Origin of the sequence: Amycolatopsis sp. NBC_00348 (genome assembly GCF_036114655.1) — a bacterium.
Taxonomy (GTDB): domain Bacteria; phylum Actinomycetota; class Actinomycetes; order Mycobacteriales; family Pseudonocardiaceae; genus Amycolatopsis.
This window is the reverse complement of record NZ_CP107994.1, coordinates 2,487,978-2,545,648: the sequence shown is the minus strand read 5'-3', so window position 1 is coordinate 2,545,648 and position 57,671 is coordinate 2,487,978. Positions and strand designations below refer to the sequence as shown.

Annotated in this window: 46 protein-coding genes (2 of these 46 cut by a window edge); 17 read left to right on the top strand and 29 right to left on the bottom strand. The window is 72.9% G+C overall.

Going from position 1 to position 57,671, the window contains the following annotated elements; translation table 11 throughout:
• The 3 genes from bla to OHS58_RS11430 all read left to right on the top strand — a co-directional run.
• Positions 1-309, top strand: the 3' end of a protein-coding gene (gene bla, locus OHS58_RS11440) for a class A beta-lactamase (RefSeq protein WP_442792334.1). Its footprint begins 561 nt before the window's first position; 309 of the gene's 870 nt are visible here — the last part of the coding sequence; its start codon lies beyond the left edge, outside the window; the stop codon is at positions 307-309.
• Positions 310-434: 125 nt separating this feature from the next.
• Positions 435-1,019: a sigma-70 family RNA polymerase sigma factor gene (locus OHS58_RS11435; RefSeq protein ID WP_326949866.1), complete on the top strand. Its 585-nt coding sequence runs from the start codon at positions 435-437 to the stop codon at positions 1,017-1,019.
• Between the two features lie 203 nt (positions 1,020-1,222).
• On the top strand, positions 1,223-1,981 hold the full coding sequence (locus tag OHS58_RS11430) for an ATP-binding protein (RefSeq protein ID WP_328648205.1): 759 nt from the start codon (positions 1,223-1,225) through the stop codon (positions 1,979-1,981).
• Positions 1,982-1,986: 5 nt separating this feature from the next.
• Here OHS58_RS11430 and OHS58_RS11425 read toward each other — a convergent pair whose 3' ends face one another.
• The 17 genes from OHS58_RS11425 to OHS58_RS11345 form a co-directional block, all read right to left on the bottom strand.
• Positions 1,987-3,333 carry a MiaB/RimO family radical SAM methylthiotransferase gene (locus tag OHS58_RS11425; protein WP_328649793.1) on the bottom strand — a complete coding sequence of 449 codons (1,347 nt, stop codon included), beginning with the start codon at positions 3,331-3,333 and terminating at the stop codon, positions 1,987-1,989.
• A gap of 26 nt (positions 3,334-3,359) precedes the next feature.
• On the bottom strand, positions 3,360-3,656 hold the full coding sequence (locus tag OHS58_RS11420; protein WP_328648204.1) for a hypothetical protein: 297 nt from the start codon (positions 3,654-3,656) through the stop codon (positions 3,360-3,362).
• Positions 3,657-3,769: 113 nt separating this feature from the next.
• A complete protein-coding gene (locus OHS58_RS11415) occupies positions 3,770-4,402 on the bottom strand; it encodes an NAD(P)H-dependent oxidoreductase (RefSeq protein ID WP_328648203.1) in 633 nt (210 codons plus the stop codon).
• Positions 4,399-5,337 carry a TauD/TfdA family dioxygenase gene (locus OHS58_RS11410; protein ID WP_328648202.1) on the bottom strand — a complete coding sequence of 313 codons (939 nt, stop codon included), beginning with the start codon at positions 5,335-5,337 and terminating at the stop codon, positions 4,399-4,401. Before OHS58_RS11410 ends, OHS58_RS11415 begins: the two co-directional genes overlap by 4 nt.
• Entirely contained in the window at positions 5,334-6,602 is a 1,269-nt protein-coding gene (locus OHS58_RS11405; protein ID WP_328648201.1) for an ATP-grasp domain-containing protein, read from the bottom strand. The genes OHS58_RS11410 and OHS58_RS11405 overlap by 4 nt, the downstream gene beginning before the upstream one ends.
• Complete coding sequence (locus OHS58_RS11400) at positions 6,599-7,861, bottom strand: ATP-grasp domain-containing protein (protein ID WP_328648200.1); 1,263 nt, start codon at positions 7,859-7,861, stop codon at positions 6,599-6,601. Before OHS58_RS11400 ends, OHS58_RS11405 begins: the two co-directional genes overlap by 4 nt.
• Positions 7,858-13,257, bottom strand: coding sequence for a non-ribosomal peptide synthetase/MFS transporter (locus OHS58_RS11395; RefSeq protein WP_328648199.1), 5,400 nt, complete (start codon positions 13,255-13,257; stop codon positions 7,858-7,860). Before OHS58_RS11395 ends, OHS58_RS11400 begins: the two co-directional genes overlap by 4 nt.
• The gene (locus tag OHS58_RS11390; RefSeq protein WP_328648198.1) at positions 13,254-16,232 is read right to left on the bottom strand and encodes a non-ribosomal peptide synthetase; all 2,979 of its coding nucleotides are present in this window, start codon (positions 16,230-16,232) and stop codon (positions 13,254-13,256) included. Before OHS58_RS11390 ends, OHS58_RS11395 begins: the two co-directional genes overlap by 4 nt.
• A 10-nt stretch (positions 16,233-16,242) precedes the next feature.
• A complete protein-coding gene (locus OHS58_RS11385; protein ID WP_328648197.1) occupies positions 16,243-21,543 on the bottom strand; it encodes a type I polyketide synthase in 5,301 nt (1,766 codons plus the stop codon).
• Positions 21,540-25,094, bottom strand: a complete 3,555-nt coding sequence (locus tag OHS58_RS11380) for an amino acid adenylation domain-containing protein (RefSeq protein WP_328648196.1) — start codon at positions 25,092-25,094, stop codon at positions 21,540-21,542. The genes OHS58_RS11385 and OHS58_RS11380 overlap by 4 nt, the downstream gene beginning before the upstream one ends.
• A 60-nt stretch (positions 25,095-25,154) precedes the next feature.
• Complete coding sequence (locus OHS58_RS11375) at positions 25,155-28,586, bottom strand: beta-ketoacyl synthase N-terminal-like domain-containing protein (RefSeq protein WP_328648195.1); 3,432 nt, start codon at positions 28,584-28,586, stop codon at positions 25,155-25,157.
• 394 nt (positions 28,587-28,980) lie between these two features.
• The gene (locus OHS58_RS11370) at positions 28,981-29,232 is read right to left on the bottom strand and encodes a hypothetical protein (RefSeq protein WP_326953086.1); all 252 of its coding nucleotides are present in this window, start codon (positions 29,230-29,232) and stop codon (positions 28,981-28,983) included.
• 86 nt (positions 29,233-29,318) lie between these two features.
• Entirely contained in the window at positions 29,319-30,584 is a 1,266-nt protein-coding gene (locus OHS58_RS11365; protein ID WP_328648194.1) for a PucR family transcriptional regulator, read from the bottom strand.
• 23 nt (positions 30,585-30,607) lie between these two features.
• The gene (locus OHS58_RS11360; RefSeq protein ID WP_328648193.1) at positions 30,608-31,327 is read right to left on the bottom strand and encodes an alpha/beta fold hydrolase; all 720 of its coding nucleotides are present in this window, start codon (positions 31,325-31,327) and stop codon (positions 30,608-30,610) included.
• 24 nt (positions 31,328-31,351) lie between these two features.
• Positions 31,352-32,467, bottom strand: a complete 1,116-nt coding sequence (locus tag OHS58_RS11355; protein WP_328648192.1) for an FAD-dependent oxidoreductase — start codon at positions 32,465-32,467, stop codon at positions 31,352-31,354.
• Entirely contained in the window at positions 32,464-33,159 is a 696-nt protein-coding gene (locus tag OHS58_RS11350) for a TetR/AcrR family transcriptional regulator (protein WP_328648191.1), read from the bottom strand. The genes OHS58_RS11355 and OHS58_RS11350 overlap by 4 nt, the downstream gene beginning before the upstream one ends.
• Positions 33,160-33,255: 96 nt before the next feature.
• Positions 33,256-34,020 (bottom strand): ATP-binding protein, encoded by a 765-nt coding sequence (locus OHS58_RS11345; protein WP_328648190.1) that lies wholly within the window; start codon positions 34,018-34,020, stop codon positions 33,256-33,258.
• Between the two features lie 142 nt (positions 34,021-34,162).
• Here OHS58_RS11345 and OHS58_RS11340 point away from each other — a divergent pair, with 142 nt between their 5' ends.
• On the top strand, positions 34,163-34,735 hold the full coding sequence (locus OHS58_RS11340) for a hypothetical protein (protein WP_328648189.1): 573 nt from the start codon (positions 34,163-34,165) through the stop codon (positions 34,733-34,735).
• Between the two features lie 249 nt (positions 34,736-34,984).
• Entirely contained in the window at positions 34,985-35,419 is a 435-nt protein-coding gene (locus OHS58_RS11335) for a DoxX family protein (protein WP_326949886.1), read from the top strand.
• On the opposite strand, the gene OHS58_RS11330 is transcribed toward OHS58_RS11335, so the two are convergent.
• Together OHS58_RS11330 and OHS58_RS11325 are read right to left on the bottom strand one after the other, a co-directional pair.
• Entirely contained in the window at positions 35,416-35,931 is a 516-nt protein-coding gene (locus OHS58_RS11330) for a VOC family protein (protein WP_247052102.1), read from the bottom strand. The two genes, OHS58_RS11335 and OHS58_RS11330, sit on opposite strands and share 4 nt — an antisense overlap.
• A gap of 323 nt (positions 35,932-36,254) precedes the next feature.
• On the bottom strand, positions 36,255-37,037 hold the full coding sequence (locus OHS58_RS11325) for a D-Ala-D-Ala carboxypeptidase family metallohydrolase (protein WP_328648188.1): 783 nt from the start codon (positions 37,035-37,037) through the stop codon (positions 36,255-36,257).
• Between the two features lie 208 nt (positions 37,038-37,245).
• Between OHS58_RS11325 and OHS58_RS11320 the strand changes: the two genes are divergently transcribed.
• Positions 37,246-38,112, top strand: a complete 867-nt coding sequence (locus OHS58_RS11320) for an alpha/beta fold hydrolase (RefSeq protein ID WP_328648187.1) — start codon at positions 37,246-37,248, stop codon at positions 38,110-38,112.
• 4 nt (positions 38,113-38,116) lie between these two features.
• Positions 38,117-38,707: a TetR/AcrR family transcriptional regulator gene (locus OHS58_RS11315; RefSeq protein WP_328648186.1), complete on the top strand. Its 591-nt coding sequence runs from the start codon at positions 38,117-38,119 to the stop codon at positions 38,705-38,707.
• On the opposite strand, the gene tsaA is transcribed toward OHS58_RS11315, so the two are convergent.
• A complete protein-coding gene (tsaA, locus tag OHS58_RS11310; RefSeq protein ID WP_328648185.1) occupies positions 38,704-39,207 on the bottom strand; it encodes a tRNA (N6-threonylcarbamoyladenosine(37)-N6)-methyltransferase TrmO in 504 nt (167 codons plus the stop codon). The two genes, OHS58_RS11315 and tsaA, sit on opposite strands and share 4 nt — an antisense overlap.
• Before the next feature lie 42 nt (positions 39,208-39,249).
• Complete coding sequence (locus OHS58_RS11305) at positions 39,250-40,377, bottom strand: S1 family peptidase (RefSeq protein ID WP_328648184.1); 1,128 nt, start codon at positions 40,375-40,377, stop codon at positions 39,250-39,252.
• Positions 40,378-40,827: 450 nt separating this feature from the next.
• Here OHS58_RS11305 and OHS58_RS11300 point away from each other — a divergent pair, with 450 nt between their 5' ends.
• Entirely contained in the window at positions 40,828-41,916 is a 1,089-nt protein-coding gene (locus OHS58_RS11300) for a mandelate racemase/muconate lactonizing enzyme family protein (RefSeq protein WP_328648183.1), read from the top strand.
• Between the two features lie 55 nt (positions 41,917-41,971).
• Here OHS58_RS11300 and OHS58_RS11295 read toward each other — a convergent pair whose 3' ends face one another.
• Both OHS58_RS11295 and OHS58_RS11290 read right to left on the bottom strand, forming a co-directional pair.
• Positions 41,972-42,301 carry a hypothetical protein gene (locus OHS58_RS11295; RefSeq protein ID WP_326949893.1) on the bottom strand — a complete coding sequence of 110 codons (330 nt, stop codon included), beginning with the start codon at positions 42,299-42,301 and terminating at the stop codon, positions 41,972-41,974.
• 352 nt (positions 42,302-42,653) lie between these two features.
• Positions 42,654-44,381 carry a sulfatase gene (locus tag OHS58_RS11290; protein ID WP_326949894.1) on the bottom strand — a complete coding sequence of 576 codons (1,728 nt, stop codon included), beginning with the start codon at positions 44,379-44,381 and terminating at the stop codon, positions 42,654-42,656.
• A gap of 438 nt (positions 44,382-44,819) precedes the next feature.
• Between OHS58_RS11290 and OHS58_RS11285 the strand changes: the two genes are divergently transcribed.
• The 7 genes from OHS58_RS11285 to OHS58_RS11255 all read left to right on the top strand — a co-directional run bounded on the left by OHS58_RS11285 (position 44,820) and on the right by OHS58_RS11255 (position 50,278).
• The gene (locus tag OHS58_RS11285; protein ID WP_326949895.1) at positions 44,820-45,014 is read left to right on the top strand and encodes an antitoxin; all 195 of its coding nucleotides are present in this window, start codon (positions 44,820-44,822) and stop codon (positions 45,012-45,014) included.
• A gap of 75 nt (positions 45,015-45,089) precedes the next feature.
• Positions 45,090-46,256, top strand: coding sequence for a VanZ family protein (locus tag OHS58_RS11280; RefSeq protein WP_328648182.1), 1,167 nt, complete (start codon positions 45,090-45,092; stop codon positions 46,254-46,256).
• Between the two features lie 115 nt (positions 46,257-46,371).
• Positions 46,372-46,758 carry an STAS domain-containing protein gene (locus OHS58_RS11275; protein WP_328648181.1) on the top strand — a complete coding sequence of 129 codons (387 nt, stop codon included), beginning with the start codon at positions 46,372-46,374 and terminating at the stop codon, positions 46,756-46,758.
• Positions 46,759-46,850: 92 nt separating this feature from the next.
• Positions 46,851-47,240 (top strand): ATP-binding protein, encoded by a 390-nt coding sequence (locus OHS58_RS11270; protein ID WP_247052114.1) that lies wholly within the window; start codon positions 46,851-46,853, stop codon positions 47,238-47,240.
• Positions 47,233-48,855: a PP2C family protein-serine/threonine phosphatase gene (locus OHS58_RS11265; protein WP_328648180.1), complete on the top strand. Its 1,623-nt coding sequence runs from the start codon at positions 47,233-47,235 to the stop codon at positions 48,853-48,855. The genes OHS58_RS11270 and OHS58_RS11265 overlap by 8 nt, the downstream gene beginning before the upstream one ends.
• Entirely contained in the window at positions 48,852-49,928 is a 1,077-nt protein-coding gene (locus tag OHS58_RS11260) for a cobalamin B12-binding domain-containing protein (protein ID WP_326953070.1), read from the top strand. Before OHS58_RS11265 ends, OHS58_RS11260 begins: the two co-directional genes overlap by 4 nt.
• A complete protein-coding gene (locus tag OHS58_RS11255) occupies positions 49,925-50,278 on the top strand; it encodes an STAS domain-containing protein (protein ID WP_328648179.1) in 354 nt (117 codons plus the stop codon). Before OHS58_RS11260 ends, OHS58_RS11255 begins: the two co-directional genes overlap by 4 nt.
• Positions 50,279-50,281: 3 nt before the next feature.
• Here OHS58_RS11255 and OHS58_RS11250 read toward each other — a convergent pair whose 3' ends face one another.
• A complete protein-coding gene (locus tag OHS58_RS11250) occupies positions 50,282-52,348 on the bottom strand; it encodes an MMPL family transporter (protein WP_328648178.1) in 2,067 nt (688 codons plus the stop codon).
• 74 nt (positions 52,349-52,422) lie between these two features.
• Between OHS58_RS11250 and OHS58_RS11245 the strand changes: the two genes are divergently transcribed.
• Together OHS58_RS11245 and OHS58_RS11240 are read left to right on the top strand one after the other, a co-directional pair.
• Entirely contained in the window at positions 52,423-52,866 is a 444-nt protein-coding gene (locus OHS58_RS11245) for a MarR family winged helix-turn-helix transcriptional regulator (RefSeq protein ID WP_328648177.1), read from the top strand.
• Positions 52,867-53,174: 308 nt separating this feature from the next.
• A complete protein-coding gene (locus OHS58_RS11240) occupies positions 53,175-53,612 on the top strand; it encodes a hypothetical protein (RefSeq protein ID WP_328648176.1) in 438 nt (145 codons plus the stop codon).
• Between the two features lie 51 nt (positions 53,613-53,663).
• Here OHS58_RS11240 and OHS58_RS11235 read toward each other — a convergent pair whose 3' ends face one another.
• The 5 genes from OHS58_RS11235 to OHS58_RS11215 all read right to left on the bottom strand — a co-directional run.
• Positions 53,664-53,816 carry a hypothetical protein gene (locus tag OHS58_RS11235; protein WP_328648175.1) on the bottom strand — a complete coding sequence of 51 codons (153 nt, stop codon included), beginning with the start codon at positions 53,814-53,816 and terminating at the stop codon, positions 53,664-53,666.
• A 128-nt stretch (positions 53,817-53,944) separates the two neighbouring features.
• Positions 53,945-54,814: a spermidine synthase gene (locus tag OHS58_RS11230; protein WP_328648174.1), complete on the bottom strand. Its 870-nt coding sequence runs from the start codon at positions 54,812-54,814 to the stop codon at positions 53,945-53,947.
• The gene (gene speD, locus OHS58_RS11225; RefSeq protein ID WP_328648173.1) at positions 54,814-55,173 is read right to left on the bottom strand and encodes an adenosylmethionine decarboxylase; all 360 of its coding nucleotides are present in this window, start codon (positions 55,171-55,173) and stop codon (positions 54,814-54,816) included. The genes OHS58_RS11230 and speD overlap by 1 nt, the downstream gene beginning before the upstream one ends.
• A complete protein-coding gene (locus tag OHS58_RS11220; protein ID WP_328648172.1) occupies positions 55,166-56,314 on the bottom strand; it encodes a type III PLP-dependent enzyme in 1,149 nt (382 codons plus the stop codon). The genes speD and OHS58_RS11220 overlap by 8 nt, the downstream gene beginning before the upstream one ends.
• Before the next feature lie 22 nt (positions 56,315-56,336).
• Positions 56,337-57,671 carry the 3' portion of a glutaminase domain-containing protein gene (locus tag OHS58_RS11215; protein ID WP_328648171.1) on the bottom strand. 1,215 nt of this gene lie beyond the right edge of the window, so the window shows 1,335 of its 2,550 coding nt (coding positions 1,216-2,550); its start codon lies beyond the right edge, outside the window — the gene reads right to left on this strand; its stop codon occupies positions 56,337-56,339.

Here is a 57,671-nt window from a genome sequence, read left to right as displayed (position 1 = left end):
GCGAGCCTGCGCGCGTTCACCCTCGGCTCGGCGCTGCCGCCGGAGAAGCGAACCGTGCTGACCGGCATGATGCGGGCCAACACCACCGGCGGGGCGCTGATCCGGGCGGGCGCGCCGGCGGGCTGGGCCGTCGCCGACAAGACCGGCACCGGCTCCTACGCCACGCGCAACGACATCGCCGTCGTCTGGCCGCCCGGGCGGGCGCCGATCGTGCTCGTGGTCCTGTCGGACCGGAAGACGCCGGACGCGAAGTCCGACGACCGGCTGATCGCGGCCGCCGCCAAGCTCGCGCTCGACAGCCTGCGCTGAACGGTCCACAAAGGACTCGAAGGTCGATCTTCCGTTACGCTGAACGGGACCACGCGAGCCGTCCCGGACCCCGATGGCCGAGCGCGCCGGGGTCTTCCGTCCCGGCGCCGACCCGGGAGACCACCGTGGGACCAGCTCCGCCGCCGGACATCGTGCTGGTCCGGGACGCGCTCGGCGGCGACCACGAGGCGGTGCAGCAGCTCTTCCGGCTGCTGCGGCCGATCGTGCTCGCCTACTGCCGCAAGCGGCTCGGCCGCGAGAACGCCACGACGACGGCCGAGGACTGCACCCAGGAAGTGCTGTTCGCCGTGCTCGTGGCTCTGCCGCGCTACCCCTACCGGTCCGACAAGTTCCTGTCGTGGGTGTTCGGCATCGCGGCGCACAAGACCGCCGACGTGCACCGCGACCGCAACCGCAGCCACGAACGCTTCACCCCGCTCCCCGACCCCGAAGCGGCGACCGACCCGGCCTGGCGCCTCCCGGCCGCGGCCGACGACTTCGCGGCGATCGAAGAGCACCTCCAGGTGCGGCGCGTACTGAACCGGCTGCCGCGGCACTACCGCCAAGTGGTGACGTTGCGGGTGCTGCTGGGCTATTCCGCCGGGGAAACGGCGGAGCTGCTCGGCATGCCGAGCCCCGAAGCGGTGCGGGTGACCCAGTTCCGCGCGATCCGCCGGCTGCGCCGGGTGATCCGGTACGCCGCGGTCTGACGAAATCCGCGGTGAGGACACCCAATCCGGCGGGGATAGTTCCCTTGTGCAGCAGCCGATCGCGGTGAGGGGCAACCCGAGTTCGTCGTTACGGAGTAAACCGGGCACCGCGATCACGACTAGCGTGGCTTCATGGAGTCATCCGTGAGGTCTTTCGGGGCGAGCGCAGTGCGACGACACGCCGGGCGGGCCTGACGGACTTCGTGCCCTCCGGACTGACGCTGCGCCTGACGTCGCGGCCCGGCAGTGCCCTGGTGACCGTAAGCGGGGAGCTGGACCTGCCCGGCTACGCGTCCCTGCGGGACGGCCTGCTCAAGGTCGCGGCCGACACGCCGCCGGGGATCGTCGCCGACGTCAGCGCGCTGACCATGGACGAGCTCGCGCCGGCCAGCGTCTTCCCGCTGGTCGCCCGGCGCATCGACGGCTGGCCGGGCATCCCGCTGTCCCTGGTCACGAACCGGCAAGCGCACGTGCGGCTGTTGCGCACTTCGGGAATCGACCGCTTCGTCGCGGTGCACCCGGACGTGGAGACCGCCGAGCACCACCAGAGCACGCCGATCCGGCACCGGGTGGCCCGGACCCTGCCCCGCTCGGCCGGCGCCGCCCCGCTCGCCCGCTCGTTCGTCCGCGAGCTGGCCGGGCGGTGGAACGTGCCCGAACTGGTCTACGACGGCACCCTGATCGCCGGCGAGCTGGCCGACAACGCCGTGCGGCACACGTCGTCGATCCCGGAGGTGCGGCTGGACCTGCGCCGGGGGCTGCTGACCGTGGCGGTCGCCGACGACGACCCGCGGCCCGCGGTGCTGCTGGAGCGGCCGGACGTGCGCAGCCCGGGTGTCGGCCTCGCCATCGTCGCGCACGCGGCGACGGTCTGGGGCAGCAGCCGCCGGTGGTCCGGCGGCAAGGTCGTCTGGGCGGTCCTGACCTCGGCCCGGCACCGCGAGCGCGGCGAGCCGGTCTGAGGCCCCTACGCCGACAGGAGCCGCGCTTCGAGGTCGGGGCCGTCGGCGCCGACGACCTCGGCCCGGACCAGCTCACCCGCCCCCGGTGCGGTGCCGGTGAACGTGACGGTCCCGTCGACTTCGGGTCCCTGGTGCGCGGCCCAGCCGTGCCCGGCGGGCCCGACCAGCACCTCGACGACCGAGCCGATCCGCTCTGCCGCGCGCCGGCTCCCGGTTTCCTCCGCCAGGAGCGACAGCTCCTCGACACGCGCCGCGAGCACGTCCGCGGGCACCTTGCCCGGCAGGTCGACGGCTTCGGTGCCGTCCTCGTCCGAGTAGCCGAACACGCCGGCGACGTCCAGCCTGGCCTCCTCGAGGAAACGCTTGGCCTCGGCGAACTCGGCGTCGGTCTCGCCGGGGAAGCCCGCGATGAAGTTGGACCGCACGCCCGCCTCCGGCGCCACCGCGCGGATCTTCTCCAGCAGCTGCAGAAACCGTTCCCGGTCACCGAAGCGGCGCATCCGGCGCAGCACCGACCCGCTGGCGTGCTGGAACGACAGGTCGAAGTACGGCGCGACGCCGGGCGTCCCGGCGATCGTTTCGAGCAGGCTCGGGCGCAGTTCGGCGGGCTGCAGGTAGTTCACCCGCACCCGGTCGACGACGGCGGTGAGCCGCGGCAGCAGTTTCTCCAGGGCCTGCAGGTCGCCGAGGTCCTTCCCGTACGACGTCGAGTTCTCGCTCACCAGCACCAGTTCGCGGACGCCGTGACCGGCCAGCCATTCGGCCTCGGCGAGGATCTCGGCCGGCGGCCGGGACACGAACGCGCCGCGGAAGCTCGGGATGGCGCAGAACGTGCAACGCCGGTCGCAGCCCGACGCCAGCTTGAGCGGGGCGACCGGGCCCCCGCCGAGCCGGTACCGCAACGGCCTCGGGCCGCTGGCCGGACCGTGGCCGGGAACCGCCGCGGTCACCGCGGCGGGCCGCTGCACCGGCGTGATCGGCAGCAGCAGCCGGCGGTCCTGCGGGGTGTGCGCGGGGTGCGCGCGCCCGTTCAAGGCGTCTTCGAGGCGGGCGCCGATCTCCGGGTAGTCGTCGAAGGAGAGCACGGCGTCGGCCTCGGGCAGCGCGTCGGCGAGTTCACGGCCGTAGCGCTCGGCCATGCAGCCGACGGCGACCACCTTCGCGCCCTTGCCGGAGGCGGCCAGGACCGTGTCGATGGACTCCTTCTTCGCGGCTTCGATGAAGCCGCAGGTGTTCACGACGACGACGTCGGCTTCGGCGCCCGGTTCGGCGAGGCGCCACCCCGACGCGTCCAGGCGCGCGGCCAGCTCGTCGGAGTCGACCTCGTTGCGCGCGCAGCCCAAGGTGACCATCGAAACGGTGCGCACGTCGGCCACCGTCAGGACACGACGATGGTGCCGTGGCCCGGCTGGTCGCCGCCGGCCGACACTACGACCGAGTCGCCCTTGGGCCCGTCACCGATCGCGTTGGTCTGGACCAGCACCGGTGCGTCGACCGCGGGCGTGACCACGCTCAGCGGCAGGTAGGCGGTGATCACCAGCCCGCTCGCCAGCAGCACGCGGGCGACCCGGCGGCGCCGGTCACCGGTTTCCCGGACGCTGACGCAGGTGCCCCACTGCCGGCCGGCCGGCGCTTCCGGCGTGCTCCCCTGACGACGACGACGTTCTTCGGCCATACGATCGAGTTTGCTCACGGTTCCCCCTCGGTGAATCCGGTTGCCGGACAGCCCGAGAGTCGCACGCCGCGCGAAAGCCGCTCAAGGTCTTCACCGGAATTGGCCGGAACCGGTCAGCGACCACCGAACAGCCGCGTGACCTCGCCTTCGACGTCGTCCAGCCACCGCGCGCGACGGTCCGCGCCGGCGTCCGCGACCACCCGCAGCACCAGCCGGGTGACCGCCGGCTCGCCGAGGTAGGGCGCGAGGCAGCGGCGCCAGATCGCGTCGAGCGGGTCGCCGAACAGGGTCCGCTCGCGGTCCTCGGGGGTGTCGGAGGTGTTGACGACGAACAGGTGCTCCAAGGCGAGCAACGACTCGGGGGCGCCGCCCGCGTCGTCGAGCCGGTAGGCCACGCCGGGGACCAGGATCCGGTCGAGCCAGCCGCTCAGGATCGCCGGCGGTTTGCCCCACCAGTTCGGGTGGATCGCGACGAGCCCGGCGGCGTCGCGCAGTTCCTCGCGGTGGCGGCGCACCAGCGGATCCGGTTCGGCGGCGAGGAAGTCTTCGGCGCGGGTCCCGCTGGTGTAGGCCTCTTCCGCGGTGAGCACGGGGTTGAAGCCCTCGGCGTACAGGTCGTGGAACCGCACCGGCCGCCCGGCCGCGGCCAGCGCGGCCCGCACCCGGTCGGCGAGCGCGTGGTTGAAGCTTCCCGGCCGGGGATGGGCCAGCAGGACCACCACCGGCCGGGCGGACGCCGCGGTCATCCGGTCATCGCGACGAGGATGCGGCGCTTGCCGGTGAACGGCTCGCGGCCGTGGGCCGCCAGCATGTTGTTGACCACCATCACGTCGCCGGCCTGCCACGGGAAGGCGTAACTCACCTCGTCGTAGACCTCACGGATCTTCTCCAGGTCCGTGACCGGGATCGGGCGGCCGTCGGCGAAGTAGGCGTTGCGCGGCAGGTCGGCCTCCGGGTACAGCTCCAGCAGCGCCTCGCTGACCTCGTCGCCGAGGCTGGAGACGTGGAAGAGATTGGCCTGGTTGAACCACACGGTCTCGCCCGTGTGCGGCTCGTCCACAAAGGACGGCCGGACGTGCCGGGTGCGCAGGCCTTCGTCGGTCCACTCCAGGGTCTGGCCGTTGCGGGCGCAGTACTCCTCGACGACCGCGCGGTCGTCGGTCTGGAACGCCTCCTGCCAGGTGAGCCCGAGGCCCTCGCGGAACGCCCGGGTGTAGGCGACGCCGCCGGAGAACCGGTCGCGAAGGTCCTGGGGCAGCAACCGGAACATCGCCCTGCTGTCCGCGATCGGGGTGGCCCCGCCGGTCGCGGCCGGAGTGTCGCACAGGAAGAACAGCCGCGCCGGCCAGTGCGCCGAGTAGGAGTTCTCGTTGTGCATCGGGATCGACTCGGCGGGCGGGTACTCCGTCGAGGTGTAGATGTTGCCGGCCACCGCCGAGCGCGGCGTCGAGCGCTCGGTGTAGGTGAGCAGCGCGCCGCCGATCGTCTCGGTGACCCGGTTTAACAGGTCGAGGTCGACGGGCAGGCCGCGCAGCAGGATCGCGCCGTGGTCCCGCAGGTGCGTCTGCAGCTGCGGCAGGTGCGCCTCGACCCAGGCGAGGTCGGGCACCTGGTGGACGGCGATGCGGGTGTGCTCGTTGCCTTCGAGCTGCCCCAGCGGCGCCGCGAGATCGGCGGTCATGACTCCTCCAGTTCGATGCGGATCAGCTTGGTGGCCTCGGCGTGCAATGCGGCCAGGTCGTCGGCGTCGGCGAACCCGGCGGCGAAGATGTTGACGGCGTAGACCTCCTGGTCGCCGCTGAGCACCTGGCCGGGCGTGACGATGGTGACGACTTCGAGGACTTCGGGCAGGTCGGCGACATCGTCGGTGCCGGTGACGCGCACCAGCCGGCCGGCGCCGTCGGCGTAGACGACCAGGTAGCCCACCGGCACCGGCAGGCCGGCCCCGCGCGCGGGCGGCGGTGTGCCGAGGGCGAGCGAGACGGCCTCGGCGGTGACGTCGATGCCGGTGGCCAGCTTCAGCAGGGCGGGCTGCGCGCCGCCGGCCGGGCGGCCGGCGTTCACCTCGACGACGGTCGGGCCGCGCCGCGCGTCGTCGATGATCTCGACGTGCGCGCAGGTGTTGTCGAGGCCCAGCGCGCGAACGGCGTCGAGCACGGCTGCCTTGATCGCCGCCGCACGTTCTTCGGGCAGGTCGAGCGGCGGGCAGACCATGCCCAGCTCGAACTTGCGCTCGTCGATCAGCGTTTTGTCCACGATCCCGACGGCCTCCGCGACGCCGTCGCGGATCAGCACGTCCACCGCGTATTCGGAGCCTTCCAGCAGGCCCTCGACCAGGAAGACCCGCAGCGGATCGATCGATCCGGGCAGGGTCCGGTGGTAACGCGCGTCCGGCGACCGCGGCAGCCGGGTCGCGAGCAGGTCGTGGGCCGCGGCCAGCTCGTCCACTGTGGACACCGTGCGGACCAGGGTGCTGGCCGCGCCGTTGACCGGCTTGACGATCGCCGGGAGCCCGACCGTTTCGGCGATCTTCGCGGCGTCGGCCGGGTCGGCGAACAACGCGCACGGCGGGCCGGGCAACCCCGCCTCGGCCAGGGCCTTCCGGACGGCGAACTTGTTGTGCGCCACGACGAAGACGTCGGCCGGGCAGCGGGCGACGCCGAGCAGCTCGGCCACCCGGGCGGTGCTCGCGATGATCCCTTCGGCTGCGGTGAGCACTCCCCCGAGTTCCGGGTCGAGTGCCCGGATAGCCTCGGCGACCGCCGGCGCGTCCCGGACGTCGTCGACGACCACGAAACCGTCGACGATCGACGTCAGCTCGGCGCGCTCGGCGTCGTCCAGGGCCTCGGTGACCAGTTCGGCCCGGAAGCCTTCCCGGCGCACGGCCGCGACGACGTCCTGGATCCAGTGCCCGCGGGTTTCGCGGACGACGAACGCGGTCTTCACGAGACCTCCAGCCGGATCAGCTTGCTCGCCTCGGCGTGCAGCGCCACGAGGTCGTCGTGGCCGGCGAACCCGGCGACGACCAGGTTCACCGCGTACGTCTCCTGCTCGTCGGTCAGCACCTGGCCGGGCGCGACCGTGGTGACGACGTCGACGACCTCGGGCAGCGCGGCGACCTCGTCGAGCCCGCCGATGCCGGTCAGCGTGCCGGAGCCGGTGGCGTAGAGGATCAGCATGCCCAGCGGGATCGGCAGTTTCGCCGGTTCCCGCGCGGGCGGCGGCGCCCCGAGGGCGAGGGCCGTCAGCTCCGCGAAGACGTCGACGCCGGTCCGCAGCTTGGCCAGCAGCGGCATGATCGAGCCCGCCGGGCGGCCCGCGTTGACCTCGACGATCGTCGGGCCGCGCCACTCGTCGTCGATGATCTCGACGTGCGCGACCGTGTTGTCCAGGCCCAGCGCTGTCACCGCGGCGGACGCCGCTTCGCTGACCAGCGCGGCCCGCTCGTCGGTGAGCCCGGCGGGCGGGCAGGACAGGACCAGCTCGAACTTGCGCTCGTCGATCAGCGGCTTGTCGAGGATCTCGACCGGTTCGGGGACGCCGTCGCGGATCAGCACGTCGACGGCGTACTCCGGGCCGCGCAGGAACCCTTCGACGAGGAACGTCTTCGCCGGGTCCAGTGCGCCCAGCGGGCGGTGGTAGCGCGGGTCGGCGGACTCGGGCAGCCGTAACGCCAGCAGCTCGTACGCCGCGGCCAGCTCGTCCACTGTGGACACCGTGCGCACGAGGTTGCTGCCCGCGCCGTTGACCGGCTTGACGATCGCCGGGAGGCCCACCTGCGAGGCCACGTCAGCGGCCTCCGTGGCCGACGAGATCAGCGCGAACCCCGGTCCGGGCAGCCCGGCCGCCGCGAGGGCTTCCCGGACCGCGTACTTGCTGGCGCACCGGGTGAACGCCGACGCCGGGCCACGCGCCACGCCGAGCAGCTCGGCGACCCGGGCGGTGCTCTCGATCGCTCCGTCGGAGCCGGTGAGCACCGCCGCGGGCGCGGGCGTGATCTCCCGGATCTTCGCGGCGACGGCTTCGGCGTCGTAGACGTCGTCCACGGCCACGACGTCGTCCACCAGCGCGGCGAGCGACGTCCGCTCCGCCGCGTCCACCGGCGGGGCGAGCAGGACCGCGCGGTGGCCGGCCGCGTGCACCGCGGCGGCGACCTCGCCGACCCAGTGCCCGCGTGCTTCCCTGATCAGCACCACGACACTCACGCCGCCTCCTTCCCCGCGAGCTTCCGCTCCCGCACCTGCGCGCCGACCAGGTCGTCCGGCAGCGAGTCCGGCACCTCGGTGTCGAACCGGCGCAGCAGCTTGACGGCGAATCCGCCGATGTTGATCAGCAGCAGGATCAGCGCGTAGACGACGTACACGAGCCCGACCCCGCGGCCTTCGCCGGTGCCGAGCACCGAGCCGACCGACCCGGCGAGCGCACCGCCGGGAGCCAGCAGCGGCGAGAACCAGCCGACGGCCAGCGGCGCCAGCACCGCGAAGCCGATCGGCAGGGTGGACCAGGTGATCGTCTGGTTGATCGCGAACACCCGGCCGTGGTAGCGCTGCGGCACCTTGACCTGCACCAGCGTCGCGTAGATGCCCTGGGACACGGCCATCGCCGCGGCCAGCAGGAACACCCCGGCGGCGACGCCGATCAGCGACGGGCGCAGGCCCATCACCAGGCAGCCGAGCGCGATGCCGACGTTGCCCGCGAGCACGCCGACCATCCGCCGCTTGCGCGGCCCGCCCCACAGCGCCATCCCGATGCCGCCGACCACGGCGCCGACCGCCTCGGCCAGCGCGACCTGGGCGACGTCGGTGACCGTGCCGAACGAGAGCACCAGCGGCGAGACGAGCACCAGCGCGGGCGCCAGGAAGACGTTGGCCAGCGCGAAGTACAGCAGCATGGTGCGGAAGCCGCGGTGGTTCCACGAGTACTTCAGCCCGCCCGCGATCGCCGTCAGCAGCGGTTCGCGCGGACGCCAGCCGAGCAGGTCCGGGAACCGGACGAACAGCAGGCTGACGACGGCGAAGGCGTAGCTCACCATGTCGAGGACCAGGATCCCGGACAGCTGGATCGCGGCCAGCAGGCCGGCGGCGATCACCGGCATGAGCAGCTGCGCGAAGCCGTTGGACAGCTGCGCGAGGCCCATCGCGTGACCGAGGTACTGCTTGGGCACGAGCTGGGCGACCGACGACTGGTACGCGATCCGTTGCAGCGACCCCGCGACCGACCCGAGCGGGATCAGGACGTAGATGAACCACAGCTGCAGGTTGTCCGCGACGAGCAGCAAGGCGAGCGCGAGCTGGATGAGCCCGGCGACCGAGCTGGCCGCGATCATGATCTTGCGGCGGTCGCCGCGGTCGACCAGGGCGCCGGCCACCGGCAGGATCAGCACGCCGCACATCAGCGCTAGGGCCCAGAGGAGGCCGAGGTCGGTGACCGAGCCGGTGCGGGTGTAGAGCCAGATCGGCACCGCGAACGACGTCAGCGCCGAACCCGTCGAGGAGACCAGCTGGCCGATGGTGACCGTGACGAACCGGGCCATGCTCGGCGGCACCACGGGCTTCTCGTCCACGTCGGCCGTGTGCGTGTCGTGCACCGCCCAGCCCGCGTCCTCGCCCCGCTTCGCGACGTGCAGGTCGCCGGGGTCGTCCAGTGCGGGGTGGACGCGGGTGATGATCTCGGCCAGCTCGTCCGCGCGGTAGCGGAGGAAGAAGTGCCCGGCCTGGTCCAGCACCACGAGTGCGGTGCGGTCGGTGAGGAACTCCCATTCGCGGTAGCGCTCGGCGTAGTAGTCGGTGACCGGGTCCTCCGAGCCGACGACCGAGATGATCGGCGCGCGCAGCTTGGCGACGCGGGCGTCGAGCAGGCCGCTGAAGTACTCCTCGGCGGCGCGGCTGTCGGCGCGCATGTTGCTGATGATCCGGTCGGCCTGGTCCGGGTCGAGCTCCTCGGTGTCGACGCCCATGCCCTTGAGCCAGTCCGCGTAGTACCGGTTGCTGCGCAGCTTCTCCAGCTTTGTGCGCAGGGTGCCGACCGCGCCCTTGATCCGCGCGAACGGGAAGATCGCGCCGATGTGGACGACCTCCAGCTCGCGGCCGCGTTCCTCCAGCCGGCGGGCGACGCCGACGGCGAGCGCGTTGCCGACGCCGCAGTGGCCGTAGATGGCGAGGGGCCCGTCGATCCGCTCGAGGACCTCGTCGGCCAGCCGCTCGACCAGGTCGTCGAACGGCACGGCCTCCTCGGTCAGGCCGACGTCGTGGCCCGGGATCGCCACCGAGTACAGCGAATACCCGGCGGGCAGGGCGTCCGCGAGGGGCTGGTAGACGATCGCGCTGCCGCCGCCGTAGGGGAAGCAGACGTAGGTGAGCGTCCGCTGTTTGACGGGCCTGGTCAGCTCGTAGAGCAGGTGCCCGGAGTCGTCGCGGTCGCCGTCGAGGAACGCTGCCAGCTCCCGGATGGTCCGGTGCTGGAACAGGTCCATCACGCCCGCTTGGTGCCCGGCCTTCGCGATCCGCGCGACGACCTGGGTCGCGAGCATCGAGTGGCCGCCGAGGTCGAAGAAGTCGTCGTCGACACCCAGTTCGTCCACCTTGAGGACGTCCCGCCAGATGTCCGCGAGGAGGATCTCCAGGGGCGTCGACGGGGTGACGAGTTCCGTGCTCGCGTCGCGGCTGGCGACCGGTGCGGGCAGGGCCTTGCGGTCGAGCTTCCCGTTGGGGGTCAACGGAAGTTCGTCGAGGGTGACGAACGACGGCGGGACCATGTAGTCCGGCAGGGTCAGCTTCAACGCCGTCCGCAGCGCCCCGGCGTCCGCGTCACCGACGACGTACCCGACCAGGCGCTTGTCGCCCGGCGTGTCCTCGCGGACGAGCACCACGGCGTCGCGGACGCCGTCCTGCTCGCGCAGGGCCGTCTCGATCTCGCCGAGTTCGATGCGCAGGCCGCGGAGCTTGACCTGGTGGTCGATGCGGCCGAGGAAGGCGATCGTGCCGTCCGGGCGCCAGTGGGCGAGGTCGCCGGTGCGGTACATCCGTCCACTGTGGAACGGGTCCGGGACGAACTTCTCGGCCGTCAGCTCGGGCCGGTTGTGGTAGCCGAGCGCCAGGCCGACGCCCGCGATGTGCAGTTCGCCGGGGACACCGACCGGGCACGGATTGCCGCGCTGGTCGAGGACGTAGATCCGCAGGTTGCGGATCGGCGCGCCGATGGGCACCGACGCGACGTCGGCCAGCGCCTCGGGCGTGCAGTGCCACGCCGTGACGTCGATCGCGGCTTCGGTCGGGCCGTAGAGGTTGTGGAGTTCGCAGTGCGGCAGCCGGGTGGTGAACTCCCGGGCCGTCACCAGGGACAGTTCCTCGCCGCTGCAGACCACGCGGCGCAACGACGTCACCGCGCCGATCTCCGGCTCCGCGAGGAACAGGGTCAGCATCGACGGCACGAAGTGGGCCGTGGTGATGCGCTCGGAAACCAGGAGGTCGCGCAGGTAGGCCGCGTCCTTGTGGCCGCCCGGCTCGGCCAGCACCAGCCGGGCGCCGGTGCTGAGCGGCCAGAAGAACTCCCACACCGAGACGTCGAAGCTCGCCGGGGTCTTCTGCAGGACCGCGTCCGTGCCGTCGAGGCCGTAGGCGCGTTGCATCCAGTCGAGACGGTTGACGATGCCGCGGTGGCCGTTCGGCACGCCCTTCGGCCGCCCGGTGGAGCCCGAGGTGTAGATGACGTACGCCGGATCGTCCGGCCCGGCCGGGGTGTCCAGTGTGGACTCGGGCCCGGTCAGGTCGTCGAGGACGACGACGGTCGCGCCGCCCGGCGGCAGCGTGTCACGCAGCGCGGCCTGGGTCAGGACCACCGGCGCGGCCGCGTCGTCGAGCATGAACGCGAGCCGGTCGGCCGGGTACTCCGGATCCAGGGGCACGTACGCGCCGCCGGACTTCAGCACCCCGAGCAGGCCCGCGACCAGCTCGAACGACCGGTTCGCGAAGACGCCGACCAGCGTGCCCGGCCCGACGCCCAGCTCACGCAGGCGGTGCGCGACGCGGTTGGCGCGGGCGTCCAGTTCCCGGTAGGACAGGGACTCGCCGCGGAAGGTCAGCGCGGGCGCGTCCGGAGTCCGGGCGACCTGGGCTTCGACGAGCGAGTGGAGCGTGCCCGGCGGGATCTCCCCCGCCGTGTCGTTCCACCGGTTCAGCACCAGGTCCCGCTGGTCACCCAGGAGATCCAGTTCGGACACCGCCCGCGTCGGGTCGGCGACGATCGAGCGCAGCAGCGTGACCAGGCGGTCGGCCATCCCGGCGACGGTCTCCGCGGCGAACAGCGCGGTGTTGTGGACGAACTTGCCGATCAGGCCGGACTCGATCTCGATCGCGTGGAACTCGAAGTCGAACCGGGTGGCGGGCAGGTCCATCGGCAGCCAGCGGAAGTCCACTGCGGACTCACCCGCCGCGGCCATCCGGCCCATCTCGTAGTTCTGCAGCGCGAACATCGCCTGGAACACCGGCGAGCGGCTGACGTCCCGGGGCACGCCCAGGGCGTTGACCAGGCGTTCGAAGGGGACGTCGGCGTGGTCGAACGCGTCGAGCACGTGCCGCCGGGTCCGGTCCAGCAGCTCGGTGAAGCTCGGGTCGCCGGCCAGCTGGGCGCGCAGCGGCAGCATGTTGATGAACATGCCGACCACGCCCTCCAGCTCGGGCAGCCCGCGCCCGGCCGACGACGATCCGACGGCGAAGTCCTCCTGCCCGGAGTACCGCGAGAGCAGCAGCTGGTAGGCAGCGAGCAGGGTCATGAAGAGCGTGACGCCGTGTTCGCGGCTCAGCTCGCCGAGGGCCCGGGCGAGGTCCTGCTCGACGAAGAACTCGTGAATGGCACCGTCGAACGTCTGGGTCGCCGGGCGCGGCCGGTCCGTCGGCAGCTCCAGGGGTTCGACGCCGCGGAGGGTCTCCTGCCAGTGGTCCAGCTGCCGGTCGAGTTCGGTGCCGGTGAGCGTCCGGCGTTGCCAGTGCGCGAAGTCGCCGTAGCCGATGGTCAGCGCGGGCAGGCCGGCGGCGGTGCCGTGGTAGTGCGCGGCGAGGTCGCGCAGCAGCAGGTCGACCGACCAGCCGTCGCCGACGATGTGGTGCGTGCAGACGGCGAGGAGGTGCTCGTCGTCGCTGATCCGGACCAAGGTGGCGCGCAGCAGCGGGCCGTCGACCAGGTCGAACGGCTCCGCCGCGGCGGAGCCGACCGCGGCCCGGGCGGCTTCCTCGTCACCGGCGTCCACAAAGGACAGGGGCACGGTGGCGACCGGTTCGAGGCGCACGGACGGCTGCCCGTCCTCCCCCGCCGGGAACCGCATCCGCAACGCCTCGTGCCGGACCGGGAGGGCGTCGAGGGCGGCCTGCAGCTGCCGCTGATCGACGCGGCCGGTGAGGCGGATCGGGATCGGGATGTTGTACGACGTGGTCCCGGGCGCGAACTGCTCCATGAACCAGACGCGTTCCTGCTGGTAGGACAGCGGGACCGGGTCGCCGTCCGGACGCGGGGTGATGGTCGCGACCGGTTCGGCGCGCCGGCGCAGCCGTCGTTCCAGCAGGGCCCGGCGCGCGGCGGCGCTGCTGGTCTCGTCGATCGTCGTCACGCCTGCTCGCTTTCGGCCAGCTGGGCCCGGACCTCTTCGTCGCTGAGCTGGTCGAGGTCTTCTTCCAGCCGCCGTTCGACCTCGGCCGCGAGGCCCGCCACCGTGGTGAACGAGAAGAGGCCGCGGACCGGCAGTTCGACGCCGACCTGCTTGCGGATCCGGGCCATCGCGCGGATGGCCAGGAGGGAGTTGCCGCCGTGGGCGAAGAAGTCGTCGTGCACCCCGAGCTTCTCGACGCCCAGGAGTTCGCCGAGCACCTCGGCGACCAGCTCTTCGGCCGCGGTGCTCGGGGCGACGTACTCCGTCTCCGCGCCGAGCTGCGGATCGGGCAGCGCGGCGCGGTCGAGCTTGCCGCTGGCCGCGACCGGCAGGGCGTCCAGGGTGACGAACAGCGTGGGCACCAGGTACTCCGGCAGGCTCGCCCGCAATGCCTCCGCCGCGCCTTCGGCGGTGCCGACGATGTACCCGACGAGGGTGCCTTCGCGGACGGCGACGGCCGCGTCCCGGACGTCCGGGAGTTGCCGGAGCGCGGCTTCGACCTCGCCGGGCTCGATGCGGTAACCGCGCAGCTTGACCTGGTCGTCGGTGCGGCCGAGGTACTCGAGGGTGCCGTCACGGCGCCAGCGGGCGAGGTCGCCGGTGTTGTACATCCGGCCGAACGGGCCGTCCGGGAAGCGTTCCGCGGTCAGCTCGGGCAGGCCGAGGTAGCCGTCGGCGAGCTGCGCGCCGGCCAGGTGGAGCCGGCCCGCGACGCCCGGCGGTACCGGCCGGAGCCGGTCGTCGAGGACGTAGACACGGGTGCCCGGGACCGGGCGGCCGATCGGCACCGGGCCGTCGACCGGACCGTCGAGCCGGTGCGCGACGCAGCCGACGGTCGCTTCGGTCGGCCCGTACTCGTTGGTGACGGTCGCGGCGAACTGCCGCACGACCTCGCCCATCAGCGCCTCACCACCGAGCACCAGGTCACCGGTGGGGTACGACTCCTCCGGCAGCACGGCGAGGTGCGTCGGCGTCGCCTTGACGAAGTCCGGCCGACCGGAGTCCACAATGGACCCACCGGCGGTGAGCGGGCCGAGCAGCGTCGTCACGGTCAGGTCGAACGACGCCGACGTGTGCAGCAGCGCCCGGCCGCTCAGGCTCGGGTACGCCTCGCGGGCCCAGGCCAGGTAGGTGGCCAGGGCGCGGTGCCCGACCTCGACGCCCTTGGGGCGCCCGGTCGAGCCGGACGTGTAGATGACGTAGGCGATGCCGTCCGGCGCGGGCGGGTTCTCCGCGGACGAGTCCGCCCACACCGCCGGGTCGCTCAGGTCCAGGGTCTCGGCGTCGAGGGTGACGCCGCTGGTGAGCACGACGCGAGCCCCGGCGTCGGCCAGGACCAGGGCCTGCCGCTGCGCCGGGTTGGCCGGGTCGAACGGAACGTAGGCGGCGCCGCTCTTCAGCGCGCCCAGGATGCCCACGACCAGGTCGGCCGAGTTCGGCGCGCACACGCCGACCACACCACCGGTGCCGAGGCGGTGCGCGACGCGGTTGGCCCGCGCGTTCAGCTCGGCGTACGTCAGGCGCACGCCGCCCAGGTCGACCGCCACCGCGTCCGGGGTCTGCGTCACCTGCTCCTCGAAGCGCGCGACGACCGGCGGAGCGTCCGAAGTGGACGTTCCGCTCCACTCCAGCACCTGGACGCGCTCGGCGTCCGAGACCAGCGGCAGGTCCGCCACCGGCGTCGCGGCGTCCTCGACCGCTGCCGAGAGCAGGCCTAGGAACCGGGCCACCATGGACTCGGCCGTGGCCCGGTCGAACAGGTCGGTGCGATAGAGCAGCCGGCCGTCGACCGCGGTGAGGTCGATCGCGACGTCGTCCTTGGCCGTGGCGTAGCGGACCGGCTCGATGCCCGAGTCGGGGATGAAGTTGAACCCGATCTGGTAGAGCGCCTGCACCGCCGGGTCACGCTCGGGACGGACGGCGTCGGCGACCAGCTGGAACGGCACCCGCCCGTGCTCGATCGCGTCCAGCACCGCCGTGCGGACCCGGCCGACCAGGTCGGCGAACGGCGGGTCACCGCCGAGGTCGACGCGGATGGCCAGCTGGTTGACGAACATCCCGATCAGCGGCGCCAGCTCCGGCAGGTCGCGCCCGGCCACCGGCACGCCGACGACGACATCGTCCTGGCCGGACAGCCGGGACAGCAGCGCGGTGTACCCGGCCAGCAGCACCATGAACGGCGACGCCGACAGCTCCCGGCCGACCGCGCCGGCCTGCGCGAGCAGGCCGGCGGGCAGGTCGAAGTCGACCTGGTCGCCGGCGAACCCGAACTCGGCGGGCCGCGGCCGGTCGGTGGGCAGGCTGTGCACGGGCGGGAGCCCGGCCAGCCGCTCGCGCCAGTACGCCAGCTGGGCGCGCACCAGCGGCAGCTGGCCGCGCTGCCAGGCCGAGTAGTCCGGGTACTGGATGGCGAGGTCGGGCAGCTTCGGCAGCCGCCCTTCGGCGACGGCGTCGCAGGCCTCGTTCAGCTCGCTCGACAGCACCGGCACGGACCCGGCGTCGAACACCGTGTGGTGCACGACGAAGGTGAGCAGCCAGTCGGTGTCGGCGAGGCGGCACAGCTGGGCCCGCCACGGCGGCGCGGTGTCGAGGGGGATCGGGCGGCGGGCGATCGCCTGGGCCAGCTCGGCTGCTTTCGCCTCCCGCGCGTCGGCCGGGAGGTCACGCAGGTCGTGCACCTCCGGCTCGATCGGGACGTGCTCGTGCACGACCTGGACGAGCGCGCCGTCCGCCATCCGGAACGCGGTGCGCAGTGCCTCGTGCCGGCCGACGATCACGCCGATCGCGGCCCGCCACTGCGACTCGGTGAGCGGCAGGTCCTGCCGCACCTGGCACGGCAGGTTGTACACCGGCGAGGCGGGGTCGAGCTGGTTCGACAGCCAGATCCGCTCCTGCCCGAACGAGGCCGGGAACGTCCATTCCTTCGTGTCGGTCATGTCTCCTGCTTCAGCGCTCGAGCTTGGGGATGGTGGTGGCGGCGGGTTCTTCGGCCGGGGCAGCGGCAGTGGCCCGCAGCTCCTCGATCCGCTCGACGAGGGTGGCCACCGTGGAGGATTCGAACAGCGTCTTCATCGCCAGCCGGGCGCCGGTGGTCTTGCGGACCTGGGCGATGAGCTGGATGGCGACCAGGGAGTTGCCGCCGAGGGCGAAGAAGTCGTCGTGGACGCCGATGCGTTCGACGCCGAGGACTTCGGCCCACTGCCGGGCGATCTCCGCTTCGAGGTCGGTGCGCGGGGCGACGTAGTCGTCCTGGGCCAGCGGGGTGGCCGCAGGTTCGGCGACTTCTTCGTTCTCCACCAACGCCTCGGCGGTGACCCGCCTGTCGAAGAGGTCCCGCACCGGGCGGGTGCTGATGACGACCTGGCCGCCGAGACCCGGCGTCAGCGCGCGCAGGAACGCCTCGGCGCCGTCGACCGGCCGGATCCCGGCTGACGTCCCCGCTGCCACGGAAGGCTTCTTGGCGAGACCGCCGCTGACCGCGTTCTCGTCGACCTGGCGCAGCACGAAGTCCTCGATCTCGGCCACCACGCGGCCGTCGTCGGCGCACAGCGTCAGGTCGGCGGCGATCACCTGGTCACCACCGGCGTCGCGGTAGCGCAGGTGGCTGTGGAAGCTCGCCGGGAGGACGTCGTGCACGACCACGCGGCCGTAGCTCATCGGCAGGTAGGTGCCGCTGCCCCGGCCGCGGCCGAACGCCGTCGCGATGTCCAGCAGCGCCGGGTGCAGGCCCCAGCCGGTGTCGCCGGCCGCCGCGTCCGGCGCGACGATCGACGCCAGTTCCTCGTGCTCGCCGAGGTGGTGGGTCCGCAGCGCGACCCAGCGCGGGCCGAAGGTGACCATGCTGGTCCGGCCGGTGCCGAAGCCGTGGCCGTCGTCGAGCACCGCGGTCCGGCCGCGGATGCCGTCGAGGTCCACAGTGGACACGTTCGGCGCCGGGACCCAGCCTGCGGAGCCACGGACGTGCGTCTTGGTCACGCCGGCCAAGCGGCTGGTCACGGTGAACCCGTCGCCGTCGAAGCCGACGCGGTACTCGGCGACCGAGCCTTCCGGGACCGAGAACGGTTCCAGGAACGCGACGTCCCGCAGTTCGACGACGTGGCCGTCGGCGGGCTTCGGCAGCGCCGCTTCGACCGCGGCCCGGACGGTCTCCAGGTGCCCGGTCCCGGGCACCACCGGGACGCCGGAAATCCGGTGCTCGTCGAGCAGCCAGTGCCCGGCCGCCGAGACGAGCCCGTGGACGCCGCCCGCGGAGCGCGTGGTCAGGACCGGGTGCGCGACCGGGCCGTCCGCACGCTCGCGCGTCGACCGGATCAACGACGGTGCTTCGACTTCGGCGGCCATGCCGACCTCGTCCCAGCCACCCCAGTCGTGCGCGACGACCCGGGCCTGCCAGCCGTGGTCGCCGCGGGCGTAGGCGTCGAGGAAGTTGTTGGCCGCGCAGTAGTCGACCTGCCCGAAGTCCCCCGACACCGAGGTGACCGACGAGCACAGGGCGACGAAGTCCATCGGCAGGTCCGAGAACGCCTCGGCCAGCGCGACGACGCCGCCGATCTTCGGGGCCAGCACGGCTTCGGCGGCCGAACGCTCCTTCACCTCGGCGACGCCGCCACCGGGCAGTCCGGCCGCGTGGACGATGCCGTCGAGGCCGCCGAACTCGCGCTCGGCCAGCTCCCGGACCTCCCGCAGCCGCGCCGGGTCGGTGACGTCGGCGGCGAGCACGTGCACCACCGCGCCGGCCGCTTCCATCCGCCGCACGGCGAGCATCGCGCGTCCGAGCCGGTCGGTGCCGCCCTGGGTGGCCAGGTGCGCGTCCCACTCCTCGCGTGGCAGTAAACCGTTGCGGGACAGCAGGATGAGCTTCGCGCGGACGCGCAGGGCGAAATCCTCGGCGAGGGTGATGCCGATCCCGCCCGTGCCGCCGGTGATCAGGTAGCGGCCGCCGTCGCGCAGGACCGGCGTCGCGGCTTCGGGCAGCGTGAGCTGCGTGTGGTCGAGGACCCAGCGGCGGCCGCGGCGCAGCGCGACCTCGACGTGGGCGTCCGCCGGCGCGGACAGCTCGGCGACGACGTCGGCGGAGAGCGTCTGGACGTCGATCCGGCGCACGACCGTGCCGGGCTGCTCCAGGGGAAGCACGCGGGCGATCCCGGCGAGCGTCGCGTGGTCGGGCCGGGTCAGGTCGGTGCCGGTGACGTCGGCGGTGCCGGTGCTCAGGACGTCGATCCGCAGCGGCTCGGCCCACGCCTGAACGAGGCTGAGCACGCTGAAGAACCCGCGGTCCTGGGCCGCCATCCCGGTCTCGGTGCCGCTCAGCGCCCACGCGTGCACGACCCGCTCGGGCCGGATGCCGAGCGCGGCGACCAGGTCGTCGTAGTCGGCGCGCTCCCCCGGCCGGACGGTGAACCCGCCGTCGACGGCGGCGAACCGCGCACCCGGCCGGACCTCGGTGACCGCGACACCGGCGTCGCGCAGCAGCCCGGGCAGGACGTCGTCGTCGACGAACGCCAGGCAGGAGGCGAACGGCTCGCGCCGCACCTCCGGCCCGGCCTGCCGCCACGACGGCACCGCGAACCACTCTTCGAGCGGCAACGGCCCGCTCGGCTTCACCGGCTCGGTCGTCGTCCCGGCGGGATCCGGGTCGACCCAGTACCGCTTGCGCGCGTAGGGATAGCCCGGCAGCGGCACGCGGAGTCCGGACGTCACCGCTTCCAGCGTCAGGCCGTGTGTCCACAGGAGACCGGCGGCCGCGTAGAGCGTTTCGACGTCGCCCTCGCGGTCGGTGCGGCCCGGCAGGCTCGGCTGCGGCGCGGGCAGGCCCTTCGGCACCTGGCCGCGGGCGAGCCCGGCCAGCTGGTGGCCGGGGCCGCACTCGACCAGGGCCCACCGCTCGCCGCCGGCGAACAGCGTCCGCACGCAGTCGCCGAAGCGGACGGCCTGACGCAGGTGCGCGGCCCAGTAGCCGGGATCGGTGGCCTGGGCGTCGGTGATCCAGCCACCGGTCAGGTTCGACAGGAACGGCAGCGACGGCGCCGAGCGCGGCACCGCGGCGACGGCTTCGGTGAACTCCGCCAGGATCGGGTCCATCATCGGCGAGTGGAACGCGTGCGACGTCACCAGCTCGCGGCACTGCACGTCGCTGGACTTGAGCCGCGCGGCGAAGTCGGCCACGACGTCGGCCGGGCCCGCGACGACGCACGTCCCCGGCCCGTTGACCCCGGCGATCGCGACGCCTTCGGGCAGCCGCTGCGTCACCGCGTCTTCGTCGAGCTGGATCGCGAGCATCGCGCCGGACGGCATCGACTGCATCAGCTCACCGCGCCGGACGACCAGCTTCAGCGCGTCGGCGAGGGTGAAGACCCCGGCCACGGTCGCGGCGACGTACTCGCCGATCGAGTGGCCGATCATCGCGCCGGGCCGGACGCCCCAGCTGCGCCACAGCGTGGTCAGCGCGTACTCGACGACGAACAGCACGGGCTGCGTGTACCGCGTCTCGCGCAGTTTCGCGTCGCCGCCGCGGTCGAGGATCAGCTCCTTCAGGCCCGCGATACCGGCCAGCTCGCAGCACTCGTCGACGGCCGCGGCGAACACCGGCTCACTGCGGTACAGCTCGGCGCCCATCCCCGCGTACTGGGAACCCTGGCCGGAGAACAGGAACGCGACCTTCAGCTCGTCGGCCTTCGCCGTGACCAGGCGACGCGGGTCACGGAGGCCGTCGACGGCGTCCTCGCTGTCCCGGGCGACGACGGCCGCGCGGTGGGCGTACTCGGTGCGCCCGGCCGCGAGGGTGTGCGCGACGTCGGCGAGGTCGAGGTCGATGTCCCCCGCCAGCCGGTCGGCCAGCCGGTCGACGGCGACGGACAGGGCGTCCGGCGTGTTCGCCGAGACCCGCAGCAGGTGCGCCGGGTGCGGCAGACGGCGGCGCTGCGGTACCGGCGCCTCCTCCAGCACGACGTGGGCGTTGGTGCCGCCGACGCCGAACGAGCTGACGCCGGCCCGGCGCGGGGCGTCACCCGCCTCCCACTTCGTCACCGTGCGCGCGGGGTAGAACGGGCTCGCCGGGAAGTCGATGCCCGGGTTGGGCTCGTCGTAGTTGATGGTCGGCGGGATGAGGCCGTGTTCCATGGCCAGGACGGTCTTGATCAGCGCCACCACCCCGGCGGCCTGGGACAGGTGACCGATGTTCGACTTGACCGAGCCGATGGCGCACCAGGCGGTGTCCGGCACGCCGTGGCCATACACAGTGGACAGTGAGGTGACCTCGATCGGGTCGCCCAGCGCGGTGCCGGTGCCGTGCGCCTCGACGTAGCCGATCGTGCGCGGGTCGACCCCGGCCATGCCGACGGCCTGGGCGATCGCCTCGGTCTGGCCGGCGACGCTGGGCGCCGAGAAGCCGACCTTGGTGGCGCCGTCGTTGTTGATCGCGTTGCCGAGCACCACCGCGCGGATGTGGTCGCCGTCTTCGATGGCCTGGGCCAGCCGCTTGACCAGGACCACGCCGACGCCGCTGCTCCACACCGTGCCGTTGGCCTCCGCGTCGAACGCGCGGACGTGCCCGTCGGGCGAGGTGAAGCCCTCGACACCCATGTAGCCGATGCCGTGCGGCATCTCCAGGTTCACGCCGCCGGCCAGCGCCATCTCGCACTCGCCGTTGCGCAGCGCCTCGCAGGCGAGGTGCACGGCGACCAGCGACGTCGAGCACGCCGTGTGCAGCGCCAGGCTCGGGCCGCGCAGGTTCAGCTTGTAGGACACCGACGTCGTCAGGTAGCTCGGCTGGTTGCCGGTCGACATCCCGATGCCGCCGTGCTGCGAGGCCATGATCCGCTCGTTGCGCAGCAGGTTCTCGATGAGGTAGCCGGTCCGGCCGGACCCGCCGTAGACGCCGATCGCGCCGCGGTAGCGGGCCGGGTCGTAGCCGCCGTCGGTCAGCGCGGAGTGGCAGGCCTCGAGGAACACGCGGTGCTGCGGGTCGGTGATCTCCGCTTCGCGGCTGGTCATGCCGAACAGCTCGGAGTCGAACTCGTCGAAGCCGTCGACGACCGTGGTGGCGTTGACCCAGCTGGGGTCTTCCAGCGTTTCCGGGTCGGCGCCGCGGGCCAGCAGTTCCTCGGGGGTGGCGGGCTTGATCGACTCGACGCCGTCGACGAGGTTGCGCCAGAACTGCCGGAGGTCGCCGGCGCCGGGGACGCGGGCGGCCATCCCGACGATCGCGATCGGTTCGGTGCCGGGTTCGCCGGTCTCGAAGTGGGTCACTGGTGGCGCTCCTGTTCGTGGCCGGTCGTGGCGGCCGGGCGGCGGGGTCTTCCGGACGGGGTGCGCCCGCGGCGGGCGGCGACCCGCTCGGCGGCGCGGGCCAGCGCGGTGTCGGGTTTGGCGCCGGCGGCCGCGTGCAGGTGGGCGGCGAGGGCGCGGACGGTGGGGTGGCTGAACAGCTCGACGACCGGGATGCGGCGGCCGAGCCGGGCGGTGACCTGGGCGTGCACCTGCATCAGGGCGAGCGAGTGGCCGCCGACGTCGAAGAAGTTGTCGGTGACGCCCACGCTTTCGACGCCGAGCACGTCTCGCCAGGCCTGCGCGATCACCGCCTCGGTCGCGGCGAGCGCGGCGACGTCGGTGACGACCGGAGCGGGTGCCGGCCGGGCGCGGGTCATCGCGCCCGGCGCGGCGGTGCGCACCGAAGGCCGCGGGGTCTCGGGCAGGCACGTCCCGACCGGCCGGTCGGGCATGGCGGCCAGCCCGGCGAGCAGGTCCGCGTAGTCCGCGGCGAGCGCGGTCATCCGGGCGGCGTCGAACAGGTCCGGGTTGTAGAGCAGCTCGACGCCGTGGCCGAGGACGTAGACGGTCAGGTCGAACGGCGACCCCGGCTTGGCGACGGGCAGCCAGCCGGCCCGCACGCCGGGCAGCTCCAGGCGCGGCTCGGTGAAGTTCAGGACGTTCACCATCACCTGCACCAGCGGCGCCCGAGCGGGATCGCGGTCGACGCCGAGGGCGGTCACGAGCTGCTCGATCGACGCCGCCGGGTGCGCGGTCGCGGCCAGCAGCTCGGCCCCGCCGCGCCGGGCGTGCGTCGCGAAGTCCGCGCCTTCGTCGGCGCGCAGCCGCACCGGCACGATGTCCACGAAGAACCCGGCGACGTCCTGGGTCTCGGGCAGCTGCCGGTCGGCGACGACGGTGGCGACCAGGTGGTCGTCCGCGCCGGTGAGCCGGTGCAGCAGCTGCCCGAACGCGGCCAGCAGCACCCCGGCCTGGGTGGTGCCGGTCAGCGCGGCCAGCTCCCGGACGGCGTCGGGGGCGCCGTCCGGGAACACCTGGTGCACGCTCGCGCCGTGGTAGGTCTGCACGGCGGGGCGTGGTCGATCGCGGGGTAAGTCCACTGTGGACGGAGCCCCGGCCAGGTGCTCGGTCCACCAGGCGAGGTCGACGGCTTCGCGACGGCGGTCGCGATCCGCGCGCCACGCCGCGTAGTCCGCGTAGGACGCGGCGAGCGGCAGCAGCGACGCCCCGGCGTAGGCCGCGGAGAGGTCGGCGCACAGCAGGTCCTGGGACCAGCCGTCGAACACGGCGTGGTGCAGGGTGAAGCCGAGCACGTGCTCGTCCGGCCCCAGCTCGTACAGCCGGACCCGCCACGGCGGCTCGCGGTCCAGGTGCACCGGGGTCGCCGCGTCGACGGCGAGCCGGTCGGCGAGGAACGGCTCGGTCAGGCTGGTCATCGGCACCGGAATGTCTTCCACGGGAAGGCATTCGGCCTGCGGGACGCCGTCGACCGGGCGGATCCGCCAACGCAGGATGTCGTGCCGTTCGGCCACCGCGCGCAGGGCGGCACGCAGCTTTTCCACGTCCAGCGGGCCGGTCAGCCGGAAGGCCATCGCGATGTTGTACGGCGCCGCGGCCGGGGCGAGCTGGTCCAGGAACCACAGCCGCCGCTGCGGCGGCGACAGAGTCGGCGCGTGCCCGGTGGTCAGGCCCGGCCCGGTCAGCGGCGCGGCCGCGGCCACCCGCCGGGCGACGCCGTCGAGGGTCCGCCCGGCCAGGACGTCCTCGGTGGCGACGTCGGCGGCCAGGTCCGCACGCAGGGCCGCGACCAGCCGCATCGCCGTGATCGAATCACCGCCGGCGGCGAAGAAGTCGGAGCCCGCGCCGGCGCCGAGCACCTTCCGCCACACCTGCGCGACCGCCCGGGCCACGGGCGTGTCCGGCTCGCCGAGGTCGGCGGGCGCCGCGCGTTCGGCCAGCGCGCGCAACGCGGGCCGGTCGATCTTGCCGGTCACCGGGTTCACCGGCAGGACATCGAGCCGCCGGATGACGGCCGGCCGCATCGCCTCGGTGAGCCGGTCGCCCGCGTAAGCCTGAACATCCTCGTCGGACGGCAGCGAGGCCGCAGGACCGGTCGCGACCTCGCCGGACGGCGCCCGGACGCCGCCCGAACCGGCGACATCGACACCCGGCGGCACCGAAGCCGGGGCGAGGAACGCGACCAGCCGGGTGCCACCCGGGCCCGGGACTGCTTCCACCGCGACCGCGCCCACCTGCGGGTGCGTGGCCAGTGCGGCCTCGACCTCGCCCAGCTCGATGCGCTGGCCACGGACCTTGACCTGCCGGTCGGCGCGGCCGGCGAACTCCAGCCGGCCGTCGGGCCGCACGCGCGCCCGGTCGCCGGTGCGGTAGGCGCGCTCCCCCGGCGTGAACGGGTCGGCGACGAACGTCCGCTCGGTCAGCTCCGGGCGGCCGAGGTACCCGGCGGCCACCCCCGGGCCGCCGATCAGCAGCTCGCCGACCTCGCCCGGCGGGACCGGGCGGAGGTCGGCGTCCACGACGTACGCGCGGTGGTTCGGCGTCGGCGTGCCCAGCGGCAGCGGGTCGGCGGGCCGGCCGGTCACCTCGTCGGTGACCACGACGACGGTCGTCTCGGTCGGGCCGTAGACGGTGAAGAAGCGGCGGCCGGGCAGCCAGCGGGCGGCCAGTCCGGCGGGCACCGGCTCCCCGCCGCAGGCCACGGTCCGCCAGCCCGGCACGTCCGCCGGGTTCAGCGTGGCGAGCAGCGTCGGCGTGATGAAACCCCAGTCGACGTCGTGCTCGACCACGAACCGGCGCAGCCGCTCGGGGTCGGCCCGGTCGGCCGAGCCGGCCAGCTGCACCGAGCCGCCGTGGGCCAGCGGCACGAAGACGTCCATGGTGAACGCGTCGAAGCCGGGCGAGGAGATGCCGAGCGCGCGGGTGCCCGGGCCGACGCCGAGGCGGGCGGCGAAGCCGGTGACGAACGCGACGACGTTGCGGTGGCTGGTGAGCACGCCTTTCGGCCGGCCGGTCGAGCCGGACGTGTAGAGCACGTGCGCGGTGCTGTCCGGGGTGGCCGGGCAGCCGCCGGGATCGGCGGGCGGCGGGACGTCGAGGGCGTCGATCCCTGCCACCGTGCCGAATTCCGCGACGGCGGCGTCGCCGATGACGAGCGTGACGCCGGCGTCGGCGGCGATCCCGGTCAGCCGCGCTCGCGGCCCGCCCGGCTCCAGCGGCACGTAACAGCCACCCGACAGCAGGACGCCGAGGACCGTCGCCACGAGCGCGGGACGCCGGTGGGCGCACACGCCGACCCGGGTTTCGACGCCCGCGCCGCGTTCGCGCAGCAGCGCCGCGACGCCCCAGGCGGCGGCGACCAGCTCAGCGTAGGTGAGCCGCTCGGCGCCTTGCCGCACGGCGAGCGCGTCCGGCGTCCGCCGTGCTTGCTCCAGGACCAGTCCGGCGACAGTGGTGTCCGGATAGGACAGTGGCGGGCCGTGCGTGCCCGCGACGGGCAGCGTGTCGGTCACGGTGAACTCCCCAGTTCGGTTTGCTGCCCGGGGCCGCGGTGGCGGCCGGGCTGGTGCGGGTCACGGGTGGTCACCCGTGACCGGCGGGTCGATCCAGAACCTGCTGCGCTGGAAGGGATACCCGGGCAACGGCACCCGGCCCGGATCCGCGCCGTCGTGCCGGGCGGCCCAGTCGACGTCGCCGCCGCTGACCCAGCGGGCGGCCAGTTCGTGGGCCGCGCCGGGTGGCCCGGCCACGTCGGCGCCGTCGGCGAGCAGGACGTCGAGGGCTTCGACGGCCTCCACAGTGGTCGTGGCGACCACGGCGGCGCGGGCCGCGAACTCCCGGCGTCCGACGGCGAGGGTGTAGGCGACGTCGGCCAGCGGTGGCGGGTCGTCGGCGAGCCGGTCACGCAGCCGGGAAAGCGCTTCGTGCAAGGCTTTCGCGTCCCGCGCGGAGACCGGCAGCACGTACGGACCGTCGGCGGTGACCCGCGGCCCGGCGGCCGGCGCCTCTTCGACGACGACGTGGACGTTGGTGCCGCCCATGCCGAACGAGCTGACCCCGGCCACCCGGCGGTCCGGGTCCGGCCAGTCGGCGGCCTTCACCGGGACGTACCAGGGGCCACCGGCCAGGTCGGCCTCCGGGTGCGGCGCGGTGAAGTGCAGGTTGGGCGGGATGACGCCGTGGCGCACGGAAAGCACGGTCTTGATCAGCCCGGCCACCCCGGCGGCGGCGTCGAGGTGCCCGATGTTCGTCTTGACCGAACCGAGCGCGCAGGTCCCCGGCGGCAGGTCGCCGTACACCCGGTTGAGCGCCGCCACCTCGATCGCGTCACCCAGGGGCGTGCCGCTGCCGTGCGCCTCGACCAGCCGCACCTCGGCCGGGTGAACCTCGGCGACGGCCAGCGCCTCGGCGACGGCGGCGGCCTGTCCGGCCGGCCCCGGCACGGCGTAGCCGGCGCGGTCGGGGCCGTCGTTGGTCATCGCCCAGCCGGGCAGCACGGCGTGGATGTGGTCGTGGTCGGCGAGCGCGTCGGCCAGCCGCCGCAGCACGACGACCCCGGCGCCGGAGCCGAACCCGGCGCCCTCGGCCGCGACGTCGAACGCGCGGCAGCGGCCGTCCGGTGAGGCGAGACCGCCGCTGCGGTAGCGCGGCCACGTGACGCTCACACCGCCGGCGAGTGCCAGGTCGCAGCGGTATTCGGCGAGGCTCTGCGCCGCGAGCCCGACCGCGGCGAGGGAGCTGGAGCAGGCGCTCTGGACGGCGATCGCGGGTCCGGTCAGGCCGAGCCGGTAGGCGACCTGGCCGGGCAGGTGGTCGGTGAGCTGGCGGCCGAGCAGCCGGCCCTCCCAGTCGTCGGGGTCGACGTCGCCGGTCACGGCCGGGTTCCCGAACAGGTGGAACAGGAAGTAGCGGTTCACCCCGGCGGAGGTGAAGACGCCGACCGGGCCGGTTTCCCGCGCCGGGTCGCGGCCCGCGTCCTCCAGGGCCCGCCACGCCGTCTCCAGGAAGAGCCGGTGCTGCGGGTCGGTGCGGGCGGCCTCGTCGGCGGTGAAGCCGAAGAACTCCGCGTCGAAGTCCTCGACGCCGTCGAGGCGCCCGCCGGCGCGGACGTGCGCCGGGTCGCCGCGCAGGCCGGGGCCGATGCCGAGCGCGGCCAGCTCGTCGTCGGTGTGGTCGTGGATCGAGTCGACGCCGGCGCACAGGTTCCACCAGAACGCCGGCGCGTCGGGCGCGCCCGGGAAGCGGCAGGCGAGCCCGACGACGGCGATCAGGTCACTGCCACCCTCGTCCGGCAGCGGCTCGACGGCCCGCGGACGGTCCGAAACGGACTCGCCGAGGTACGCCGCCTGGGCCGCGACGGTGGGGTGTTCCAGCAGGCCGAGCAGCGGAACGTCGGTGTCGAACTCAGCGGCGAGCCGCTGCTGGACCCGCCCCAGCAGCAGGGAATGCCCACCGACGTCGAAGAAGGCGTCGGTGACGCCGAAGCTCGCGTGGCCCAGGACGTCGCGCCAGATCGCGTGAACCCGCTGTTCGGCCTCGCTCATCGGCGGGACTTCAGCCGGTGCGGCGGGACGCGGGCCCGGAAGCGCTGCCTCGTCGAGCTTGCCGGTGACGGTCAGCGGGAACGCCGCCACGACGAGCACCGCCGACGGCACCGCGTAGTCGGGCAGGGCTTCGGCCAAGGCGGCCCGCAGCGCGGCCGGGTCCGGCCCGGGGTCGAGAGCCGGGACCACGTAGGCCAGCAGCTCACCGTCCCGGACGATGGCTCGCGCCTCCGCCACCTCGGCGTGCTCCGCGAGCTTCGCCTCGATCTCGGTCAGCTCGACGCGGAACCCGCGCACCTTGACCTGGCGGTCCAGCCGGCCGAGGCAGACGAGGGTGCCGTCCGGCAGCACTTCGCCGAGGTCGCCGGTGCGGTAGGTGCGGAGCCCCTCCTCGGTGGTGCCGAAGGCCGGGCTCGGCCGGTCGAGGTAGCCCGCGGCCAGGAACTCGCTCCGGACCTGCAGCTCACCGCCGTCCAGCACGGTCAGCTCGTAACCCGGGAGCGCGGTGCCGATCGGCAGCGGGCCGGTGGCGCCGGGGTCGACGTCGGCGCTGGTCAGCCGGTGGTGCGCGGCGAACGTCACCTCGGTCGCGCCGTAGCCGTTGACGAACACGGTGTCCGGCGCGAACCGGCCGCGGCGGACGTCGGCGTAGGTCGCCGGTTCGCCGCCCAGGAGCACGGTCCGCACCGACGGCAGGTCGCCGTCGAAGCTGTCCAGCAGGTAGCGGTAGACCGTCGGCGTCGAGTGGTAGACGGTCGCCTCGTGCCGCGCCAGCTCTCGCGCCGCGTGCGCGACGCCGTGGACGCGCAGGTCGACCGGCACCACGGCGGCGCCGGTGAGCAGCGCCGGGTACAGGTCCGGGATCGCGGCGTCGAAGCCGAAGGAGGCCAGCAGGCTCAGCCGGTCCGCCGCGGTGATCCCGAGGCTCGCGATCTGGTTGTCCACCACGTGCAGCAGGTTGCGGTGGGTCTGCGCGAACGCCTTGGGCGTGCCGGTGGAGCCCGACGTGAACAGCACGTAGGCCGGGCTGCCCGGGTCCGGATCGGGGACCGGCAGCGGCGCGGTCTCCGACCCGACCGGGACGACCCGGGCGGACCCGTTGTGGCACAAGGCTTCCGCGAGGTCGACGTGCTCGGCGTCGGCCAGCACGGCCGACACGCGCGCGGCGTCGACCTGGTGCGCGAGCCGCTCGCGCGGGAACGTCGGGTCCAGCGGGACGTACGCGCACCCGGCGGCGAGCGTGCCCAGGATCGCGGCGATCGCCCGGGTGCCGTGCCCGGTGACGAGCCCGACCCTCTCACCCGGCCGGACGCCCGCGTCGAGCAGCCGCGCGGCGTGGCCGCCGGCGAGCCCGGCCAGCCGGGCGTAGCTCACCACCGCGTCGTGCTCGACGACGGCGATCCGATCGGGCGAGCGCCGGACGACTCCTTCGAAGCGTCTGATGCAGCCGGCTTGCGTCATCGCTGTAGGTGGGCTCGTTCCGGCCGTGAATGGGCGCGCGGCAACCACAGCGGTGACGTCGACTTCATCTCACTCCCCAGTGCGATTCATGGCGAAGAATCACGCAAGGTTAAAGCTCAGGACGTCGCCTGGGGATACGTAATCCGCAGAGTTGGTCCGAATGGACTATCGATCCGGGTTCCGACATGGGGTTTTCCCACGTGATCGTCAGCGCGGCGCGTCCGGAACGTCGGCTTATGTCGCGCTGCCGACCACAGTGGACATCTGATCGACTACTCACTGCAACAATGCCGGAAAGTCATTCACGTGGTCGGATATTCACCGACTCCGGTCGCGGAAAACGAGTTCCCGCACGGCGCGGAGTGGCAATTTCACGAAATCGATCCAGAACGCGCTAACCCGCGTTCGCCAGGAGCCCGCCGCCCGCGGGCGTGTTCGCCATCAGGCACGCGTGGCACGGCATCCCGCGCAGGCCGTCCAGCACCTCGGCCTCGCCGGGGAAGATCGACTCGCCGCACAGGGCCGTCAGGTACTCGGGGACCGCGCCGGCTTCGGGGACGGGGATCAGGTGACAGACGCGTCTGCTCTCGCCGACGACGCCTCGGCGTAGCCGCACCAGTGCGAGCATCCCACCGTTTTCACCCATGATCGAAAGGTAGGCCCGAAACCGCAGGAAGACTTCGTGTCGGGGACCCAACGATCTTCGCCGGGTGTGGTCCACGACACCAAAGCTCAGAGGACCGCCCGGCCGAGCCGGTGGCAGAGGCTCAGCGCGAGCTCGACGTCCAGCCGGTTCGTCCCGAGCTCGCGCGGCAGCAGCTCCTGGGCCTTGCGGACGCGGTACTGCACGGAGTTCTTGTGCATCGTCAGCTCGGCCGCCGCAGCGGTGTAGCTGCCGCCGGAGGCGAGGAAGACGTGCAGGGTCTCGCGCAGGCGCCCGCAGTTCTCCTCGTCGGCGGCCAGCGGCCCGAGGGTGCTCGTGACCCACAGCCGGGCCGCGTTGAGGTCGGACGTCATCAGGGCCATCGTGCCGACCTCGCGGAAGGTCAGGACGCGGTCGCAGTGCTCGCCGGCCGCGAGGGCCAGCGCGTGCACCCGCAGGGCCTGGTGGTGGGTGTCGCGGAAACCGTCGACGCCGGTCGCGGGGTCGCCGACGGACACCCGGACGCCGGGTCCGGCCGTCGCGAGGACGTCGTCGAGCAGGGCGCGGCCGATCGTGACGTCCGGGCCGAGCGGCAGCCACACCCACGCGCTGGCCTCGTCACGCGGCACGAACAGCGGCCGGCCGTGGTCCTGGACGCGGCCGAGCACCGCGGCCGCGACCGACTCCAGCACCGACAGCACGTCGCCCACGGAGGCCTCGGCCGTGTGCCAGAGGATCATCCCGGCGTGCGTGCCGCGCAGCCGGTAGCCGATCACGGCCTCGGCCGCGTCGACGGACGCGGCGTCGAGCGGGCCGCGGTTCTCCGCCAGCAGGTCCTGCACCTTGGCCGCCCGCGCGGCGCTCCGGTTGAGCAGCCAGCGGTCGCGTTCGTCCTGGTAGACGGCGATCAGCTGCCGGGTCACCCGGGTGACGAACCCGAACACGACCTTCAGCAGCCGCCGCATCATCTCCCCCAGCAGCTCGGCGTCGCCGACCTGGCGGGTGCACTCCTGGAACCCGAAGTCGAGCATCGCGGCCTGCCCGACGTCGTAGGCCCGGATCAGGTCGAACACCGGGGTGCCGCGCTGGGCCAGCCGCCGCGCGTACTCCAGCGCGGCGGCCGGCGCCTCGACGTGGGCCGGGTCGATGCTGTGCTGGAGGATCTGCAGGCCGGTCTCGATGTTCTGGTAGACGCTCGCGGTCAGCAGGCTGACCATGCGCTCGTCGTCGTGGACCAGCTGCGGCAGTTCGGCGGCGTAGAGCTGCACCAGCTCACCGGTGAGATCACCGGCCCGGTCGGCCAGCGAGGCGGCGACCTGCCGGATCCGCTCCGAGACGACTTCTTCGTCCACCATGGAGCCACTCTAGAGGGAAACGATCATGCTTTCACCAGGAACTCGTCGATGAGTTCGAACGTCGCGGCCGGGTTCTGCACCGCGGGCATGTGTCCCGCGCCGGCGACGACCTCGAACCGGGCGTCCGCGAACCCCGCCGCGTAGGCCGCGCCGAACGCCGGCGTGACGACCGTGTCGTCCTCGCCCCAGATCAGCAGGGCCGGGATCCGGACCCGGGCCAGCCGGCGCAGCAGCTTCGGGTCGCCCATCGTCGTGCCGGTGTAGACCTGCATCGCCGCCAGGTCGGCGGGCGCGGGCCCACGCCCGGGCCCGGGCGTGGGCGCGCCGGGCGGCGGCTGCGGCAGCGACACCGGCAGCCCCGCGATCTGCGGGCCGATGCCGTCGAGCACGACCAGCGCGCCGATCCGGTGGCCGCGGTCGCGCACGGCCATCTCGGCCGCGACCCACCCGCCGAACGAGCTGGCCACGACGACGACGCCGGTGAGGTCTTCGTCCTCCAGCAGGTCGAGGTAGGTGACGGCGAGGCTGTCGACGCCGGTGAACCACTCCGGGCGCGGCGTGCCGCCCCAGCCCGGGTGGGTCGGCGCGAGCACGCGGTTCTCCGGCGCGAAGTGCTCGACGACCGGCGCGACGCCCCGGGGTCCGGCGCCGCCGTGCAGGGCGAGCACGGGCCGGCCCGCGCCGCCGGTGTCGGTGAGGTGCAGTTCCAGTTCCGGGTCGGGCCGGAGGATCTTCTCGGTCATGGCAGTGCCTTTCGGGTAAGGGTTTCAGTGCGAGAGCATCAGGTCGACCATCGCGGCGGGCGCGTCCGGCCGGAAGCTCTCGACGAGGTTGTCCGCCGACCCGCGCGCGGCTTCTTCCGCTCGCGGGAACAACGCGGTTTCGTAGGCCGAGAGAGCGCTTTCGACGTCGTCGTGCTCCGCCAGCGCGACGGCCAGCTCGGCGGCGTCGAGCATCGCGAGGTTGGCGCCCTCGCCGGCGAAGGGCGACATCACGTGCGCGGCGTCGCCGAGCAGCGTCACGCCGGGGACCCGCGCCCACCGGTGCCCGACCGGCAGGGCGTGGATCGGCCGCGCGATCAGGGTGTCGTCGCTCTCGGCGATGAGCGCGCGCAGCCCGGCGTCGAAGCCGGCGAACACGTCGAGCAGCCGCGCGCGGGTCCCGGCCGGGTCGGCCGGGTCGACAAGACCGGTCACCGTCTCGGCCGGTGCCTGCACCGCGGCGTAGACCCGGACCCGGCCGCCGCCGTTGCGCTGGGCGATCAGGCCTTTCCCGTCGGCCAGCGCGAACATCGAGCCGGTGCCGACCAGCGCGGCCACCGCCGGGTGCGTGGTGTCCACATCGGACAGATGAGCCTCCACGAACGACAGTCCCGAGTAGACCGGGACGGCATCCGACAACAGCGGCCGGACCTTCGACCAGGCGCCGTCCGCGCCCACGACCAGGCCGGACTCGACGACTTCACCGGTGTCCAGGGTGATCCGGCCGGGCGCCACCGCGGTCACCTTCGTCCCCCAGCGGACGACGCCGTCCGGCAGGGAGCCGACGAGGATCCGCTTGAGCGCGCCGCGGTCGACCTCGGGCCGGGTGCCGCCGCTCGCGTCGGCGGTCTCTTCGAACCGGACGACGCCGTGCTGGTCCAGGATGCGCAGCGCCTCGCCCTCTTCACGGGCGATCGCGCGGAATTCGCCGGTCAGGCCGGCTTCGGCCAGCGCGTGCTGACCGGACTCCTCGTGCAGGTCCAGGGTGCCGCCCTGGTCGCGGGCGGCCGGGGACGCGTCGAGTTCGTAGACGGTCGCGGCGATCCCGCGGGTGTGCAGGACGCGGGCCAGCGTGAGGCCGCCCAGGCCGCCGCCGACGATCGTGACGGGGGTAGTGGTCATCGGTGCTCCTCGATCGGGGGGCGCGCGGTGCTCAGCGCGCCGTTCAGCAGGACGTCGAACGCCCACCGCACGCGGGACGGGCCCGGGCCGGACACGAGGTCCGGCCCCAGCGCGGCGATGTACGGGTGGGTTTCGGCGGAGAGACCGGCGAGCGACTCCACCAGCACGTCGTGCTCGCGCTCGGCGCCGGGCTTCTCCTGGCGGCCGCCGGTTTCGACGGCGGTCGCGGTGGCGATCAGCAGCAGGACGTCGACGGCCCACGCGGCCTGGCCCGGCGGCATCCCGCCCTCGTCGAGCAGCGCGAGCACCGCTTCGACGACGGCCAGGTAGTGCGGCCCGCTCAGCCGGGTCACCAGCGCGACCCGGGCCAGGCTCGGCTGGGCGAACAGCACCGAGCGGTAGGAGCCCAGCACCGCCCAGAGCCGGTCGCGCCACTCCCCCGCGCCGCCGTCGCCGAGGTCGACCTCGGCGAGCAGCTCGTCGAGCATCGCGGCGTGCAGTTCCTCGGTGTCCTTGACGTACACGTAGAGCGAAGCGGGGCCGGTGTCGAGCTCCTTGGCCAGCCGGCGCATGGTGACGCGCTCGACGCCTTCGGCGCGCATGACGTCGACGGCCGTCGCCACGATGCCCGCGCGGGTCAGCGCCGGCTTCGCCGGGCGTTCACGGCGGCTGGGGGTGCTGTTCCGGTCCATGCGTCCACTGTAGCGAACATGTTCGTTACGAGCACGTTCGAAACGAACATGTTCGTATGGCGCCGGTCACAACCCTGGAGGCAGTGACACGAGAAATCAGGGGCCGAGGGTCCGCGGCCGGCGGCGTTCGGGCGTGGCCAGGACGGCCCAGACCACCTTGCCACCCGTCCAGCGCTTGCTGCTCCCCCAGGCCCGGGCGGTCTGCGCCACGATCCGCAGACCCAGGCCGGGCTCGAGCAGGTCGGGCCGCTCCAGCAACACCGCGGGCCGCGGATCGTCGTCGCTCACGGCGATCGTCAGCAGCTCCCGCCGCAGCTCCAGCCGCAGCCGCGGGAGCGACGTCGTGTGCCGGGACGCGTTGTCGGCCAGCTCCGCCGCGATGAGCGTGCCGTCGTACTCCAGGGCGGGCACCCCCCATTCACCGGTCCGCGCGCGGACGAACGCGCGAGCCTGGGCGATGCCGTCGTCCCCGCGCGCGAGCGTCCGCTCGGCACGGCGGCGGATCGGGTGGGGCAGCGCTTTCTCGGCGGCTTCGACGTCGGCGTGCACCGGCACGAACCGGTCCAGACCGAACGCGTCGAACGCTTCGATGTGCGTGGACTGCTGCGTCACCAGCGAGAACGGGATGCCCGGCCAGCGCTCGAGCCGGGTGGCGACGAACGGGAACAGACTGGGCGAGTGCCGCTCGAGAACGAGCCCGTCGATGTCGGCGATCACCCCCGGCGGGCTGTCCGCGGCGATCTTGAGGAGACCGTCGCGCAGGAAGGGGTAACCGGTGATGTCGAGCCGCCCGGTCACGCGGACCAGGGCGCTCGCCTCCCGGTTCCGCAGCTCGAGCCCGATGCCCTCAGGCACGGGCACCGGCCGGACGGCGCGACCGCGCCCTCGGATTCATGGCCACCACGCTAGTCCTCGGCCGGGACCGCGCAAAGGGCCCATCGCGCGGCAGTGCAACCGGACGCGGCCTTCGGGCGTGTAGTGCTCGACGCCTGGGGAGGACGCCATGTCACCGTACCCACTGCAGGACGGCGAGCGAGTGCTCTGGTCGGGAGCACCGACGCGACGCCGACGTTGGCTTCGCGAGCACCACGTGCTGTTGTTCGGCGCCTTGCTGCTGGTCGCGGCCGTCGCCACCGCCATCGTCGTCGACCGGCGGAACGCGCAGTACCTCGGACTGTTCACCACCCTCCTGTTCGGGTTCGGCATCTTCTGGTCCCGGCGGCTGGCCAACCGCCGGGCCCGCCTCGACGTCGAGACCTACTTCGTCACCGACCGGCGCGTCGTTTTCGTGGCGCAGTGGCCGACCGGCGCGGAGTTCCGCTGGGCGTGGCTGAACCGGCTGGGCCCGGCTCAGGTGAAGACCGGCGCCGACACGGTCACCTTCGGGACGAGCTTCGCGGCCCGCTGGCGCGTGGCCAATCAGAACCACGAGGGCGCCTGGGCACCGTTCGTGCCGGAGCTGTGGGCGATCCCGGACGCCGAACGGGTCGCCGCGTTGATCCGGCAGGCCCAGTCCGCGCCGTTTCCGAAAAGAACCGGAAACATTCTCGAAACCCAGCGCGGACCAGTGCGCTAACTGGTCTGGACCAGACGGGAGAAATACCCCAGAATTCCGGGCTTTCTCTTGCCTGACAAAGCGACCTGCGGTAACGCGGACTCAACCGAACCAGGTTCGGTGTTTTCCCTGGAAGATTTCCGCATGCGACTTTCGGCGGTGTGCCGCATCCCGGCAGGCCGGTATATCTGGTGCTACCGAATCCGCAATGGCCGGGCCCCGCGCGCCGGCCGGCCGGATGCCGCCCGCACCCCGCCTCCCGGAGGAACCATGCACCGCCTGGCCCCGGCCCGCGAACACGTCATCGGGCTCTTCCGCATCGTCATCGGCTTCCTCTTCGCCTGCCACGGCGTCAAGGCGCTGTTCGGCCTCTTCGGCGCGAAGTCCGCCGTCGCCGTCGGCGTCTGGCCGCAGTGGTGGGCCGCGATCATCCAGCTCGGCTGCGGCGCACTGGTCTGCGTCGGGATCGGCACCCGGGTCGCCGCTGTGCTCGGCTCCGGCTCGATGGCGTTCGCCTACTTCACCGTGCACCTGCCGGTCGCGCTGCTCCCGATCCAGAACGGCGGCGAGGACGCGGCCCTGTTCTGCTGGACACTGCTGGCCGTCGCGTTCATCGGCCCCGGCCGCTTCGCGCTGAGCAACCTCCTTGCCCGGCAAGCGGTTTCGGCGCCGGATCACCTCCGGGCGACCGAGCTGGCGTCCTAGGGGCGCGAGATGCCGACGCCGCTACGGGCGTCGGCGCCGTACTTCGCCAGCTCGCGCGCGAGGTCCAGCCGGCCCGTGGCCTTGCTCGGGTCACGGTCGGCGTCGGTCAGCAGCTCGCGCGGGATGATCCAGACGACCTCGAACTCGATCCCGCTGGGATCCTTGGCGTACAACGACTTCGTGGTGCCGTGGTCGGACGAGCCGACGAGCGCGCCGGCCGCTTCGAGGCGGCCGGCGAGGCGGTCCAGGTCGCCGAGGGTGTCGACCTCCCACGCGAGGTGGTAGAGACCGACCGACGTCTTCCCGGCGCCCGAGTCCTCGGCGTGCGCGCCGAGCTCGAACAGGCCGAGGTCGTGGTCGTTGGTCGAGCCGGGCGCCCGCAGGAAGGCCGCGCCGCGGTGCGCGTCGCCGCCCTCGATGTAGTCGAAGCCCAGCAGGTCCCGGTAGAACGCGACGCTCTCGGCCACGTTCCGGACGTACAGCACGGCGTGGTTCAGGCGAAAGATCGACATCGGCTCTCCTGGCCCGTGCTGCTGCGCGCGCGAATAGGTTGAAGTTTCAACTTGAGGCTAGGCGCGAACGAGCAAACGGTCAAGCGAGCACAAGCAGCCCTCGATCACCCCGGAAGACCCACTCTCCGTGGGTCCTGCGACCGACCGGGCGACAAACCTTCGACACCGTATCGAGGCCCTGGTCGGACGGCCCGGGAGTTCGTAGGGTGGTTGCACCGCGGGACATCGTGTCAGCTGTCCCGCGGGCGGTGATGCCCCTGGATCCGACCTTTCCCCGAAGCCTCGCCCGGGGGCATCACCCTCACACTCGATCACCCTCAAGCTCAGCTGACCGTGCCGCTCTCCCACCACCAGCTCTGCGAGCCGTAGGCGTACTCGACACGGCTGTCGACGTGCTGGTGGGCGTCCGAGAGCGTGTAGCGCTCCAGCCCGGAGAACCCGCAGGCCTCGGCGAGGACGTAGACCTGGCGCGTGCTCAGGCCGCTGACGTAGCAGTCGGCCGCCGTGCCGTACACGTGCATGCTGTTCGACGCGCCGCCGATGGCCTGGTTGTGCGCGACACTGCGGAAGCCCGACGAGATCGTGATCGCCCGGTTGCCCGCCTTCGTCCGCAGGGCTTCGAGCTTGTACATCAGCCGCCGGACGTTCTCCTTGACCGTCGCCGAGCCGACCTTGCCGCCCCCGAAACCCGTACCGTCGTTGGACGTGAACTCGCTGAATTCGAAGTGCGCGGTCGAGCCGTCGGCGGATTCCAGTGCGTTGAGGGCCGCGAAGTCGTCCGCGTCGGCAGCGCCGTCGGCCGTCAAGTGGTTCGCGGCCTGGAACCGCTTCAGCGCCGCCTCGGTGCCGGGACCGAAGTCGCCGTCGACGGCGACGTAGGTCTGCTTCGGGCCGTCGGCGGCCCAGCCCGCGACGCGGATCTGCAGCTCCGTCACCGCGGCACCGGTCGAGCCGGACCGCAGCGACGACGGCCACGTGTAGGCCGCCGCGACCCCGGGGAACGCCGTCATCGCGGCGAGGCCGCCGGCCAGGGCGACCCCGGTCCCGGCCGCGGCCTTGAGCAGGGTGCGGCGGTCGAAACCGGCGGACGGGCGGAACGGGCTCATCGAGGCCTCCGGAGTGCTCGGCGAACGGGCCCGCAGGAGACACCGGGTGGCCAAACATCGGCCAACACCCCGGCGACCCGGCGCCGGAATCCGCCTCGGCCGGCACGTAGCCCGTGAATCCTTGACGATCACCCAGTCTCACGCTCGGTCACGATGTACTGAGCCGATCCATTTACATACATGGCGTATGTATGTAACCATGAGCCGCATGACGAGAAGCGAATCCCTGGGCCGGGAACGCCGGGTCCGGTTGCCGGCCGGCGAGGTGCGGTACTTCGAGCGGGGCAGCGGCGCGCCGGTGGTGTTCGTCCACGGCGTGCTGACGAACGCCGAGCTGTGGCGGAAGGTGGTGCCGGACGTCGTGGCGGCCGGATTCCGTTGTGTAGCTCCGGATCTGCCGCTGGGCTCGCACGACCTCCCGATGGGGGCGGACGCCGACCTCTCCCCCGCGGGCGCCGCCGACGTGCTCGCGGACTTCCTGGACGCGCTGGACCTGCGCGACGTCACGCTGGTCGCGAACGACACCGGCGGCGCGCTGACGCAGATCCTGCTCAGCCGGCGTCCGGAGCGGGTCGGGCGGGTCGTGCTCACGCCGTCCGACTGCTTCGAGTACTTCTTCCCGCCGATCTTCAAGCCGCTGCCGGTGATCGCGCGGATCCCGGGGTCGATGGCCGTGCTCGGCCAGCTCCTGCGCATCCGCGCGCTCTACCCGCTGCCGATGCTGTTCGGCTGGGTGGTCAAGCGGCCGCTGCCCGACGCCATCGCGCAGGCCTACCTCGCGCCCCTGCGCAAGTCCGCCGGGGTGCGGCGCGACCTGCGCAAGCTGCTGCGGGACGTGCACCCGCGGCACACGCTGGCCGCCGCGGCGGCGCTGCGGACCTTCGACCGGCCGGTGCTGCTCGCCTGGGCGAGCGAGGACAAGCTGTTCCCGATCGCGCTCGCCCACCGGCTCGCCGCGCTGCTGCCGGACGCGACGCTCGTCGAGATCGCGGACTCCTACACGTTCGTCTCCGAGGACCAGCCCGCCGTGCTGGCCCGCCACGTCGTCGAGTTCGCGGGCGTCATGGCAGATTAGGCGGGTGCGACGTACCCAGCAGGACCGTTCCGCCGGCACGAAGGCCGCCCTGGTCGCCGCCGCGCGCGAGCTGTTCGCCACCCGCGGCTACCAGGCCGTGCCGGCGGACGAGATCACCCGCGCGGCGGGCGTCACCCGCGGCGCGCTGTACCACCACTACGCCGACAAGCAGGGCCTGTTCCGGGCGGTCGTCGAGGAGCTGGAACGCGAGCTGACCGAAGAGGTCGCGGCCGCGTTCACCCAGGCCGCGGACCCGCTGACCGGCATGACGCTCGGCCTCGGCGTGTTCCTCGACGCGTGCCTGCGCGAGGACGTCCGCCGGATCTCCCTCACCGACGCGCCCGCCGTGCTCGGCTGGGAGGTCTGGCGCGAGATCGAGGCGGAGTACGGCCTCGGGCTGATCGTCAGCGTGCTGGAGCAGGCCAAAGTGGACGGCCTGATCGTCGAGCTGCCGGTGCCCGCGCTGGCGCAGCTGGTGCTGAGCGCGGTGATGGAGGCGGCCCGGATGATCGCCGCGGCGGACGATCCCGCGCGCACCCGCGCCGACGTCCAGCAGGTGCTCGGCGCGTGGCTGGCCAGCCTCCTGAAGACCTAGCCGGGGTCCTCCGCGAGCCGGGCCGGGGTGACGCCTTCGGGCACGTCCACGGCGTCGAACCACCCGCAGGCGGGGTCGCCGGGCGGCCGGTCGAACCGGGTGACGTACGGCTTCACGTCGAGCACCGGCGTGCCGTCCAGCAGGTCGACGCCGGCGAACCGGATCGTGGTGCCGGAGACGTCGAGCAGCCGGATGAGGCTCAGCCCGATCGGGTTCGGCCGGCGCGGGCCGCGGGTAGCGAAGATGCCCATCCGGCGGCCTTCGCGGCGCAGCAGGTACGGCACCTGCGTGAGCCCACCCGGCCGGTCGGGCCGGTCCAGCCAGCTCAGCAGCCACGCGTAGTCGAACCCGGCGAGCCCGGCCAGCCCTTCGGCGAAGCCGTCGTCGAGTTCGATGGTGCCTTCTTCGGCGCGGTTCGCGGCCGCCTGGACGGGGGTGTGCTCGAGCTCCGTCCGGGCGGTGCGCACGACGCCGATCGCGGGCAGCGGTGGCGGGGTCATCGGCCCAGCCTAGGTGCCCGCGACCGGCGTCGCGTCCGGTCGTCAGCCCGTGACGAGCCCGACGCCGAAGGTCTGCAGGATCTCGTTCACCGGCTGGAACCACGTCTCGCCGCCGGAGCTGCAGTTGCCCCAGCCACCGGAGGTGACGCCCTGCGCCTGGTCACCGGTGATGAAGGAGCCGCCCGAGTCGCCGGGTTCGGCGCAGACGTTGGTGCGGGTCACCTGGTAGACGGCGCCCTGGGAGTAGTTGACGGTTTCGTTCAGCCCTTCCACGACACCGCAGTGCCAGTGCGTCGTCGAGCCCGAACGGCACACCGAGGTGCCGACCGGCGCGACCCAGGAGCCGCGCACGATCGCGTCACTGACTGTGCCCCAGCCGAGCACGACCGGCGCGGTCCACCAGCCGTTGCCGATGCGGATGAAGGAGTAGTCGTTGCCGGGGAACGAAGATCCGGCGAACGTGCCCATCGCCGAGCCGTCCCAGCCGACGACCGAGCTGCCGGCGCCGCCGCAGTGCCCGGCGCTGACGAACCCGCCGTTCACGGAGAAGCCGATCGAGCAGCGGGTGTTGCCGTTGATGTAGTACGGGTCGCCGCCGACGGTGCCGGCCGAAAGCGTCTCGGCCTTCGGCGTCGACGTCACGGTGACGGGGCCGGCTTTCCGGGCCTGCGCGACGAAAGCGTCGACGTCGGCGCCCTGCGCGCCGGGCCGGAGGGTGACCACGACGCTGCCGGTGCGCGCGTCGGTGCGCCAGCCGCTGACGCCGGCCGGGGCGGGGTGCGCCTTGGCCGCCGAGTCGATGGCGGCCTTCGCCGCGTCCAGCTTCGCCGCGCTGACGGCGGCGGTCGTCGGCTCGGCCCCGGCTCGGCGGACGGCGGCGGCCGCGGCGGGGTCGGTCACGCCGACGACGAGCTTGCCGAGCGCGGGGTCGAACCAGGCCCCGCCGAACGCGTTGCCGGCGGCACGCTGCGCGTCCGGCAGCACCCGCGAGGCGGTCATCTCCTGTCCCAGCCGGGTTTCGGCCTGGGCGGTGGTCAGCCCGAAATCCCGTTGCATAGCGGCGATCAGGCCGGGTGAGGCCTGCGCGACGGCGGGGGCGAGGGCACTGCTGGCGAGACTGGCGGTGAGGACGGCGGCGCCGCCGAGAGCCAGGGCGATTCTTCGACGCATGAGGAACTCCTCCGAGGCCGGGGGAAAGAAACACACTGTGGGCCGAGTGTGCGGGCGGGTCCGCGGCAGGTCCAGAATTGTCCGGTTTTCTGTCCGGAATTAGCGGGAGCGAACGACTGTCCACAACAGACTGAACGCTTCGATATGTTGCGCCACAACATGTTTCGCACGCACCAAAGAAGCGCGACCCGGCTCCCGGCCGTTCGCGGCGCGCGCTCGCCAACCTCCATTACAACGTTGTAAAAGGTCTGAACCAAGTACAACACGCCCTCGCGCCCGGGACCAGGAACCAGGGACGGCAGGGCACCAGACGTGCATGACCGTCCCCTCGACCCGGCGCGAATCCGGAACCCGGCCGCCCCTGCGGGCCCTTACCCCCGGCTCGTTGACAGACCGGCCACTACCGCGACAGAATCCTATTTCCTATAGGATTCTGCGTCAGGGGGATCGATGGCTGTCGTCACACGGGCCGGAGCTTTTCTCGTCGACGTCGCGGTCGAGCAGGCCCGCACCGACGCCGTGCAGGCGTTCCTGTCCCAGGAGACCGTCTTCGTCGAGCTGAGCACCGACGACGGCGGGAGCGGGCTCGGCTACTCCTACACGATCGGCACCGGCGGCAGCTCCGTCGTCGCGCTGCTGCGGGACCACCTGCTCCCCCGGCTCGTCGGGCAGGACTCCCGGCTGGTCGAGGCGATCTGGCGGGACCTGTTCGCCGCCACCCGGGCGACGAGCGTCGGCGCGATCACCTCGCTCGCGCTCGCCGCCGTCGACACCGCACTGTGGGACCTCAAGTGCCGCCGGGCCGGCGAGCCGCTGTGGCGCGTCGCCGGCGGGTTCGGCGCGCGGGTTCCGCTCTACGACACCGAAGGCGGCTGGCTGCACCTCGGCACCGAGGAGCTCGTCGCGGGGGCGAAGGCCGCCGAGGCCGCCGGCTGGGGTGGCGTCAAGGTCAAGATCGGCAAGCCCACCGCCGCCGAAGACGTCGAGCGGCTCGCCGCGGTCCGCGCGGCCGTCGGCCCGCGGTTCGACCTGATGGTGGACGCCAACCAGTCGATGACGGCCGCGGAGGCGATCCGGCGGGCGGCCGCGTTCGCCGGACTGGACCTGTGCTGGCTGGAAGAGCCGCTGCCGGCCGACGACGTGTCCGGGCACGCCCGGCTCGCCGCCGCGACGCCGGTGCCGATCGCCGTCGGAGAGTCGCTGTACTCGATCGCGCAGTTCCGCGACTACCTGCACCGCGGCGCGGCCTCGATCGTGCAGCCCGACGTCGCCCGGGTCGGCGGCATCACGCCCTGGCTCAAGGTCGCCCACCTGGCCGAGGCCTTCAACGTCGACGTCTGCCCGCACTTCCTGATGGAACTGCACGTGAGTCTCGTGGCGGCCGTCCCGAACGGCCGGTACGTCGAGCACATCCCGCAGCTGCGGGCGATCACGCGCACGGAAATGACCGTGGAAAACGGCCGTGCGGTACCACCGGAAACCGCCGGTCTCGGAATCGACTGGGACCGCGACGCGATGGACGACCGCCGCGTTTCCTGAGCGCGCACTTCCGCCCGGCCACCCGAATGGGCGGCCGGACGGAAAGGCGCCGGAATCAGATTTCGTCGACCTGATAGGTGACCAGCCTGGCCGGCACCAGCAACGCGCCGGTGCATTCCGCGACGGCCGGGCCGAAGCCGTACGGCACGAAGTCGCCGACCACGTACCAGAAGGCGTTGCCGCTCGCGCAGTGCGCGATCACTCGGTAACCGTAACCCTCACCGGGGAAGCAGGTGACCGAGACGCCTTGGCCGAAAAGCACGCCGTACCGCTCCCCGAAGCAACCGGGTGGCGCGAAATCGCTGCCGGCCGCGGCCGCGGTACCGACCGTCAGACCGAACAGGGAAAAAAGCGCGACGGCGAGAACCGCCAATTTCCTTCGCATGACCACTCCTCAGCGCGGAGAACCCGACCTGACGAAGCGTAGAAGTGCGGGAGAATTACCGGCAATTCATCGGGCAAGTGAATTCCGCGCAGCGGAAAGTCACGACACTGCTCCATCCGGGCGAGCGCGGGCCCCCGGGCGGCTCGCGGAGGGGTGACGCCCGCGGGCGTTTCTCCGACCACCGCGACAAAACCGGTCCCGACCCGCCCTCTTCGCCGCGGAGACGGCCTTGTCCGCGACCCCGATCGACGCGGGCCGCCCGGCTCAGCTCGCCCGCCGTCCGCGCGTGCCACTCCGAGATGGCCGGAACCCGGTGCGACGGGAGCGTCCTCAGTGGACCTTCAGGGGCCGATCAGTGGGCGAACGCGGTCAGGAAGCGGTCGCGGAAGGAGTCCATCTTCCAGACCGGCGCCTGCGCGGCCGGGTGCAGGCCGTCGGTCCAGCCCCAGCCGGAGATCCGGTCCAGCACCTTCGGGTCCTTGGCCACGATCGTGATCGGCACGTCGTGGACCGCGCCCTGCGGGGTGACGACGGGCGGCTGGTGGTCACCGAGGAACACCAGCACGAGGTTGTCGTCGCCGTAGTGCTGCACGAACGAGATCAGCGTCTTCAGCGAGTAGTCGGTGGCGTCGCGGTAGGCGTCGCGGATCTTCGCCGGGTCCTTCCAGACCGACTCGGGCGCCTCCCCCGCGCCCGGCTGCGGCGCGAAGACCGAGCCGTCGCCGACCTGGTTCCAGTCGACCAGCCAGGGCCGCGGCGACCAGGGCGCGTGGCTGGAGACGAGGTCCACCTCCGCCATCACCGGCTTCTGGGCCGACTTCGCCAGCTCGTTGCGCTGCAGCATCGAGAACGTGTACTGGTCCGGCATCGTGGCGTAGGCGAACCCCGGCCCCTTGTAGCCGATGTTGCGGAAGTCGTAGTAGGCGTCCGGGTGGTAGAACCGCTGGCCCTCCGGCCAGTCCTTCGTGTGCGCGGGCACGTCCCAGACGGTCTTCCAGCCCGCCTTCTGGAACGCGCCGCCGAGGGTCAGCCGGTCGCTGTCGAGGAGGTTGTTGTAACGCTGCTGGTTGTCGATCCACATGCCGGACTCGACGGTCGAGTGCGCGAGCCAGCTGCCGCCGCCGAACGTCGAGGACGACAGGAACGCGCTTTTCGCGCCGATGCCGGCCGCCCGCAGCTGCGCCGTGCCGGCGTCGAGCGTCGCGCCGATCTTCGGCGCGAACTCCGGGTCGTCGAGCGCGACGCGGCCGTAGCTCTCCACGAACGTGAGCACCACGTTCTTGCCGCGCAGCCCGGCCAGCAGCTGGTCACCGGGGGTGTTCCGGTACGCGTCGTCGGCGGCCAGCTCGCTGAACGGCTGCTGTTCCCGCAGGTCCGTGCCGACCTGGCGGAGGTCGTCGTAGGCCAGGGCGGCGGCGTTCTGGGCCGCGACCGGCTGGCCCGGCGCGATCTCGACGCCGAACACCGAGCAGACGATCCAGATCACGCCGAGCACGGCCACCACGCGTGTTGCGCCGGTCCGCCTGCCGGCCGCGATCCGGGTGAGCCGCAGCATCGCGAGCACCATGAACACGACGACGGCGATCGCGAGCACCACGGCGCCGGCCAGCACGGCGTAGGCGGCGGCGTCACCGATCTCCCCGGCGAGGAACTCGAGACCGGCGTTGAAGAAGCTCCAGTCGTAAACCGGGTCGAACGGCTTCTCGAGCGTCGCGTAGAAGCCGGTGTCGAGCGCCTTCATCACGACGAGCAGGCCCAGCACCAGCCCGACCAGCACCGCCACGACCCGGCGCGCCCGCGGCGGCAGGACCAGCACGAACGCGGCCACGATCAGGCCTTCCACCGGCACCCGCACCAGCGCTTCCGGTGCGAACGAGTTGAGGTCGTCCGGCGCGAGCAGCGCGAACAGCACCAGCAGCGCGGCCAGGACGGTGAGCACCACGCCCGCGACGGCGTGCCGCCGGGCGGCCCGGGGCAGCCCGAAGTCGGGCAGCACCGTCCCTGCCGTCCCTGCCGTCCCTCCGTCCGGAGTGCGGCGGCGGGCTCGCCGCGACAGCGGCAGACCGGTGGTTCCCATCATGGCGCGGCCTCACATCACAGTTCACGGGGCGATCGCCGGGCCCGTGCGGCGGGGACGGCGATCCTCACCGCATATACGGATAACGACGGCGCGCGGTTCACGCACCGCGACGCCGGCGGCCGGAGGTCCCCCGTTCCGGGACGATCCGGACGATCGGCCCCCGGTACCCGGGTCGGGGCGTCGTCCGCCCACCCGGGTGCTGGTCGTCCATTTCGTGCGGCGGCACCTTTCCGGATCCCGGCGATCGGGCGGATCCGAAAGGAAATCGCCGTTACCCGATGCCCGTGGTCTCAAACCCCCGTACTCCGTCTTTCACCCACGAAAGAGCCGCGATACCCCCTACCGGGGAAGGAATGCGGCCGTTCGGTTGCGGCCCGGTCGGCCGGGTGTTTTGCTCGGGAAGACCGAAGCCCCGCTATTCCGAATGGAGCCCTACCGATGAGTCTTTTCGACAAGGCGAAAGAGGCCCTGGGCAACAACCCCGACAAGGCCGACCAGGGTGTCGACAAGGCCGCCGAAGCCGCCAAGGGCCGGTTCGGCGAGCACTCCGACAAGATCGACCAGGGCTCGGACAAGGTGAAGGACTTCCTGCACAAGCAGGGCGGCGGCCAGCAGGACGCGCCGCCGCAGTGACGCGACGCCGGTGACTGCCCAGCCGACCGGGCGAAGCACGCTTCGACCGGGCCCCGGCTGGGTACCACCGGCTCCGTGGTCGCCACCTACCTCGTCCCCGTCCGGACCGCCCTCTACCTGTTCCCGCTCATCGCGCTGGTCGTCATGCTGCCGGCGGCGTTCGTCAGCTACCGCCGCCGAGGCCGCGCGGGCGGGTGGACGACGGTCGTGTTCTACACCTTCGTCTTCTACCTCCTGGCGATCGCGACGCAGACGATCCTGCCGCTGCCCGACAACGCGAACTTCTGCGCCGGCAGCAGCTACGCCAGCTCGCCCCAGTTGCGGCCGTTCTACTTCGTCGAAGTCGTGTCGCAACGCGCCCGCGGCCACTGGAGCCCGAGCGCGATCCTGCACAACCCCGCTGTCTGGACCACCGCGCTCAACGTCGCGATGCTGGTCCCGTTCGGCCTCTTCCTGCGCTACGCCCAGCGGATGCGCGCGGTGCCGACGATCCTGGCCGGGTTCGGCCTCTCCCTCCTGTTCGAGCTGACGCAGCTCACCGGCCTGTGGTTCGTCTACCCGTGCCCGTACCGCCTGTTCAGCGTCGACGACCTCATCCTGAACACCGCCGGCGCCGCGCTCGGCTGGCTGATCGCCGGCCCGCTCGGCCGGGTGCTGCCCGCGCTGGAGCCGGACCACGACCGCCGCCGCTACGCCACGAAGGTCACCTTCACCCGGCGGCTGTTCGCGCTGGCCACCGACCTGCTCGGGTTCGCCGTGCTCCTCGGGTTCCTGTTCGGCCTGCTGACCCTGTTCGGCGAGGACATGCGCCACCGCGACACGCCGGTCGTCATCCTCGCGCTCGTGTGGTTCGTGGTGCTGCCGGCGGTCACCGGGTCGACGCCGGGCAAGCGGGCGATGCTGCTGAAGGTCGCGCGGCGCAGCGGCCGCCGGGCCGGACCGATCTCGCTGCTGGTCCGCAACGGCGTCCTGCTGTCCCCGCTCTGGCTGACCTGGCTGCTGCTGGACCTGGACCACTGGGACCTCGGCGAACACCCCGAACAGCTGCTGCTGCCCCTCGCCCTGGCGGCGTCGGCCTTCGTCGTGCTGGTGTGGACACCGCTGGCCGTCCTGCTCGACGACGAGCACCGCGCACCCTACGAACGGCTGACCCGGACCGTGAACGTCGCGATCGTGCCCCCACCTGCGATCACCCCCGTCGAACCGGCACCCGCGCCCGCCCGCGCCAAGGAAGTCCTTTGAGGACGGCACAACCACTGCGCTGCCCGTGTCAGGCGCCGCTGGTAGATTTGCGTGAACGGGTTGAACCGCCAGCCCGCTGTCAGACGAAGCCCGTCCCCTCCAGGAGCGACAACCCATGAGCACCGACGCAACGCGGCCTCGGCAGCGCTCCTCCGGTGAGGGCTGGTCGCTGGCCAAGCACGACGCCGGAGACGCGACCGTCTACGTCCTGCGTGGTGAGTTCGACCTGGCCGTCTCGGTGAAACTCGAGAACCTCCTGCCCGCCGACCCCGGCACCGGCCGGATCGTGCTGGACATGACCGAGGTCACCTACTGCGACTCCAGCTGCCTGCAGGTGCTGCTGCGGCTGGGCAACCGGCTGCACGACGCGGGCGGCCGCTTCGCCATCGCGACCACCGTCCCCGCTGTCGTGCGGCCGGTCGAGCTGCTGGGCCTCGCCGCGGTCATGCCGCTGCACCCGACCGTCGACGCGGCGCGCGCTTCCTGGGGTGAGGGCGCATGACGACGTCCGGCGCCCGTGTGGGCGAGCCCGGTTCGGGGCATGAAGAAGGGGACGACATCCCTTCGGGGCCCGGCACGGTGAAGGAGGCGGACGTGAACCTGCGCTTCGACAGGCACGAAATCGGCATCACGGCCGACCTCTCCGAGCTGGCGAAGGTCCGCAGCTGGGTCCGGACCGTGCTCGGCGGCTTCCCGGCGAGCGTGGTCACCACCGCGGTCATGGTGGTGGACGAGCTGGCCTCCAACGCCCTGCGCCACGGCCACGCGCCCTACCACGTGCGCCTGCTGCCCAGCGCGGCCAAGGTCCGCATCGAGGTCGACGACGGCAGCGGCGAGACGGCCCGGCGCCGGACGCCGTCCGACCAGGGCGGCCGCGGGCTGCTGCTGGTCGAACGCTGTGCGGCCGCGTGGGGCCAGCTCGGCCGGCCCACCGGCAAGACCCTGTGGGCCGAGCTGGCCACGGACCCGGGGACCCATGGCTGAACGCGTCGACACGGCTCCCGTCACCCCGCTCACCGGCGACCGGGGCTGGGACGCCGCGCCCGCCGCGGCCATCGTCGCGGACGGCGCCGGCGTGGTCCGGGCGCTGAACGAGGCCGCTCGCCTGCTCTTCCCCGGCGTCGCCCCCGGCCGTCCCCTGGCCGGCACGGTCGCCGGCTGGCTGGCCGAGGCCCACGACCTGCGCACGAGTGAGATCACCCGCGGCGAAGCCGGTGCCCGGTTCCTGGCCGCGCACCCGGTCCCGCACGGCGACGCCGTGACGTGGTGGCTGGTCGACGAGACCGACATCCGCACCGCCCAGGACGCGCTGGCCCACGAGCAGGAGCGCACGGCGTTCCTCAGCGAGGCCTCCGCCGCGCTGCTGGGCTCGCTGAACCTCGAACGCTGCATGGAGGTCGCCGCGCGGCTCGCCGCGGAGCACCTGGCCGACGCCGCGCTCGTGCTGGCGCCCGCGACGACCGGCTCGTTCCCCGCCGTCACCTGCGTGCGGGGCGGCGAGCCGTCGCGTGGCCGGCTGGAGGTCGACCCGGACGAGCTGCCCGGGCTCGGCGAGGCCCTCCAGGGCTTCCCGCCGGTGCCCTCACGCTGGCTCGACCCGGACGCCGCGCCCCGCTGGCTGCTGCCGGCCGGCTTCGGGCCGGTCGGCTCGATCGTCGTGACGCCGCTGCCCGGCCACGGCGTGCCCGCCGGCGCGCTGGTCCTGCTGCGCACCGGCGACCGGGCCTCGTTCAGCGAGCAGGAAGAGCTCTTCGCCCGCCTCTTCGCGGCGCGCGCGGGGGCGGCGATGTCGGCGGCGCGGGTGTTCGCGCTGCAGGCGTCCATCACCGACACGCTGATGCGGGAGCTGCTCCCGCCGACGCTCGAGCAGGCCGGCGGGGTCGAGTTCGCCGGCCGGTACCGCCCGGCGCTCGACGGCGAGCGGATCGGCGGCGACTTCTACGACGTGCACTCCGCGATCGACGGCGACGAGTCGCTGGCCGTGCTCGGCGACGTCTGCGGCAAGGGCCTCGACGCCGCCGTGCTGACCGGCAAGATCCGCACGACGCTGCGGGCGCTGCTGCCGATGGCGGGCGACCACCAGCGGCTGCTCGGGCAGCTGAACGCCACGCTCGCCGACCGTCGCGACGCCCGCTTCGTCACGCTGGTGCTGGCGTCCGCGCGGCGCGAAGGCAACACGGTCCGGCTGCGCGTCACCTGCGCCGGCCACCCGCCGCCCCTGATCGTCCGGGCGGACGGGCGGGTCGAGGAGGCCGACACCCACGGCAGCCTGATCGGCGTCCTGCCCGAGATCGAGTCGACGAGCGCGGACATCACGCTCGACCCCGGCGAGACCTGCCTGATGTTCACCGACGGCATCGTCGAGGCCAAGGGCGGCCCGCTCGGGGACGCGATGTTCGGCGAGGACCGGCTCCGGCAGGCGCTGACCGAGTGCGCGAACATGCCGGCCGACGCGGTCGTCGAGCGGGTGCACATGCTCGCGGCGCAGTGGATCGGCCGCGGCAACCACGACGACATGGCGGTCCTCGCGATCACCGCCCCGCGCGGGCAGCACCTCGCCGCGGTCGGCGGGCACGGCCGCGGGAGGTACACCGCGTGAGCGCCTCGACCCGGACCGGCCCGGCCGGGATCGCCGAGCACGCCGAGCTGCTCTGGGCCGCCGTCACCACCGGCGACGAGTACACCGCGGGCGACGTCGTGGTCCAGGCGCTGGGCCAGGGCCTGGACCCGGAGAGCGTGCTGCTCGACGTGATCGGCGCGGTGCAGCGCAAGGTCGGCCGGGAGTGGGCGGCCAACCGGCTGACCGTCGCCCAGGAGCACGCGGCGACGGCGATCAACGACCGCGTCATCGCGACCTTCGGCTACGTCCTGCAACGCCCCGAGCCGCACCTCGGCCGCGTCACCGTCGCCTGCGTGGACGGCGAGTGGCACGCGATGCCCGCCCGGCTGCTCGCCGAGGTCCTGCGGCTGCGCGGGTTCCACGTCGACTACCTGGGCGCACAGGTCCCGGCGCCGCACCTGGTCGCCCACCTGCACCGCACCGGGCCGGACGCGGTCGCCCTGTCCAGCTCCATCGCCACCCGGCTGCCGACGGCGCACGCGACGATCACGGCGTGCCAGGCGGCGGCGACCCCGGTCATCGCCGGCGGCGCCGCGTTCGGGCCGGACGGCCGGTACGCGCGGCTGCTCGGCGCCGAAGCGTGGGCCCCGGACGCGCGCACGGCCGCCGACAAGCTGGCCGAGCCGCTCCCCCGGCCGCAGATCGGCCACCAGCCGCTCGACGACCTGCCGCACCTGGCCGACCAGGAGTACACCCTGGTCACGCGCAGCTCGGGCAACCTGGTGAAGGCCGTGCTCGCCGGGCTGGAGGAGCGGATCCCGGCCATGCGGTCCTACACGGACCTGCAGCGCCAGCACACCGCCGAGGACATCGCGCACATCGTCGACTTCCTCGCGACCGCCCTCTACGTCGGCGACAGCGAGCTGCTCACCGGGTTCCTGACCTGGACGGCGGACATCCTCACCGCGCGCGGCGTCCCGGCCGTCTCGCTGGTGCCCGCCCTCGACCTGCTCGAGGCGCAGCTCCGCGACTTCCCCCGGGCCACCGAGCTGCTCGGCACCGCGCACACGCACTTGGCGGCCCGGGCCGCCGGATCGGGGCCGTCCGCATGAGCAGCGCGCTGACCTGCACCTGGACCTCGCCGCGGCCCGACACGGCCCGCGTCGTCGTCACCGGCGACCTGGAGTACACGACGGCCGCGCTGCTGCCGAAGCTGATCGGCGACCGGCTGGCGGCCGCGCCGGGCGTCCGGGACGTGCGGCTCGACTGCGAGGGCATCGGCTTCTGCGACTCCTCCGGGCTCTCGGCGCTGCTGCGCGTCCACACCGTCGTCACCGACGCGGGCTGCCGGCTGCACCTGGACAACCGCCGGCCCGCCCTCGACCGGCTGCTCGCGCTGACCGGCACCTTCGCCCACCTGACCGGCGAGGCCCCGATCGCCCGCGCTCGCGCCGACTCCTGACCCCTAGTCGTCCGCCCGGGCCAGTTTCGACGGCCACCAGATGCGGCGGCCGACGTCCACGGTCAGCGCCGGGACCAGCAGCGATCGCACCAGGAACGTGTCCAGCAGGACGCCGAACGCGACGATGAACGCGATCTGGGCCAGGAACAGGATCGGGATCACCGACAGCGCGGAGAACGTCGCGGCCAGCACGACGCCGGCCGACGTGATCACGCCGCCGGTCAGCGACAAGCCGCGTAGTGTGCCGGCGCGGGTGCCCCGGGTCAGTGCTTCCTCGCGGACGCGCGTCATCAGGAAGATGTTGTAGTCGATCCCCAGCGCCACCAGGAACACGAACCCGAACAACGGCACCACCGGGTCCGCGCCCGGGAAACCGAAGATGTGGTTGAACACCAGCGCCGACACGCCCATCGTCGCGGCGAACGACAGCACCACCGTCGCGATCAGCAGCAGCGGCGCGAGCAGGGACCGCAGCAGCAGGGCCAGCACGAGGAAGATCACCAGCAGCACGATCGGGATGATCAGCTCCCGGTCGTGCACGGACGTCTGCTGCGTGTCGAGCTGGATCGCCGTCGGGCCACCGACCTTGGCCGCTGCGCCAGGCACCGCGTGCACGGCGTCGCGCAGCCGGCCGACGGTCGCGACGGCGGCTTCGGAGTCCGCCGCGTCGTTCAGCACGGACAGGATCTGCACCCGGCCGCCGACCACCTTCGGCTGCCCGTCGGGGCCGGGCAGCGGGAGCGACTGGGCCACACCGTCCACTTCGGACGCCGCGAGCACGGCGGGCAGCGCGCCGGCGTCGGCGATCGTGATCGCGGGCGCGCCGAGGCCGCCCGGGAAGTGCCGGCCGAGGATGTCCTGGCCGGTCCCGGACTCGACCTGGGTGAGGAAGACGTCCGACTGCGCGGTGCCGGACGCCTTGAGCTGCGGCAGGAACGCGACGCCGATGCCGAGCACGAGCGCCGTCACCACCCAGACCGTGCGCGGCCGCTTGCCGACCAGGCCGGCCACCCGGCCCCAGATCCCGGCGGTCTCCGGGTGCGGCGAGCCGAGCGCGGGCTTGAACGGCCAGAACGCGCCGCGGCCGCACAGCGCGAGCACGGCGGGCAGGAACGTCGTCGACGCCAGCAGCGCGGCGCCGATGCCGATCGCGGCGACCGGGCCGAGGCCCTTGTTGGAGTTCAGGTCGCTGAACAGCAGGCACAGCACCCCGAGCACGACGGTGCCCGCCGACGCGGCGATCGGTTCGAGCGTGGCGCGCCACGCGATCCGCAGCGCGTCGAACCGGCTCGGGGTGTCGCGCAGCTGCTCGCGGAACCGCGCGACCGTCAGCAGGGCGTAGTCGGTCGCCGCGCCGAACACGAGGATCGAGAGGATGCCCTGGCTCTGGCCGTTGAGCGCGAGGATGTCGTTCTTCGCCAGCAGGTAGACGACGAGGCTCGCGAGCCCGAGCGCGAACACCGCCGAGAGCAGCACCAGGAACGGCAGCAGCGGGCTGCGGTAGACGACGATCAGGATCAGCGCGACCACACCGCCGGCGACGAGCAGCAGGATGCCGTCGATGCCGCCGAACGCCGTGACCAGGTCGGCGATCTGCCCGGCCGGGCCGGTGACCAGCACGGTCAGGCCGTCCGGCGCGCCGGCGAGCTGGGCGCGGACCTCCTTGACGACGTCGGCGGGGTTGCCGTCGGCGAGGATCGGCACGGCCAGCTGCACGGCCTGGTTGTCGCGCGGCGCGGGCTGCGGCTGGCCGAGCGGGCCGACGACGCCGGGCACGGTACCCAGCTGCCGGGCCTTGTCCGCGAGGAACCGCCGGTCTTCGCCGGTCAGGCCGCTCGTTCGCTCGGCGACGACGGTGGCGGGCAGCACCTGGCGCGGGGTGAACGCCTTCTGCTCGTCGGAGACCTCGGTGGCTTCAGCCGACCTGGGCAGGAAGGCGGCGTTGTCGTTCTTCGCGACTTCGCTGAGCTTCCCGGCGAACGGCCCGCCGAACCCGCCGATCGCGAGCCAGCCGATCACCAGGAGGGCCGGGATCAGCCAGCGAAGACGGCGTGGGGCGGTCTTGTTCATGGTCGCTAAAGTCCCTTCGAGCGCGAACACGCCCAATTGTTCAGCAGGCTGAACATTCTGCACGACGACCGGGAGTGACGGTGAGCACAGCCCCCGAACCGGACCTGAGCACGTGGCCGACCGGCCGGCTGCTGGCCGTGGCCGCGCGGCTGGTCGAGCAGCGCTGGGTCGCCGTGCTGGCCGGCATGGGCCTCACCCACGCGGGGCTGATCGCGTTGCACACCCTGCGCGAGGGGCCACTCCCCCAGCGGGCGCTGGCCCAGCGCTGCCAGGTGACCGACCAGACGATGAGCCGCACCCTCGACCGGCTCGCCAAGGCCGGCTTCGTCACCCGCACGCCGGACCCGGCCGACGCCCGCCGCCACCTGACGCGGCTGACCGCGCGCGGCCGCACGGTCCACGAACGCGCGGTGCGGGCCGAACGCGAAGACCCGGCCCTGCTCGGCGGCCTCGGGGACGACGACGCCTTCCGCACGCGGTTGCTCTCTTTGATCGGCGGTCTGTCGGCGGGCGATTGAGATCAACCGGGGCTGGGTAACTGAGCAGGCATGTGGATCGCGGTGAGCACCCCAGTCGCCCTGTTGATCGCAACCGTGCTGATGGAACGGTTCGAGCGACGATGCACCCTCGTGCCCACCGCGAAAGCCGAACGACCACCGGTCGGCAACTGACCTGGATTTCCTTGCGGCCTGGCACTTTCCCGCGAAAGTGCCAGGCCTTTCGCGTTCACCCTTTCGAGTGATCCACACCTCTTCGAGAACCTCCGCTCCTCCCCTCGCGACTTACGGGTAGATCCGGCGACACCGGGTCAAGGGAGGAGATCACCATGCGCGGCACCACGAAGCCGAAGCGGACAGTGCTCGGCCTGGCCCTCGCGGCCGGGCTGATCACGGCCACGAGCATCGGGATCGCCGGCGGGGCGTCGGCCGATTCCGGGACCACGGAGGGGAAAACCATGACCGAAGCACACCAGAAGCCGCCGAAGGGGGCGCGCGCCACCGTTCAGGTGAGCCCGAACCCCACGACCAGGCGCGGCGAAGAAGTGACCATCACCGGAAACTGCGGCGGCGGCACGGGCCTGAAGTCCGTGCTCGGCGGCTTCCCTGAGCACCCGGTCCTGGAGAACATCCGGATCCTGAAGTCCGGCCCGGACGAATTCGAGGCGAAAGCCACGCTGTCCGAACAAATCGGCAACGGCGTGGGTCCGGTGTTCGTCGACTGCGGCGGTGAAGCGGGAGTGACGTTGCTGGTCACGCACGTCTGAGTGAACGGCCCGCCCGCCGGTGCTGCCGGTGGGCGGGTCTTTCTCCAGCAGTCAGTGGCCGTCATCGCGCCGTAGCGAAAACGGGGGCGTCGCGCCCGCGAGCAACGCTTCCGCGTCCACCGTCACGGCCTTGCTCCCCCGCTCCCCGAACCGTCGCGCCACCAGCGCGCCCGGCTCGTCGACGCGGTCCGCGCGCTTGGGCAACGCCCGCTCGCGCTCGCCAGAACCGGCTTCACCGAACGGAGGTCATTACCGCCCTGCACCTATCTCACGCCCGAAGCGAAGCGCGGTTCACCACTGGCCGGTATCGCCCCGCAGCGAAACGCCGGCCATCACTGGCCCGCGCCGTCATCGCGCCGCAGTGAGAACGGGGGCGTCGCGCCCGCGAGCAACGCTTCCGCGTCCACCGTCACGGCCTTGCTCCCCCGCTCCCCGAACCGTCGCGCCACCAGCGCGCCCGGCTCGTCCACGCGGTCCGCGCGCCCGGAGAGGAACGCCCACTCGTGCTCGTCGGAGCCGAAGTACAGCACGGTGCCGAACACTTCGCGGAACCGTCGCCACGACGCCAGCAGCGTCTCGTTGCGCCACAGCGTCGGGCAGCCCGCCTGGCAGGTCACCACGCCGCCGGAGGCCAGCAGCCGGGCGCAGCGGCCGAGGAAGTCCGTGCCGTACAAGCGGTTGTGCTGCGCGTCCGGGTCGGTGTTCTCGTCCGGCAGGTCGATCACGACCACGTCGTAGGTGTCGCCGCGCTCCTCCGCGGCGGCCAGGAAGGCCCAGCCGTCCGCGAAGGACAGCCGGACCGGGCCGGACCCGCGTTCGGCTTCGGCGAGGTCGGCCGTCGTGTAGCCGTAGGGCAGGTGCTCGGCGCAGGCGCGGACGGCCTGCTCGTCGATGTCGACGTGGTCGACGACCTCGGCGCCGGCGGCCAGTGCCAGTTCGCAGGCGACGCCTTCGCTGGAACCGATCACGAGCACCCGGCGCACCTGGTCGGCGAGCAGGAGCGCGGGGACCATCAGCGCCTCGTGGTACAGCAGCTGACTGGCCTCGGTGCTCTGGCGCTCGTTGTCGCAGAACAGCGAGACGCCCTGCGCGGTGCGCCCGATCAGCACCTCCTGGTAGGCCGTGCGCGCGCTGAACACGACGTCGTCGACCTCCCAGACGCGGGTCAGGCCGGGGCCGAGTGGTTCGTGGATCGCGGGCATCAGGCTTCTCCCCGGCGGAGGACGGACAGGTGGACCGAAGCGGCGTCGAGCGACTTGGCCAGCAGCCGCACGGCGTGCTCGGGGTCGGCGCGCTCGCCGCAGGTGAACACGTCGGCGAACAGCGACCCGTGCTCGGGGTAGGTGTGCACGGACGCGTGCGACTCGGCGAGCAGCGCGATCACGGTGGCGCCCTGCGGCGCGAAGCTCTTGGCGACGACGTCGACGACCGTCGCACCCGCCTCCGTCACCGCGGCGCGGAGCAGCTCCCCCAGCTTCGGGGCGTCGTCGAGCAGGCCCGGGTCGACGCCGTGCAGCTCGGCCAGGACGTGCCGTCCGGTGAACCGGCCGAATTCAGGCATCTCCCCACTTCCCCAGGCAGTAGGTGCGCAGCGGCTCGATCCCGTTGAACTCCACCGAGGCGTACGACGCCGTGTAGGCGCCGGTCCCGGGCAGGTCGAGGCGGTCACCCGCGCACAGCGACAGCGGCAGCTCGTAGGGCGTCCGCTGGTAGAGCACGTCGTCGCCGTCACAGGTCGGCCCGGCGAGCACCACCGGCCCGGTGGGCCCGGCGGGCCGCCCGACCGGCTCGAACCGGTAGGCGATCGCCTCGTTCTCGGCCTCGGCGAGGCCGTTGTAGCGGCCGATGTCGAGGTACACCCAGCGCCGCTCGCCCCGGTCCGCGACCAGCACGACCTCGGTGCGCAGCAGACCGGCGTCGGCGACGAGCACCCGGCCCGGCTCGAGCAGCAGCTCGGGCCGCTCCTCGGGGAAGTGCGCATCGAGCGCCGACGCGATCGTCGCCGCGTAGGTGGCCAGCGGCGGGACGCCGGTGCGGTGGGCCGTCGCGAAGCCGCCGCCCAGGTTGAGCCGCGTCACCGGCACGCCCTGGGCCGCGGTCTCGGCGGCCAGCTTCGCCGCCGTGGCGATGCCGATCTCCCAGGCGAGCGGGTCGGGCTGCTGCGAGCCGACGTGGAACGCGATGCCGGGCCGCAGGCCCAGCTCAGCCGCCCGCAGCACCAGGTCGAGGGCCTCGGCCGGGTCGCAGCCGAACTTGCGGCCGAACGGCGTCACCGAGTCGGGCGCGTCGAGGACCACGCGGATCGACACGGCCGAGCCGGGCGCGTGCCGGCCCAGGTTGTCGACGTCGGCCGGCGCGTCCGAGGTGAACTCGCGGACCCCGCGCTCGTAGGCGAAGGCGATGTCGCGGGCCTTCTTGATCGGGTTGCCGTAGGCGAGGTCCGCTGGGTCGGCGCCGCGCTCGAGGCACCGCGCGACCTCGGCGGGCCCGGCGACGTCGAAGCCGATCCCGGCCGCCACCAGCGCGTCGAGCACCGGCGGGGCCGGGTTGGCCTTGACCGCGTAGCGGATCAGCGCGCCGGGGAACGCCGCGCGGAACTCCGCCGCCCGGGCCGCGACGACGTCGGTGTCGACGACGAGGCACGGGGTCGGCGGATCCCGCTCGTCGAGGAACCGGCGGATCCGGCTGAAGTCGGCGCACACGCCGCCAGTCTTGCAAACGACGTCAGACGAACCGCCACAGGTGGTCCGGGGAGCCGTTGTCGTCCCACTGCGTCACCTGCGCGCCGTCGGCGGTGGACTGCTGGTCGACCGCCATGACCTTGCCGCTGCGGACGTTGACGACCTTCGACCAGCCGCCGCCGGCGTCGACGATCCGCCAGTTGTGGTCCGGGGTGCCGTTGTCCTGGTACTGCTGCACGTGCGCGCCGTTGTCGAGGCTCTGGTCGTGCACGGCCAGGATCTTGCCGCTGTTGCGGTTGACGATCCGGACCGTGCCGTCGCCGTTGTCGACCACCGCCCAGAGGTGGTCGGCGCTGCCGTTGTCGCTCCACTGGGTGACCTCGGCGGTGTCGGCCAGTGACATGTTCGACACAGCGAGGACCTTGCCCGACCGCTGGTTCTGGAGCTTGCGCCAGACCGTCGCCGAGCCGGCGGGCCGGGTCAGCAGCGCCAGGTAGCCGCCGGCGACCGGACGGGCCTGGAAGCCGCGCTGGGTGGCGTCGGCGACGACGTACCAGTCGGTGAACGGCACGCGCTGCGGGGTGCTGTTCGCGAAGCTGTAGACGCCCTCGACCATGGTGTTCCGGATGTTCGGCTGGTCGGTGAGCCAGGCCGCGGTCCACAGCTCCCAGTCGGCCTTCGTGTAGTTGTTGCGCGGGTCGAGCAGCACGCCGTGGGCGCCCGCGCGGGCCTGGTACCAGGCCGCCTCCTGCGCGGCGACGCCCAGCGGCACCAGGTCGAGGCCGAGCACGCGGTCGGCGAAGCCGTTGTACTTGAGGCTCCACGTGCCGGGCTGGTCGTAGGCGAGCTTCAGGTGCTGGCCGGACGTGTCCTGCGCGAGCGTCACCCACTGGCTGACGTAGCTGCGCGAGACCGACCGGTAGCGCTGGGCGTCGGCGGTGTTGCCGGTGGCGCTCGCGATGACGCCCATCGCGCCGACGCCGACGATGCCCTTGAGCGCGAGGTTGGCGCTGTGGGCGATGAACCCGGTGAAGTCGTCGGTCTGGTTCTGGAAGCCCGGGTCGAGGGTGTTGCCGACGAGGTACTCGGCCCACTGCCGCAGGATCCGGTAGTGGGTGGTGGCGAAGGCGCTCGCCTCCGCCGCCGGCAGCCGCTGCACCAGCGCGGCGGCCATGATCAGCATGTTGGCCGACTCCTCGACCGGCATGCTCTCCTCGTTGCCGTCGTTGTGCCCGGTCGCGTCCGGGTAGTGCGTGCCGACGTCGTGCTCGGCGAACTGCATCGGCCAGCCGCCGTGCTCGGGGTAGTCGAGCAGCGGCTCCAGGATGAGCCGCAGGTAGGCCGGGGACAGGTAGAGGTAGGCCGGGAACGCCGGGTA

What these genes read in the sequence shown, in the direction of transcription:
- OHS58_RS11300 (WP_328648183.1), top strand. Translation starts at nt 40,828, where the DNA reads ATGGCTGTCGTCACACGGGCCGGAGCTTTTCTCGTCGACGTCGCGGTC.
- OHS58_RS11375 (WP_328648195.1), bottom strand. Translation starts at nt 28,586, where the DNA reads ATGACGCAAGCCGGCTGCATCAGACGCTTCGAAGGAGTCGTCCGGCGC.
- OHS58_RS11360 (WP_328648193.1), bottom strand. Translation starts at nt 31,327, where the DNA reads ATGACCGAGAAGATCCTCCGGCCCGACCCGGAACTGGAACTGCACCTC.
- OHS58_RS11275 (WP_328648181.1), top strand. Translation starts at nt 46,372, where the DNA reads ATGAGCACCGACGCAACGCGGCCTCGGCAGCGCTCCTCCGGTGAGGGC.
- OHS58_RS11230 (WP_328648174.1), bottom strand. Translation starts at nt 54,814, where the DNA reads ATGCCCGCGATCCACGAACCACTCGGCCCCGGCCTGACCCGCGTCTGG.
- OHS58_RS11250 (WP_328648178.1), bottom strand. Translation starts at nt 52,348, where the DNA reads ATGAACAAGACCGCCCCACGCCGTCTTCGCTGGCTGATCCCGGCCCTC.
- OHS58_RS11340 (WP_328648189.1), top strand. Translation starts at nt 34,163, where the DNA reads ATGTCACCGTACCCACTGCAGGACGGCGAGCGAGTGCTCTGGTCGGGA.
- OHS58_RS11355 (WP_328648192.1), bottom strand. Translation starts at nt 32,467, where the DNA reads ATGACCACTACCCCCGTCACGATCGTCGGCGGCGGCCTGGGCGGCCTC.
- OHS58_RS11285 (WP_326949895.1), top strand. Translation starts at nt 44,820, where the DNA reads ATGAGTCTTTTCGACAAGGCGAAAGAGGCCCTGGGCAACAACCCCGAC.
- tsaA (WP_328648185.1), bottom strand. Translation starts at nt 39,207, where the DNA reads ATGACCCCGCCACCGCTGCCCGCGATCGGCGTCGTGCGCACCGCCCGG.
- OHS58_RS11325 (WP_328648188.1), bottom strand. Translation starts at nt 37,037, where the DNA reads ATGAGCCCGTTCCGCCCGTCCGCCGGTTTCGACCGCCGCACCCTGCTC.
- OHS58_RS11365 (WP_328648194.1), bottom strand. Translation starts at nt 30,584, where the DNA reads ATGGTGGACGAAGAAGTCGTCTCGGAGCGGATCCGGCAGGTCGCCGCC.
- OHS58_RS11415 (WP_328648203.1), bottom strand. Translation starts at nt 4,402, where the DNA reads ATGACCGCGGCGTCCGCCCGGCCGGTGGTGGTCCTGCTGGCCCATCCC.
- OHS58_RS11335 (WP_326949886.1), top strand. Translation starts at nt 34,985, where the DNA reads ATGCACCGCCTGGCCCCGGCCCGCGAACACGTCATCGGGCTCTTCCGC.
- OHS58_RS11290 (WP_326949894.1), bottom strand. Translation starts at nt 44,381, where the DNA reads ATGATGGGAACCACCGGTCTGCCGCTGTCGCGGCGAGCCCGCCGCCGC.
- OHS58_RS11420 (WP_328648204.1), bottom strand. Translation starts at nt 3,656, where the DNA reads ATGGCCGAAGAACGTCGTCGTCGTCAGGGGAGCACGCCGGAAGCGCCG.
- OHS58_RS11305 (WP_328648184.1), bottom strand. Translation starts at nt 40,377, where the DNA reads ATGCGTCGAAGAATCGCCCTGGCTCTCGGCGGCGCCGCCGTCCTCACC.
- OHS58_RS11390 (WP_328648198.1), bottom strand. Translation starts at nt 16,232, where the DNA reads ATGACCGACACGAAGGAATGGACGTTCCCGGCCTCGTTCGGGCAGGAG.
- OHS58_RS11320 (WP_328648187.1), top strand. Translation starts at nt 37,246, where the DNA reads ATGACGAGAAGCGAATCCCTGGGCCGGGAACGCCGGGTCCGGTTGCCG.
- OHS58_RS11255 (WP_328648179.1), top strand. Translation starts at nt 49,925, where the DNA reads ATGAGCAGCGCGCTGACCTGCACCTGGACCTCGCCGCGGCCCGACACG.
- OHS58_RS11410 (WP_328648202.1), bottom strand. Translation starts at nt 5,337, where the DNA reads ATGACCGCCGATCTCGCGGCGCCGCTGGGGCAGCTCGAAGGCAACGAG.
- OHS58_RS11240 (WP_328648176.1), top strand. Translation starts at nt 53,175, where the DNA reads ATGCGCGGCACCACGAAGCCGAAGCGGACAGTGCTCGGCCTGGCCCTC.
- OHS58_RS11350 (WP_328648191.1), bottom strand. Translation starts at nt 33,159, where the DNA reads ATGGACCGGAACAGCACCCCCAGCCGCCGTGAACGCCCGGCGAAGCCG.
- OHS58_RS11425 (WP_328649793.1), bottom strand. Translation starts at nt 3,333, where the DNA reads ATGGTCACCTTGGGCTGCGCGCGCAACGAGGTCGACTCCGACGAGCTG.
- OHS58_RS11370 (WP_326953086.1), bottom strand. Translation starts at nt 29,232, where the DNA reads ATGGGTGAAAACGGTGGGATGCTCGCACTGGTGCGGCTACGCCGAGGC.
- speD (WP_328648173.1), bottom strand. Translation starts at nt 55,173, where the DNA reads ATGCCTGAATTCGGCCGGTTCACCGGACGGCACGTCCTGGCCGAGCTG.
- OHS58_RS11295 (WP_326949893.1), bottom strand. Translation starts at nt 42,301, where the DNA reads ATGCGAAGGAAATTGGCGGTTCTCGCCGTCGCGCTTTTTTCCCTGTTC.
- OHS58_RS11265 (WP_328648180.1), top strand. Translation starts at nt 47,233, where the DNA reads ATGGCTGAACGCGTCGACACGGCTCCCGTCACCCCGCTCACCGGCGAC.
- OHS58_RS11330 (WP_247052102.1), bottom strand. Translation starts at nt 35,931, where the DNA reads ATGTCGATCTTTCGCCTGAACCACGCCGTGCTGTACGTCCGGAACGTG.